Below are 55,477 nucleotides of genomic sequence, written 5' to 3'. Positions count from 1 at the left end.
CGGCCGGCGCGCCCTTCTTGCCGGCGGGCGATTTGGTACCCTGCTGCTGACCGCGCTGCTGCATCTTCTTGGCGCTCTCCTCGGTGACGATAATGTCGCCCTGCTGCTCGACAGAGGCTTTGTCGTCGACGGTTTTCAGCGCGTCGGCCCAGCTCTGGCCGGCCGGCTTGCAGGAGCAGGACGGATTGAACTCGGTGCGGTATTTGAACGCGTTCGGCAGCGAGGAGTAGGATTGTCCGTTGATCGACACCGCCTGGTTGATGTCTTCGCCGGGATTGCGATAGGCGAACAGGGATGCCTCGGCCGCGGGGCACTGCGCCTTGCAGACCTGCTCGTCGGCGGCAAAGCGCGCCTGTACGGTTGCGAACGAGACCGGGAAATAGGCGCCGTCGCAGGTGCGGACGCAGACGGTGCGGAAGGTGCCGGACGGACCGCTATAATCGGCGCCGGGCGGCGGCAGCGGATTGGTGTTGCCACCACCGAACAGATTGTCGATGAAATTGCCCGGGCCGCGCGCCGCCGCAGCGGCATATTGCGGCCCGCAATTGTTCTGCGCGAGCGCGGTCAAGACCGAGCGGCGCTGGTTCTCGCGGTCGGCGCCGCCGAGGCCACCGGAGCGCAGACGCTCGAGGTTCGCGGTGATCTGGTCGAGGTTGGCGCGCATCTGCTGGATCTGGTTGTTGACCGGTCCGCACTGCGCCGAATTGTTGTTGAACAGCGAGAAGAAGCCGGAACTGTCGCAGCCCATGCGCCGGGCCTGCGACGTCACGCGGTCGAGCTCGGACTGCTGCTTGGCGGCCGCATCCTGGTAGCGGCGGATCTGGTCGTCCTTGGCCGGGTCGCCGCTGCCGCCACCGCGGTCAATCGTCGCCAATTGTCCTTCGAGCCTGACGCAGATCGGGTTGGCTTGCGCGCCCTGTTGCGGCGGCGGGCCGGGCGGGCCCGGATTCACCTGCGCGAATGCGCGAGAGGCTGGCAGGGCAAGGCCGGCCAACACGGCGCAGGTCAAAAGCCATCGGGACAAACGACGAGTGGGAGTATGGGGCATATCCAGCCATTACAACGATGCCGCGCGGGCGATGAACGCCAAAGCGCGCGGCCAAGGCGGCCTGCAATAGCCTGTTCTCGGGGCAGCGTCACGTCGTTTCCGGGGCGCCGATGTGGCAAAAAGCCGGGCCCGACCAGCCGCTTGGGAGCAGTTCAGCGCTGGCAGGTGATCGCGACGTATTCGCCGCAGCCGTTTGCGTTGCATTTCTCGTTCGCCGCGTGCGGAACCGCGCCGGTGATCTCGTCGGGATCGACGCGGCGGAAATTGGTGGCCTGTGCAAAATCGTGTGACTGGCAATAGGCGCGGGCGGCGGACACGCCGCATTTGTCGCCGCGTGCCAGGCACTGGTCGATGCCGTAGCCGTCGGCCTGGTTGGCGATGATGAAGACGCGGCTGTCGGCCAACGCCGCTGTGGCCATGAGGAGGGACGTGCAGGCAATCAATGCTGAAATGGGCCGCATGGTGCACCGATGAAATTGCGGGGAATCCGCTGGTCCATCCGATACGCCCAAATCCTTAATAATGATTAACCATGAGGAACTTGATGCTGATTTCGCCGCCGTGGGGGTGCAAAAGGCTCGAAAGCAGCCCCTTGACGCATTGGAGGGGCCGTGAGAGAGGTGGAACCATGAACGGCCACCTCGCCATCTGCAGCACTTGCCGCGAGATTATGAGCTAGCGATTCGCTGGCTGAGGCCGTCTTTTCTCAATCATCCTGAGATCATTGGACGCCCGGCCGCAAGGGACGGGAATCCATGCAATTAAAGCTCTACGATACGTTGACCCGGGAGAAGCGGCCGTTCGAGCCGATCGATGCCGATAACGTCGGCATGTATGCCTGCGGACCGACGGTCTACGACTTCGCCCATATCGGCAACGGCCGCGCCGCCATCGTGTTCGACGTGCTGTTTCGCGTGCTGCGCCATCGCTATGGCGCAGATCACGTGACCTATGTCCGCAACATCACCGACGTCGACGACAAGATCAACGTCCGCGCCGCGCGGGATTATCCCGGCGTGCCCTTGAACGAGGCGATCCGCAAGGTCACCGAGCTGACCTACCAACAATATCAGGACGACGTCACCGCGCTGGGTTGCTTAGCCCCGACCGTGCAGCCGCGCGCGACCGAGCACATCCCGGAGATGCGCGCGATCATCGAGAAGCTGGTCTCGGGCGGCTTCGCCTATGTCGCCGAGGATCACGTGCTGTTCTCGCCGCAGGCGATGAATTCAGCCAATTCGGTGCTGCCGCGCTACGGCGCGCTGTCGAACCGCTCGCTCGACGAGATGATCGCCGGCGCCCGCGTCGATGTTGCGCCCTACAAGCGCGACAACACCGATTTCGTGCTGTGGAAACCCGCGAAGCCGGGCGAGCCGTCGTGGCCGTCGCCGGCCGGCATCGCGGTCGAGGGACGTCCCGGCTGGCACATCGAGTGCTCGGCGATGGCGTGGAAGCATCTCGGCGAGAAATTCGACATCCATGGTGGCGGCATCGATCTGGTGTTCCCGCACCATGAGAACGAGCTCGCGCAGACCTGCTGCGCGTTTCATTCCGACCGCATGGCCAATGTCTGGATGCACAACGGCTTCCTGCAGATCGAAAGCGAGAAGATGTCGAAGTCGCTCGGCAACTTCTTTACGATCCGTGATCTCCTGGCCGATTGGCCGGGCGAGGTGCTGCGGCTCAGCATGCTCAAGACGCACTACCGTTCGCCGCTCGACTGGACGCTGAAGAGCGCGGAAGAGGCCGCGAAGACGCTCGACGACTGGTACGACGTCGCGGCGGACGCAGAACCCGGTCCGCCGTCGCTGGCGATGATCGAGGCGCTCTCCGACGACCTCAATACGGCGCAGGCGATGGCGGTGCTGCACAGTCTGCGCAATGCGGCGTCGAACGACGAGCAGAGTTGCAGGGAGTTCGCCGGTTCGCTCCGGCTGCTCGGTTTCCTCTCCGAGAGCGCAGCCGCGTGGAAGGGCCGCAAGCAAGCGGCGAGCGGCGTCGATGCCGGCGCGGTCGATGCACTGATCGCCGAACGCACCGCGGCCCGCGCCCGCAAGGATTTCAAGGAGTCCGATCGCATCCGCGACCAGCTCGCCGTGATGGGCGTGGTGATCAAGGACTCCAAGGACGGCACCACCTGGGAGATCGCGCGATGAGCGGTTCCGCACCAGCGCTACGTCCTTTCCTCGCAGAAGATGCGCCGGTGTTGGCTGCGATCTTCGCCGCGTCGATCATGGATCTGACGGGCGAGGATTACAGCCCGGCGCAACAAGAGGCCTGGGCGGCGGCGGCCGACGACGAGGAGACCTTCGGCAAGAAGCTCGCCGGGCAGCTCACGCTGATCGCCACCCTGGAGGGCGCGCCCGTAGGTTTCGCCTCGCTCAGGGGGACCGATCACATTGACATGCTCTATGTGCATCCGAGCGCGGCCGGGCAGGGCGCAGGTCGCGCGCTGTGCGACGCGCTGGAGAGGATCGCCAGCGCCCGCGGCGCCAAGGCGCTGACGGTCGATGCCAGCGACACCGCGATCGAGTTCTTCCGCAAGCGCGGCTACGTCGCGACACAGCGCAACACTGTCACCGTCGGCGATGAATGGCTCGCCAACACCACGATGCAGAAGACGCTTAACGGCGTCGCGACCCCAGGGGGCCACGCATGAGCCGCGAACGCCTCTATCTGTTCGACACCACGCTGCGCGACGGCGCACAGACCAACGGCGTCGACTTCACGTTGCAGGATAAGCAGGTGATCGCGAAGATGCTGGACGAACTCGGCATCGACTATGTCGAGGGCGGCTATCCCGGCGCCAACCCGACCGACAGCGAGTTCTTCAGCAAGAAGCCGGACTTCGGTCATGCGCGCTTCACCGCGTTCGGCATGACGCGGCGGCCGGGCCGCTCGGCATCGAACGATCCGGGGCTGGCCGGCATCCTCGAGGCCAAGGCGGACGCGATCTGCTTCGTCGCAAAAGCCTCGGCCTACCAGGTTCGCGTCGCGCTCGAGACCACGAACGAGGAGAACCTGGCTTCGATCCGCGACAGCGTCGGCGCGGCGAAAGCACTCGGCCGCGAAGTACTGGTCGACTGCGAACACTTCTTCGACGGCTACAAGGAGAATCGCGACTTCGCGCTGGCCTGTGCCAAGGCGGCCTATGAGTCGGGCGCGCGTTGGGTGGTGCTGTGCGACACCAATGGCGGCACCATGCCGCACGAGGTCGAGACCATCGTCGGCGATGTCGTCAAACACGTGCCGGGCGCCAATCTCGGCATTCATGCCCATAACGACACCGAGCAGGCGGTGGCCAATTCGCTGGCTGCGGTGCGCGCCGGGGCGCGGCAGATCCAGGGTACGCTGAATGGGCTCGGCGAGCGCTGCGGTAACGCCAATCTGTGCTCGCTGATCCCGACCTTGCGGCTGAAGAGCGAATTTTCCGACACCTTCGAGATCGGCGTCACCGCGGAGAAGATGGCGACCCTGATGAAGGTGTCGCGCACGCTCGACGATATGCTCAACCGCGCGCCCAATCGCCATGCGGCTTACGTCGGCGAGAGCGCCTTTGTCACGAAAACGGGTATCCATGCCTCTGCCGTGATGAAGGATCCGCAGACCTACGAGCACGTCTCGCCTGACGCCGTCGGCAATCACCGCAAGGTGCTGGTCTCAGACCAGGCCGGCCGCTCCAATGTCATCGCCGAGCTCGATCGCGCCGGCATCGCCTATGACAAGAGCGATCCGCGGCTGACGCGCCTGGTGGAGGAATTGAAGGAGCGCGAGGCGGCGGGCTTTGCCTATGAATCCGCCAACGCCTCGTTCGATCTGCTGGCGCGGCGCACGCTCGGCAAGGTGCCGGAATATTTCAAGGTCGAGCAGTTCGACGTCAATGTCGAGCAGCGCTACAACGCCAACGGTCAGCGCGTCACCGTGGCGCTCGCGGTGGTGAAGGTCGACGTCGACGGCGAGCGGCTGATCTCGGCCGCCGAAGGTAACGGCCCGGTCAATGCGCTCGACGTCGCACTGCGCAAGGACCTCGGCAAGTACCAGAAATACATCGATGGTCTGAGGCTGATCGATTACCGCGTCCGCATCCTCAATGGCGGCACCGGCGCGGTCACGCGCGTGCTGATCGAGAGCGAGGATGAGACCGGCGAGAAGTGGATCACGGTCGGGGTGTCGCCGAACATCATCGACGCCTCGTTCCAGGCGCTGATGGATTCGGTGATCTACAAATTGGTGAAGTCGGGTGCGCCGACTTAGGCTGGCGGTGAATAACGCCGTCATTGCGAGCGTAGCGAAGCAATCCATCTCTCCGCGCATGCGGCTGCATGGATTGCTTCGTCGCTGACGCTCCTCGCAATGACGAGAGGAGAGGCCACATGATCGACCACGTCTCCGTCGGTGTCAGCGACCTCGAACGTGCCGCGCGGTTCTATGAGGCGACGCTGGCTGCGCTTGGCCTGGCCCGCGTCGTGACGCGGCCGGCGACGATCGGATTCGGCAAGGCCTATCCCGAATTCTGGATCAACCTGCGCGGATCAATGCCGCCGGTGCCGCACGAAAGCGGCGCGCACATCTGCCTGCGCGCGAAAACCACCGCCGAGGTTGATGCCTTTCACGCCGCCGCACTCGCCGCAGGCGGCCGCTCCGACGGCGCGCCGGGCCTGCGCCCGCATGACCGCGTGCGCTATTACGCAGCTTTTGTCCTCGACCCCGATGGCAATCGTATCGAGGTCGTGACGTTTCCAAGCGAGTGAGTTTGTATGTCGCGAAGCCGTTAGCCCGTCATCCTGAGGAGCGCATAGCGCGTCTCGAAGGATGCACGGCCACCAGCCGGGCCGTCGTGCTTCGAGACGCGCTATGCGCTCCTCAGCATGACGGTGATGGAGTGTGATCGCGCTTGATCAGTCAGAGCCGCCGCGCCACTTCCGGTGCGAGCTCCTTCGCGCTGTCCGGTGTTCGCGCCGCGGCCGAGCGCAACCGCGGCAGGATCTCGTCGACGCGGTCGGCCATCAGGATGTCGACGGCCATCGTCGGGCGAATGAATTCGGTCGCGCGCATGTGGCTCAGCAGCGAGAGCAGGGGCTCCCAGAAATTGTCGATGTTGGCGAGCAGCACCGGCTTGGAATGGCGGCCGAGCTGCTGCCAGGTTACCTGCTCGACCAGCTCCTCCAGCGTGCCGATGCCGCCGGGCAGGGCGACGAACGCGTCCGAGCGTTCGAACATCAGCCGCTTGCGCTCATGCATGTCGGGCGTGACGATCATTTCCTGAACGGATGTCAGCGCGTTCTCGCGCGCCCGCAAAAATTCCGGAATGATGCCGGTGACGGAGCCGCCGTGATCGAGCGTGGATTTGGCAACGGCGCCCATCAGGCCGACCGATCCACCGCCATAGACCAGGCGGACATTGTTTTCGGCAAAGATCTTGCCGAGCGCAATGGCGGCTTCAGTAAAGCGGGGATTGTTGCCGGGGCCGGAGCCGCAATAGACACAGACGGTTTTGATTTGGTTCATGCGATCTATGTGGCACTGCAACGTAAATAGCGTCAAGAGTCCGATATGGGGATTGAGAGCCAAAAAATCCCGTAAATCCCCTCGAATCGCGAAAGAATTTCGCCACAAGCCTGTACGACGCATTCAAACGATCTATATGACGGGCAGAATGTCAAACCATGGAAAAGATGTGACGGCGAGCCCGCACGCCATCCCGGCAGCGGCGGGCGCCTGATGACGCCTCCGCACCCGCATGTGCCCGCGGTCGAGCCGCCCGCTGCCGCCGCGTCGGCCGCAGAGAAGGCCACGCTGATCGGGACGCTGGTCCATCTCTGGCCCTATATCTGGCCCGGCGATCGCGCCGATTTGAAGATGCGGGTCGTCTGGTCGATGGTGCTGCTGCTGTTCGCGAAGCTCGCGACGCTGTCGGTGCCGTTCACCTTCAAATGGGCGATCGATGCGCTGAACGGCACCGGCTCGGCGCCGGTCGCACCGTCGAATTGGATGATCTGGCTGATCGCCTCTCCGCTGCTGATGACGATCAGCTACGGCGCGGTGCGCATCATCATGGCGGTGCTGACGCAATGGCGCGACGGCATCTTCGCCAGTGTCGCCATGCATGCGGTGCGGCGGCTCGCCTACATCACCTTCGTGCACATGCACGAGCTGTCGTTGCGCTTCCATCTCGAGCGCAAGACCGGCGGCCTGACCCGCGTGCTGGAGCGCGGCCGCACCGGTATCGAGACCATCGTGCGAATGGTGATCCTGCAGCTGATCCCGACCATCGTGGAGGTCGGGCTGCTCTCGGCGGTGCTGCTGTGGCAGTTCGACTGGCGCTACGTGCTGGCGGTGCTGATCACAGTCGTCGTGTTCATGTACTTCACCTATATCGCGACCCAATGGCGGATCGAGATCCGCCGCAAAATGAACGATTCCGACACCGAGGCGAACACCAAAGCGATCGACTCGCTGCTCAACTACGAGACCGTGAAGTATTTCGGCGCCGAGGAGCGCGAGGCCAACCGTTACGACCGCTCGATGGAGCGCTACGAGCAGGCCAGTGTGAAGACCTATACGTCGCTGGCACTGCTTAACACCGGGCAGGCGATCATCTTCACCGCGGGTCTCACCGCGACCATGCTGATGTGCGCGTTCGGCATCCGCAACGGCACCCACACGGTCGGCGATTTCGTGCTGATCAACTCGATGATGATCCAGCTCTACCAGCCGCTGAATTTCATGGGCATGGTCTATCGCGAGATCAAGCAGGCGATCATCGACATCGAGAAGATGTTCGAGGTGCTGGCGCGCGATGCGGAGGTGAAGGATGCGCCTGATGCCAAGGCGCTCTCTGTCTCCGCAGGCAGCGTCCGCTTCGAGGACGTGCGCTTTGCCTATGATCCTGAGAGGCCGATCCTGAAGGGCCTCAGCTTCGAGGTGCCCGCCGGCAAGACGGTCGCGATCGTCGGCCCGTCCGGCGCCGGCAAGTCGACGATCTCGCGACTGTTGTTCCGGCTCTATGACGTCTCCGGAGGCCGCATCCTGATCGATGGCCAGGACATCAAATCGGTCACGCAGGCCTCGCTGCGATCGGCGATCGGCATGGTGCCGCAGGACACCGTGCTGTTCAACGACACTATCCGCTACAATATCCGCTATGGCCGCTGGGGCGCCAGCGATGCGGAGGTGGAGGAAGCGGCCGGGCTTGCACAGATCGACAATTTCATCCGGATGTCGCCGAAGGGGTATGAAACCCAGGTCGGCGAGCGCGGGCTGAAACTGTCCGGCGGCGAGAAGCAGCGTGTCGCGATCGCGCGCACCGTGCTGAAGGCGCCGCCGATCCTGGTGCTCGACGAGGCGACGTCGGCGCTCGACAGCCATACCGAGCACGAGATCCAGGGGGCGCTCGAGCGCGTCTCGCGCAACCGCACCTCGCTGGTGATCGCGCACCGTTTGTCGACCATCGTCGGCGCTGACGAGATCATCGTGCTGGATCAGGGCCAGATCGCCGAGCGCGGCACCCATGCGCGGCTTTTGGCCTCGGGCGGACTGTATGCCAGCATGTGGAACCGGCAGCGCGAGGCCGAGGAAGCTCGCGAAAAGCTGGCGCAGATCGACGATGACGGTGAGGCGCCGAACCGCCAGCCGCCGCCGGTCGTCCAGCCGGGTCCGGATTCCACGTCCGATACGGTCGAGAAACCCTTGCCGACCGCCGCGGAATAGTCGAAGTAGGGCCCCTCCGGCCAGAGGGGCGGGAAACCCTGAAGCGAGCTTTGATGTCGATCGCCAACTCCATCCGCGCGCAGATTCCCCCTGTTCACCCCGAGGGCTATCCTTTCATCGGCGGCTTCGCGCTGGCGAGCCTGGTCCTGTTCTGGATCTGGACCCCGCTGGGCTGGATCGGCACGCTGCTCACTGTCTGGTGCGCGCTGTTCTTCCGCGACCCCATCAGAGTGACGCCGGTGCGCGACGGCATCGTGGTGTCGCCGGCCGACGGCCGCGTCTCAATGGTGGTGCAGGCGCTGCCGCCGGCCGAGCTTGGCCTCGGCGACAAGCCGCTGCCGCGGGTGTCGATCTTCATGAGCGTGTTCAACTGCCATGTGAACCGCAGCCCGGTGGCTGGCCGCATCGACCGCATCGCCTATCGGCCCGGCGCCTTCATCAACGCCGAACTCGACAAGGCGAGCGAGGACAATGAGCGCAATTCGCTGGTGATCTCGATGCCGAACGGCCGGATCGGCGTGGTCCAGATCGCCGGGCTCGTGGCGCGGCGGATCGTCTGCTTCGTCAAGGAAGGGCAGTCGATCGGCGGCGGTGAACGCTTCGGCCTGATCCGCTTCGGCTCGCGGCTCGACGTCTATCTCCCTGAGGGCACCAAGGCGCTGGTGTCCGAGGGACAGACCGCGATCGCCGGCGAGACGATCCTGGCGGATTTCAATGGCGCCGACCCCGGGCGGACGTTCCGCGCCGATTAACTGTGTTTTTTGCGGCTAATCAGCGATTCCCGCCGCAATGGCGGAGCAGGGCGATGCTTGCTATATTGAGCGGGCCATGATGCCGACAGATCCCAGCTCTCCCGAATATCGCCGCCGCCGGTTCCGCCCGATTCCGGTGCGCATGCTGGTGCCGAACATGATCACGCTGCTGGCGATCTGCGCCGGCCTGACCGCGATCCGGCTGTCGACCGAAGGGCGGATGGAGCTTGCGGTCGCCGCGATCGTGTTCGCCGCCGTGCTTGACGGCATTGACGGCCGTGTCGCGCGGATGATCAAGGGCCAGTCGAAATTCGGCGCCGAACTCGATAGTCTCGCCGACTTCGTCAATTTCGGCGTCGCGCCGGGTTTGATTCTGTATTTCTGGCAGCTGCACGAGCTGAACAATGGCGGCTGGATCGCCGCGATGGTGTTCGCGATCTCAGGCGGCCTGCGACTGGCGCGCTTCAATGCCTCGATCGACGACCCGAACAAGCCGGCCTTCGCCGCCAATTATTTCACCGGTGTGCCGGCGCCGGCCGGCGCGATCACCGTGCTGCTGCCGATCTATCTCGCCTTCCTCGGCGTGCCGATGCCGCCAGCGACGCTGACCGCGTTCTACACGCTGCTGATCGCGTTCCTGATGGTGTCGCGGCTGCCGGTGTTCTCCGGCAAGACCGTGAAGATGCGCGTGCCGCCGGAGATGGTGCTGCCGGTGTTCGTCTCGGTGGTGTTCTTTGTCGCGCTGCTGATCGGCTATCCCTGGCACATCCTGTCGGCGGGCACGGCGGCCTATCTGATCAGCCTGCCCTGGGGCTGGAAGTCCTATCGCGACCAGGAGCGCAGCCTTGCTGCACAGGAGCTGGCCGCGCGTGCGCCGCCGCCCGCCGCAGCGCCGACCTACACGGCTCCGGTCACGAAGACTGAAGAGGACGACCGTCCCGCGCATCTCCACTGAGCGCGCTCAGTCAGATATCAGCCATGAGCGTTCCCTCGGTTGGGTTCGTGCCCGATCTCGGCTATAGGCGGAGACCGGCCTGCGAACGCCAAAAATCAGGAGAGAAACGCCGTGACGACATCTGCTTCAGCCCCGCTTCCCGCGTCCGTTCTCGAAGCGCTGGCGCGCTATGACACGCCGACGATCTGCAACGCGATGGAGATCGTGGCGCCGGAGCGCCGCCTGATCGGCTACACGGTGAAGCCGCTGGTCTGCCCGTTTCCGACCCTGCCGCCGATCGTCGGCTATGCCCGCACGGTGGCGATCCGCTCGGTGCTGAAATCCGGGCTGTCGGCCGAAGAGCAGTCGAAGCGCCGCATCGACTATTACGACTATGTCGGCACCGGCTTCGGTCCGCGCATCTCCGTGATCCAGGACATCGACGGCCCCGACGTCGGCTACGGCGCGTTCTGGGGCGAAGTGCAGAGCAGCGTCCACAAGGCGTTGGGCTGCCTCGGCGTCATCACCGACGGTTCGATCCGTGACATCCCGCAATGGGCCCCTGGATTCCAGGCGCTGGCCGGCTCGATCGGCCCGTCGCATGCATGGGTGCATGCGGAGAGCTTCGGCGGTGAAGTCCGTGTCGCCGGCATGACGGTGCGTTCCGACGATTTGATCCACGCCGACAGCCACGGCGCGATCGTGATCCCCTACGAGATCGCGGCGAAGTTGCCCGAAGCGGCAGAGCTGTGCGGCCGCCGCGAGACGCCGATCCTGGAGATCGCGCGCTCGAAGGATTTCTCGCTCGAAAAGCTGAAGGACGCGCTGAAGCGTTCGGCGGAAATCCACTAGAGCACTTTCGGTTCTGATTGCATCAGAACCGAAGCTCTAGATTCTTGTTTTGACGCGTTTTCTTCACGCGAACCGGTATCCACTTCGCTCGAAAACGCTCTATCGGAGATCATCGGTCGCTTCGGGCGGTCTGCGCTGCGTGGCATCGTCGCGCAGCCGGTCGATCCGCTGCATGATCTCGATCGCAAGATATCCGCCATCGCGGTAGCGATCGCCGATCTGCCGCGCGTCGCTGCCGCAATGCGGACAAATGATGGTACGGTCGAATACGTAGCGGAGGCACTGGCGGCATAACACCAGCACTGGCGCAGCCTTGCCTTGTATGGTCATGCGCGCGGCGCTCCGGCCGGGATTGGCTCTTCGATCAGCGCAAAGCGCCCGGTGGCGAAGGGCAGCGCGGGCGCGTCCTCGATTTTGACGATCCGCTCGCGGATGCCGCGTTCGGCCAGCGTCAGGACGCGGTGATGGCAATAGGGATTGTTGCCGCGGCGCCCGAGCAGCGAGTCGGCTGTCCAGGTGCAGCCGCCACGGCAGGCCTCGGCGTAGTAGCAATCGTGGCAGAAGCCCCAGAGATCGTCGGTGCCGCGATTGCGGTTGAACTGCAGCGCAGGATGGGTCGCCCACAGTTCCGCGATCGAGGCGCTGCGCACGTCACCGGCGCCGTAGCGATCGGTCGCCAGCGACGGGCATCCCTTCACGGTGCCGTCGGCCTCGAGCCCGATCACATTCTGCCCGGCCGGGCAGCCGCTGTAATAGCCGCGGTCCGGGCCACGCCATAGCACGTCGTAGGGACCGAAATAGCCGACATTGTTGCCGGGCAGCAGCACCAGATTGCGCTCGCGCCCCTTCAGATGCAGCTCAGCCAGCAGCGGCATCAGCGTCGTGAGGTCGTAGGGCTGCAGCAATATATCGTCGTGATCGACCGCGTTGCCCATCGCGACCGTGAGCTGCACCTGCCAGTATTTTGCGCCGGCATCGATGATGATCTCCATCACTTGCGGAAGCTCGCTCATCACGGCTGAGGTGATCTGGGTGTTGACGCTCGCGGTCAACCCGAGGCGCCTGCAATCATCGAGCACGCGCAGGGCCTCGCGATAGGAGCCCTTCACGCCGCGCAGCCGGTCATGCAGCGGCTCTAACCCATCGACGGAGACGCCGAGACCGAGCAGGCCGGCGCCGGCCGCGGACCGGATCATGTCTCCCGAGAGCTTGTAGCCGCCGGTCTGCATCGTGCAGTCGATGCCGTGGTCGCGGATCGCGCGGATGATCGTCAGCCAGTCCCTGCGGATGAAGGCTTCGCCGCCGATCACGGAGATCTCGCGGGTGCCGAGCTCGGCGAGCTGGCGGATGACGTCGACGCACTCGTCCGTGGTCAGCTCCTTCGCCCGCTTGTGCCCGGCACGCGAGCCGCAATGGATGCATTTCAGGTTGCAGGCCAGCGTGAGCTCCCAGACCACGTAAACCGGCACGCAATCGAGCTGGTCGCTCAGTGACACTCGCCGTCGCGGCGTGTCGTCGGGAGCCTGGTCCATGATGTGCCGCCTGTGCTTGATCGCCGTTCCGGCCGCGTGCGCGGCAAGGCACCGAGGCGCGGCGCAAGACGCGCCTCGGTGACATGCTGTCTCAGGTCGCCTTGTGTTGCAGCGGCGCTAGCCGCCCTTCGCCGAGATTGCGGTGTCGAGTTCCTTCAGCGACGCCTTGAGGTCGTCGGCGTCCGAGCCGTGGTAGTCCTTGAGCAGGTCGTGGCCGACCGTCTTGTAGGCCTTCAATGTGTTGAGGTCGGCATATTTGCACTTGTCGCGAATGATGACGCCGTAGAGCGGGCGGATCGGGCCAGAAGATGCTGCCATTGCATGTCTCCAAAATGGGTTGGTTCTTCCAATTGGCAGAGGTGACGGATCACCTCCGTCGGCTTGAGTTCGGCCCCCGGCCGCGATACTGCGACCCGATATTCCGGAATGCAACCTAAAAGTTAGTGATGGAGCATTGCAGTCTTGGCGATTGTTGGGCGATCGAACCGCCGTGGTAATCCCCGTATGGCGTATTATCTTCGCAATGGCGCAGGGGAAACGACCGAAGGACGATGGCAATGAAGATGAACGGCAAGACCGTGCTGATCACCGGTTCGACCGATGGGGTCGGCCGCTATGTCGCGATGAAACTCGCGGCGGCTGGCGCCAGGGTCCTGATCCACGGCCGCGATACGACGCGCGCACAGACCCTGGCCGACGAGATCAAGCGGGCCGGCGGCGCCGAGCCGATGTTCTATCAGGCCGATCTTTCCTCGCTCTCCGAGGTCGGCGAATTCGCCGAGGCCGTGCTCGCCGATCAGGAGCGCATCGACGTCTTCATCAGCAACGCCGGCATCGGCTCGCAGAACGAAGGCCCGGCGCGGCAGACCAGCAAGGACGGCCACGAGTTGCGTTTTGCGGTGAACTATCTCGCAGGCTTCCTGCTCGCGCACCTGCTGCTGCCGCGGCTGAAAGCGAGCGCGCCGGCGCGCATCGTCAATGTCGCCTCGCTCGGCCAGCACCCGATCGATTTCGACGACGTGATGATCACGCGGAACTATAGCGGCGGCCGTGCCTACTCGCAGAGCAAGCTGTCGCAGATCATGTTCACGATCGATCTTGCCGAACAGCTGCGGGGCACCGGCGTGACGGTGAACTCGCTGCACCCGGCGACTTACATGAACACCACCATGGTGCGCGCCGGCGGCATCACCCCGATCTCGACCGTGGAGCAGGGCGGCGACGCCATCCTGCGTCTGGTGCGCGGCGAGGATGTCGCTGACAGGAGCGGACTGTTCTTCAACGGCATGAACGAGGCGCGCGCCAATCCGCAGGCCTATGATGCCGATGCACGGAAGCGGCTGCGGGCCTTGAGCCTGAAGCTGACGGGAATATCGGGTTGATTGCGCAGGGTGGGCAAAGGCGCTCCTTTGCCGTGCCCACCATCACGCGCGTGCTCGCGAGGGTGGGCACGCTAGCGCTTTGCCCTCCCTACGATTCCTGCTTCACCTCGGCAGGCTTGGTCGCGAACTGCGGAAACATCTCGGCCACGACAGGCCCATCCAGCCGCCATGAATAGCAGCCGCCGACGAAGAACGGTGGCTCCTTGGCCTCCTTCTGGTGGTCGAGCGCGCCGCGGCCTTGCGGGTCCTTGCCTGCGGTCGCCGTCTGGAACAGGGTCGTCACCGCCGGACCCAACAGCTCGGCGAGATGCGTGCAGGTCTCGAGCTTGCCGATCTTGCGCCGGAGCACGTCGCGCCAGCCCTTGCCGATGCGCTCGCCGACCAGGCGCTGCAAGATGCCTTCGACGTCGAGGCAGGACGGGTAGGGCGTCGCGGCCATCGTGGTGCCGGTCTCGCGGATCGTAAAGCTGTCGTCGACCGCGAGCCGCAGCCGGATGTCGTGCACGGGATCCTCGGGCTGCTGCAGCCCGCGGTGACGGTCCTGACGCGGATAGGGCTTGGTGTCGACCAACCGCGCCTCGACCTCCCAGAGACCATCGTCTCTGAGATAGCCCAGGCATTCGACGGAGCGGCGGTGCATCAGGCGGCGGCCCTTGCCGTCGGAATTGGTGTCAGGTGTCGACATCGGAACTCGCAGGATTGAATTTGAATCAATCCAATCGGTCGCATGCTCCGATGTCAATGTCCGCTGCTGGCACTGCACCATGCGAACTGCAACGGGACATCGTCATTCCGGGGCGATGCGAAGCATCGAACCCGGAATCTCGAGGTTCCGGGTTCAGCCCTGCGGGCTGCCCCGGAACGACGGAGTCGCGCGCAGCGCGCATCAGCTGACGCGCCGCTCGCGGTTCTCCCAATACGGCTTGCGCAGTTCGCGCTTCAATATCTTGCCGGCGCCCGAAAGCGGCAGCGGTGTCGAGGTAATGTCGACGCTGCGCGGGCATTTGTAGCCGGCGATCAGCGTCTTGCAGTGCTCCATGAGCTCCTCCGGCGTGGCGCCGGCGCCGCCCTTCATCACCACGACGGCGTGGACCTGCTCGCCCCAGCGCTCGCTCGGGATGCCGATCACGGCGCATTGCGCCACCGCCGGATGCTGGGCCAGCGCGTTCTCGACCTCGGCTGAATAGACATTCTCGCCGCCGGAGATGATCATGTCCTTGACGCGGTCCACGACGTAGACAAAGCCGTCCGCGTCCATGTAGCCGCCGTCACCGGTGTGCATCCAGCCGTCGATCACGGCACGCGCGGTCTCCTCCGGCCGCTCCCAGTAGCCCATCATCACCATATCGCCGCGCACCGCGATCTCGCCGACGGTGCCCAACGGCACGACCTTGTCCTCCGCATCGACGATCTTCACTTCGGCGCCAAGGGTGGCGCGTCCGGCGCCGCGATGCCGGCCCTTGGCGCGGCCGTCGCCGATATGTTCTCTCCAGTGCAGGATGGTCGCGATCGGTGACAGCTCGGTCATGCCATAGGCCTGCGTGAACTCGATGTGCGGTAGCGCCTTCATGCCGCGCATCAGAACGGCGTCGCTGATCACGGAGGCCCCGTAGGAGATCCGCTTCAGCGACGACAGGTCGTAATTGCCAAGCGTCGGGTGATCGACGAACATCTGGATCATCGTCGGCACCAGCAGCACGTCGGTGACGCGTTCCTTCTGCACCGCGGTTGCGACGCCGTCGGGCGTAAAGCCCTGGATTACGACGTTGGAGCCGCCGGATAGCAGCACCGAATACATCGCCGCACCATTGGCGAGGTGGAACATCGGCGCCGCATGCAGATAGACCGACGTGCCCGGCCACAGCCCTTCGCCGAGCGCGTTCAGCGCGTTGGCCATCAGATTGCCGTGGCTCAGCATCACGCCCTTGGAGCGGCCGGTGGTGCCGCCGGTGTAGAAGATGCCGGCGAGATCGTCGCGCTTGCGCATCGCATCCGGAATGGGCTGGCTGCGCGCGATCAGCGTCTCGTAATTTTCCATACCGGCGGGCGTCTCGCCCTCATCGGCATAGATCAGTTTCAAGTCCGGGAGCGCTTTCGCCAGCGCCACACCAACCGGTGCAAACGCCTTGTCGACGAATAGGATTGTTGCGCGGCAATCGCGCATGGCGTCTTCGTTTTCGAGCTGAGACCAGCGGATGTTGAGCGGCACGATCACCGCGCCGGCCCAGCCGACGGCGAGATAGAGTTCGAGATAGCGGTCGGAGTTCAGCGACAGGATCGCGACGCGGTCGCCATCCTTGGCGCCAAGTCCGCGGATCGCTGCGGCGAGGCGGGCGACGCGTGCGCCGACCTCACCCCAGTTGCGGCGCCGCTCACCGCAGACGACTGCGAGCCCGTTTGGATTGACCTGCAGCGCGCGCCGCAGTCCGTGCGTGATGTTCACTCCCGTCCTCCCTTGGTGCGTTTCCCTTGCGAGGCGGTTTGTCCGCCTTCTTTCGCATTGATGGCGTGGCGATGCCTTCGGTGAGGCGGATCGCGAATTGTTCGGCCACGGCGTCTCCGGTCATCGGACCGCCCGGCTGGAACCAGTGGCCGATCCAGTTCAGCGAGCCCGCGATCGCAAAGGCCGAGAGTTTCGGGTCACAGGGCTTGATCGTGCCGTCCGATATCCCGTCGCTGATGTAGTCGCGGAAGGCACGGTCGATCTTCTTCTTGGCGGTGTTGACGACCTTGCGATTATGCTCGGTGAGGTCGCGGACGTCGAAGCGGACCAGGCTCTTGCCGTAGTCCGTCGTCATCACTTCGGCATAGCGGACGATCAGCTTGCGCAGCTTGTCGAGCCCCTTGCCGCCGCCGGCCGCGATCTCGGTGATGCAGTCGTCGACCCGCTCGTTGCCGATCGCCCAGCATTCGAACAGGATCTCGTCCTTGCCGCCGAAATAATTGTAGAGCGCGGGCTTGGTGATGTTCAGCCGCTCGGCGACGTCGTTGAGCGTGGTGCGGTGGTAGCCCTGCTCGAGGAACAGTGCGACGGCCGTGCGCAGCACCGCCTCACGCTTCTCGTCGCGCGCGCGCCGGCGGGTCTCAAAAGGCAGCCAGGGCGACTGGTGATTGGCGGGGGAGCGGGCGTCCATGTCGTCGGATTGGTCTCGCATTGACTCGGGGTGCTTGTCCCATATATTACCCATGGGTAAGAAAAGGTCCAGCGGGTAATCTTCGGGAGGACAACAATGACGTCACGCACCTATGTGGCCGGGGTCGGCATGATTCCGTTCGTCAAGCCGGGCGCCAATGCGCCGTATCACGTGATGGGGGCGGAAGCGGCGAAGCTCGCGCTATCAGATGCGGGGCTCGATTACGGCCGTGTGCAGCAGGCTTATGTCGGCTATGTCTATGGCGACTCCACCTGCGGACAGCGTGCGCTCTATCCGGTCGGCATGACCGGCATCCCGATCGTCAACGTCAACAACAACTGCTCGACCGGGTCGACGGCACTGTTCCTGGCGCGGCAGGCGATTGAATCAGGTGCGGCCGATTGCGTGATGGCGCTCGGCTTCGAGCAGATGAAGCCGGGCGCATTAGGGGCCGTCTTCACCGATCGTCCCAGCGCCTTTGACGATTTCGACGCGGCGGCGGACAAGCTGGTCGATGCGCCCGGCGTGCCGCTGGCGCTGCGCTATTTCGGCGGCGCGGGCCTCAGCCATATGACAAAATACGGCACGCCGCTGACCGCGTTTGCCAAGGTACGGGCGAAAGCCAGCCGGCATGCCAAGAACAATCCGCTGGCGCTGTTCCGGAAAGAAGTCACCGCCGACGACGTCATGAACGATCAGGTGATCTGGCCGGGCGTCATGACGCGGCTGATGGCATGCCCGCCGACCTGCGGCGGCGCCGCGGCGATCCTGGTGTCGGAGAAATTCGCCGACCAGCACGGCCTCAACAAGCAGGTCAGAATCGCCGCGCAGGCGATGACGACGGACACGCCGTCGACCTTCGGTGCCCGCGACATGATGCAGGTGGTCGGCTACGACATGACGCATGAGGCCGCCAGGAAGGTCTATGAGACCGCCGGCATCGGCCCTGACGACCTCGACGTCGTCGAGCTGCACGATTGTTTCGCGCACAATGAGCTCATCACCTATGAGGGGCTTGGCCTGTGCGGCGAGGGCGAGGCGGCGCGCTTCATCGACGATGGCGACAACACCTATGGCGGCAGGATCGTGACCAATCCGTCCGGCGGCTTGCTGTCGAAGGGCCATCCGCTCGGCGCCACTGGTCTCGCGCAGTGCTACGAACTGACGCGGCAGCTGCGCGGCACCGCTGCGACCACCCAGGTCGAGGGCGCGCGGCTCGGCCTGCAGCACAATCTCGGCCTCGGCGGCGCTTGCGTCGTGACGCTGTACGAACGTGTCTGAGGGCAGACCATGGCCGATCAATCCGCCGTCGGGCGCATGTTTACGCCCGTCACCGCGCGCGTCGAGCCGGGGCGTCTGCGCTTCTTCCTCGATACGCTCGGCGAGCGCAATCCGGTCTATCGCAATGAGGCGGCGCCGGTGCCGCCGACCTATCTGTTCTGCCTGGAGATGATGGACGCACCTGATGCGTTCGAATTCCTCAACGCGCTCGACATCGATCTCGCCCGGGTGCTGCATGGCGAGCAGCGGTTCGACTATCACGCGCCCGTTGTCGTCGGCGACACGCTGACCTTCAGGTCCCGCGTCGAAAGTGTTACCGACAAGAAGGGCGGGGCGATGACGCTGATCGTGGTCGAGACCGCGGTCACCAACCAGAACGGCGCTCACGTCGCCGACACCTCACGCACCATCGTGGTGCGCAATGCGAGGCCGTCATGAGCGCCAACTCTCCATCAATCGACGAACGCCTCGTCCACAAGAAGTTTCCCGCGATCACCCGGCATCGCCTCGCACTGTATTGCGGCGCTTCCGGCGACCACAATCCGATCCATGTCGATCTCGACTTCGCGAAGGCCGCCGGATTCCCCGACGTGTTCTCGCACGGCATGCTTGTGATGGGCTATCTCGGCCAGGCGCTGACGGATGCCGTCGCGCCATCGCGCATCCGCTCGTTCTCGACGCGGTTTGCTGCGATCACGCAGCTCGGGGCCAAGCTGACCTGCGAAGGCGTTGTGACTGAGCTGATGGAGCAGGGCGGTGAGAAACGCGTGAAGCTTGCGCTCACGACAAAAGACCAGAACGGCGAGGTCAAGCTCGCCGGCGAAGCTGTTATCGCGGTGTAGCGCGGCGAGCCGTGCTGCGACCGCAACGGGACTGCGCTCCCTCGCCCCGCTCTTGCGGGGAGAGGGTTGGGGTGAGGGGCTGCTTCCGCGAGCTCTGCAAGCGGTGAGACCTGTACCCCCTCACCCGGAACGCATCTGGCGATGCGTTCCGACCTCTCCCCGCAGGCGGGGCGAGGTGAAGCAGAGCCAACCGAGATTGTTTTGAGGGAGAAACCATGTCGAAACTAAAAGGCAAAGTCGCGCTCGTCTCCGGTTCGGGCCGCGGCATCGGGCGGGCGATTGCGCTGAAGCTTGCGAGTGAGGGTGCGCGTGTCGTGGTCAACGATCTCGATGCCGAGCCGGGCGACGCCGTCGTGGCCGAGATCAAGGCCACGGGCGGCGAGGCTGTCGCGGTCAATGGCAGCGTCACTGAGGCGGGCTTCGCCGATCGTTTCGTGGGCACGGCGATCGATCGCTTCGGCGGTCTCGACATCATCGTCAACAATGCCGGCTACACCTGGGACTCGACGATCCAGAAGATGAGCGACGAGCAGTTCCAGGCGATGCTCGACGTCCATCTCGTCGCACCCTTCCGTCTGCTACGCGCGGCGTCGGAGCCGATCCGGGTGATGGCGAAGAAGGAAGCCGAGGCCGGCCGCGAGGTATTTCGAAAAGTCGTCAACATCTCCTCGATCGCGGGCCTTTACGGCAATGCCGGGCAGGCGAGCTATTCCTCGGCGAAGGCGTCGCTGATCGGGCTGACGCGCACCATGTGCAAGGAGTGGGGCCGCTACAAGGTCAACGTCAATTGCGTCGCCTTCGGGCTGATCAACACCCGCCTGACCCAGCCGATCGAGGCGCAGCAGACAACCATCGACGTCGCCGGCCGCGACATCAAGGTCGGCGTGCAGCCGCAGATGCTGGAAGCGATGGGCCGGATGATCCCGCTCGGCCGCGGCGGCACGCCGGAGGAGGCGGCGGACGCGGTCTATCTGTTTTGTTCGCCGGAATCGAACTACATCAGCGGTCAGGTGATCGTCGCCGGCGGCGGTCTTTTGATCTGATAGCGGGGCAATGATGCACTACCGATCGTCCTGGATGACCGAGGAGCTGGATACGTTCCGCGACCAGTTTCGCAAATTCCTCGCCAAGGATCTGGCACCGCACGCCGAGAAATGGCGCGCGCAGAAGCTGGTCGACCGCTCGGCGTGGCGGGCGCTCGGAGAGATGGGCGCGCTGCTGACGAGCGTTCCCGAGGCCTATGGCGGCCTCGGCGCCACCTTCGCCTATGACGCGGCGGTGCTCGAGGACCTCGAGAGCACGGTGCCGGAGTTGACCACCGGCGTCTCCGTGCACAGTGCGATCGTTGCGCATTACATCGTCAATTACGGCTCGGAGGAGCAGAAGACACGCTGGCTGCCGAAGATGGCGTCCGGCGAGATGGTCGGCGCCATCGCGATGACCGAGCCCGGCACCGGCTCCGATTTGCAGGCGGTCAGGACCACGGCCAAAAAACAAGGCAATTCCTACGTCATCAATGGCCAGAAGACCTTCATCACCAACGGCCAGGCCGCCGACCTCGTCATCGTGGTTGCGCGGACCGGCGGCGTAGGGTCGAAGGGTATTTCGCTGATCGTGGTCGAGACCGATGGCGCCGAGGGCTACCGGCGCGGGCGCAACCTCGACAAGATCGGGCTGCATGCATCGGACACGTCGGAGCTGTTCTTCGACAATGTCACGGTGCCGCCGGAAAACCTGCTCGGCAACGAGGAGGGCAACGGCTTCGTGCAGTTGATGCAGCAATTGCCGCAGGAGCGGCTGTCGCTCGCGGTCGGCGCGGTGGCCTCGATGGAGCGCGCGGTGCGGATCACCACCGACTACACCAAGGAACGCACCGCGTTCGGCAAGCCGCTGATCGAATTCCAGAACACCGCGTTCAAGCTTGCCGAGCGCAAGACCGAGGCGATGATCGCGCGCGTGTTTATCGACTGGTGCGTCGAACGCCTGGTCGCCGGCGACCTCGACACCGTCACGGCCTCGATGGCGAAATGGTGGTGCTCGCAGAAGCAGGTCGAGACCGCGGACGAATGCCTGCAACTGTTCGGCGGCTACGGCTACATGCAGGAATATCCGATCTCGCGGATGTTCATCGATTCCCGGATCCAGAAGATCTACGGCGGCACCAACGAGATCATGAAGCTGCTGATCGCGCGCTCGTTGTAGGCCAGCGCCTCCGCCGTCGTTCCGGGGCGTTGCGTTAGCATCGAACCCGGAACCTCGAGATTCCGGGTTCACGCTTCGCGTGCCCCGGAATGACGGAAACTACCCCGCCCCATGAAACCGGCTGAGAAACGCCTTCAGCCGCTCGCTCTTCGGCTGGCGGATGATCTCGTCCGCGGTGCCGACCTCGGCCATGACGCCGTCGTTCATGAAGCCGACCCGGCTCGACACGTCGGCGGCAAAGGCCATTTCGTGTGTCACCAGCACCATGGTCATGCCCTCGGCGGCGAGGTTGCGGATCACGGCGAGCACTTCGCCGACGAGCTCGGGATCGAGCGCGGAGGTCGGCTCGTCGAACAGCATCACGTCGGGCTTCATGGCGAGCGCGCGGGCGATCGCGACGCGCTGCTTCTGGCCGCCGGACAGCCGGCTCGGATAAGCGTCGGCCTTGTCGGCGAGGCCGACCTTGGCCAGTAAGTCGCGGCCGAGCGCATCGGCCTCGACCTGCGACAGGCCTTTCACCTGGACCGGACCCTCGGTGAGATTGCGCAGCACCGACATGTGTGGGAACAGGTTGAAGTGCTGGAACACCATGCCGACGTTCTGGCGCAGTTGCGCCAGTTGTGCGTCCGCTGGCGCGCGCAGGCCGGTGCCGAAGGTGAAGCGATGCGTGCCGATCGCAAGCTCGCCCTGTTGCGGCATCTCGAGCAGATTGAGGCAGCGCAGGAAGGTCGACTTGCCGCTTCCGCTGGCGCCGATCAGGGTCACGACTTCGCCACGCGCCACCGACAGCGAGGCGCCCTTCAGCACCTGGTTGTCGCCGAACGCCTTGTGGATGTTGCTGGCTGCCAGCGTCGCGCCGTTTGCGGTCATCGGTGCGCTCCCAGCTTGAGCTCGATCTGGTCGGCGACCAGGGTGAGCGGAAACAGCACCACGAAATACAGCACCGCGATCGTTGAGTAGACCTCGAGCGGCCGGTAGCTCGTCGCCGTGATCACCGAGCCCTGGTAGAGCAGGTCGCCGACCGCGACCACCGAGACCAGCGAGGTGTTCTTCAGTTGCATGATGGTCTGGTTGATGAAGGAGGGGATCATCACCTGGATCGCCTGTGGCAGCACGATGCGCCGAAAAATCTTGCCACGGCGCATGCCGATGGCGCGCCCGGCCTCCCACTGGCCTTTATCGACGGCCTCGATGCCGCCGCGGAAGATCTCCGCGTAGAACGAGCCGGCGTAGAGCGAGAGCGTCACGAAGCAGGCCATCGCCGGCGACATGTCGACGCCGATCAGCACGGGCAGGGCGTAGTAGACCCAGACCAGCTGCACCAGCAACGGGGTGCAGCGGAACACTTCGATGTAGAAGCGTAGCGGCATCGTGATCCAGCGCGGCGAATTGGTGCGCAGGATGCCGACGACGAGCCCGATCACGAGCCCCGCGGCCACGGTTGTCACCGTATAGAAGATGGTGACCAGCAGGCCCTGCCAGATCAGGGGCCAGTAGGGCTTGAGCGCCGCGAAATCCCAGACGTACATCGGCGCGGCGTCAGAACTGCACTTCGGGCGGGATGTCGTCCGGGGCGAGGCCAACCGCCTCAAAGCCCTTCAGCATCCATTCGCGGGTCTGGCCGAGGGTGCGGTTGTAGTCGGCCCAGGCGCTGAGGAAATCCTTGTAGCGGCGATCGGACTCGGCGCGGATGCCCATGTTGGTCGGCAGCGTCAGCAGCGGGCGCGGGATCGCGAGTTCGCCGAGATTGGGGTTCTTCTTCAGCGTCGACACCGCGAGCACCGCCAGCGACACGTTGCAGTCGGCACGGCCGGTGGCGACCGCCAGGATCGCCTCGTCGCGGTTCTTGAAGCCGAGGATGGTCGCCTTCGGGCAGTAGCGGCGCGCGATCAGCTCATGCGTCGAGCCGATGTCGACCGCGATCTTCACCTCGGGCTTGTTGATTTCGGCCCAGGTCTGCGGCTTGGCAAAGCCCTTCTTGGTGATGACGGTGAAGGCATGCACCAGGATCGGGGTGGAGAAGTCGATCACCAGCGAACGCTCCGGCGTCGGGTTCACGGCGAAGGCGAGGTCGACCTTGCCGCCCTGCAGATCGAGGATCTGGTTGCCCCAGGTGGATTCCAGCGTCTCGACCTTGGCGCCGAGCTTGGAGGCGATGTCGTTGGCCATGTCGATGCAGGCGCCCGACCACTGGCCGCTGGCGAGGTCCTTATGGAAGTAAGGCTCCTGGCCGACGATCACGGCGACCCGCAGCGCGCCGCTCTTCTTGATGCGCTCGAGCGTCGATTCCGGCGCCGTATCGGCCTTGACTGATGCGGTCGTGGCAATCGCGGCGGCGCCCGCCAGTGCCACGGTGGTGAGTGCGTCCCTGCGATTCATGTCAGTCCTCTCTTGCGGATGCGTTCAGCGTTCTGGGCCGGACTATTTCTGTATTCAGACTAAAATGCAATCCAGTATTTTGATTTGCTGACCATTTAAGCGGCAAAGGCATGAAATGCCCAATCGGTCGGCAGGTCTTCGGTAAGTCTTCAGGCGGGCAGCTAAAATCCTTCACCGAAGGGGGTTGCCAATAGCATTCAATCCTGAATACAAGATTGAACGCAGTCAAGTGCGGCTTTCGGATCGTCGCCCGGCCCGCTTAGGCGAAGACCCGCCGCTGCCCTGTTCATGATTTGGAAGGAGAGGCCTGTGCGCGCTCTATTCGTCGATGCCAACGACACGCTGGCGGCAGTCACTGAAAAGCTGCTGGGCTCGCAAGGCCTGCCCGTCGCCATCAACCGCAATGCCGGCATCAAGCCCGACGATCTGCCCGGCCTGCTCGACGGCGCCGAGATCATGATCGTCGATCACACCGCGGTGCCGACTGCGATCGCCGCCAAATGCAGCGGTCTCAAGCACGTCGTGTTCCTCGGCACCGGCGCGCGCAGCTACATGAATCCGGACGAGCTTGGCGAGCACGGCATCGCGGTCCACACCATCAAGGGCTATGGCGACACGGCCGTGGCCGAATGCGCGATCGCGCTGATGTGGGCGTCGTCGAAGAGCTTTGGCGAGATGGATCGCGGCATGCGTGCCGGCAACTGGCTGCGCCGCGACGCCCTTCAACTCACCGGCAAGACGCTGGGGCTGATCGGCTTCGGAGGCATCGCCGCGGAAGCCGCGCGCATGGCGATCGGCTGTGGCATGAAGGTGCTGGCCTGGAACCGGACCGCGAAGGCGCATCCGGGTGTCGAGTTCGTGCCGCTGGAGCGGCTGTTGACCGAGAGTCACGTGATCTCGCTGCATCTCCTGCTCAGCGACGACACCAAGAATTTCCTGTCCCGCGAGCGCGTCGCCGCAATGCGTCCCGGCGCCATCCTGATCAATACCGCGCGTGGTGCGCTGGTCGATGAGGACGCCATGATCGACGCATTGCGTTCGGGCCACATCGCCCATGCCGGCCTCGACGTCTTCACCGTCGAGCCGCTGCCGGCCGGCCATGTGCTGACCACGCTGCCGAACGTGACGCTGTCGGCGCATTCGGCGTTCCGCACGCCCGAGGCGAGCGACAATCTGATCGGCGCCGCGCTCGAGCATTGCCGCCGCATCATCGCGACCGGCCGCTGACTTCATCCGAACCAACAGGAATCTCGCATGTCCGACATCACCCGCATCGACCAGAACGCGCGCCGTAGCCGCGCCAGCGTGTTCGGCGATCTCGTCTTCCTCGCCGGCCAGGTCGCGGACACCAAGACCGCCGACATCGCCCAGCAGACGCGCGAGGCGCTCGCGAAGGTCGACGACATGCTGGCGCAGGCCGGCACCGACAAGTCGCGCCTGCTCAGCGTGCAGGTCTGGCTCAAGAGCATGGACGATTTCGCCGCGATGAACGCGGTCTATGACGCCTGGGTGGTGCCGGGCAACGCGCCGACCCGCGCCTGCGGCAAGGTCGAACTCGCCGATCCCGCTTTTCGCATCGAGGTCATCGCAATCGCCGCGCGCAAGTAGCAATGCATCGGAGCGCGCCGTGACCGTCCAGGAAACGCCATCGAGCTTTCGCCCCGCCCAGCGCATCGGCGCGATCGGCGTGTCGGAGATCCTCAAGATCGGCGCGGTCGCGCAGCGGTTGAAGCGGGAAGGGCGCCCCGTCATCATTCTCGGCGCCGGCGAGCCCGATTTCGACACACCCGACCACGTCAAGGCCGCCGCCGAACAGGCGATCCGCGCCGGCCAGACCAAATACACGATCCTCGACGGCACCCCCGAGCTGAAGGCGGCGATCGCTGTGAAATTCCGCCGCGAGAACGGCGTCGATTACGGCAGCGACGAGATTACGGCCGGCGCCGGCGCCAAGCAGGTGATCCACAACGCCTTCATGGCGACGCTCAGCCCGGGTGACGAGGTGATTCTTGCCGCGCCCTATTGGACCAGCTACGCCGACATGGTGAAGATCGCGGACGGCACGCCGGTCGACGTCGCCTGCCGCGAGGACAACGGCTTTCGTCTCGATGCTGATGATCTCGAACGCGCGATCACGCCGCGGACGCGCTGGCTGCTGCTGAACTCGCCGTCCAATCCGACCGGCGCGGCGTATTCCGCAGCGCAGCTGCGCCCGATCCTCGACGTGCTGATGCGCCATCCGCAGGTCTGGCTGATGTCAGACGATATCTACGAGCACCTGACCTATGACGGGATGCCCTTCGTCACCGCGGCGGCGCTCGAACCCGGCCTGAAGTCGCGCACGCTGACCGTCAACGGGGTTTCAAAAGCCTATGCGATGACCGGTTGGCGGGTCGGTTATGGCGGCGGGCCGCGCGAGCTGATCGCGGCGATGGCCGTGGTGCAGAGCCAGAGCACGACCAATCCGTCCTCGGTGAGCCAGGCGGCGGCGATTGCGGCGCTGACCGGGCCGCAGGGTATCCTGGTCGAACGCCGCGAGGCCTTCCAGCGCCGCCGCGACCTGGTGGTCGATGGACTCAACACGATCGAAGGCGTGAGCTGCCGCCGTCCCGAGGGCGCGTTTTATACCTTTGCGAGCTGCGCCGGCCTGATCGGGCGGCGGACGCCCGGTGGCGTGCACATCGACAGCGACAGCAGCTTTTGCCGCTATCTTTTGGAACAGCATGACGTCGCGGTGGTCCCCGGCAGCTGCTTCGGCCTTGCGCCGTATTTCCGTCTATCCTACGCAACCTCGGACCAAAATCTGCGCGAAGCGCTCAGCCGTATCGCCAAAGCCTGCAGGGAGCTGTCATGACTAAAACCAACGCCCGCACCGGGGGCCAGATCCTCATCGACCAGCTCGTCGCCCATGGCGTCGAGCGCGTCACCTGCGTGCCCGGCGAAAGCTACCTCGCAGCGCTCGATGCGCTGCATGACAGCCAGATCGACGTCGTGATCTGCCGCGCCGAAGGCGGGGCGGCGATGATGGCGGAAGCCTATGGCAAGCTCACGGGACGTCCGGGCATCTGCTTTGTGACCCGCGGTCCCGGCGCGACCAATGCCGCCCATGGCGTGCACATCGCGATGCAGGACTCGACCCCGATGATCCTGTTCGTCGGCCAGGTCGACACCGGCATGCGCGAGCGCGAGGCGTTCCAGGAGCTCGACTACAAGGCGGTGTTCGGATCGATGGCGAAATGGGCGGTCGAGATCGACTCGCCCGATCGCATTCCGGAACTGGTCGCGCGCGCCTTCCGCGTCGCGCTGCAGGGCCGCCCAGGTCCGGTCGTGATCGCGTTGCCGGAGAACATGTTGACCGAGACCGCGGCGGTCGCCGATGCGCCGCGCGTCGAGCCGGCGGTGAGCTGGCCGGCGCCGTCAGACCTCGAACGTGTCGGCGCGATGCTCGCGGGCGCCAAGGCGCCGATCGTGATCCTCGGCGGCTCCGGCTGGACCGCTGATGCCGCCAAGGGCATCGCGCGCTTTGCCGAAGCCTTCGATCTGCCTGTGACGACTTCGTTCCGCCGCGCCTCGCTGTTCGACGCCGATCATTCGCATTATGCCGGCGATCTCGGCATCGGTCCGAGCCCCAAGCTGAAGGATCGCATCACCGGCGCCGATGTGATCCTTTTGATCGGCGGCCGCATGTCGGAAATGCCGTCATCGTCCTACACGCTGTTCGATATCCCCGTGCCGAGCCAGAAGCTGATTCACGTCCATCCCGGCTCGGAGGAGCTCGGCCGCATCTATCAGCCGGCGCTGGCGATCCAGGCGACGCCGGCCGCGTTCGCGGCTGCCGTCGAGACGCTGAAGCCATCAGCCGCTCCGGCGTGGAAGGGCGAAGCCGCGAAAGCGCATGCGGATTATCTGGCCTGGACCGACAAACCGCGCGAGCTGCCCGGCAGCTTCCAGTACGGTCAGGTCATGACCTGGCTGCGCGACCGGCTGCCGAAGGACGCGATCGTCTGCAACGGCGCCGGCAATTACGCCGGCTGGATTCATCGCCACCACCGTTTCCATACGTTTGCCACGCAGCTCGCGCCGACCTCGGGCTCGATGGGTTATGGCGTACCGGCGGCGGTGCTGGCAAAACGGCAATTTCCCGACCGCGTCGTCGTCGCGTTTGCCGGTGACGGCTGCTTCCTGATGAACGGGCAGGAGTTCGCCACCGCCGTTCAATACGATGCGGCGCTGATCGTCGTCGTGATCGACAACGGGCAATACGGCACCATCCGCATGCACCAGGAGCGCGACTATCCCGGCCGCGTCGTCGGCACCCAGCTCAAGAACCCGGACTTCGCGCTTTACGCCAAGGCGTTCGGCGGCCATGGCGAGCGGGTCGAACGCACCGAGGAGTTCGCGCCGGCCTTCGAGCGCGCGCTCGCGTCCGGCAAGCCGGCGATCCTGCATTGCCTGGTCGATCCGCGCGCGATGTCGGTCGGCAAGGATTTCGTGCCTGAGGAGGCGAAGCGCTGATGACTGCTGCGGGCCGCCACGTTGCGATCATCGGCGCCGGCGCGATCGGCGTCATCAGCGCCATCGAGGCGCTGCGCGAGGGCCATCGCGTCACGCTGATCGATCCCGGCGAGCCCGGTGGTGAGCAGGCCGCGAGCTACGGCAATGCGGGCTGGCTGTCGTCGCATTCGGTGATCCCGCCGGCCGAGCCCGGCACCTGGAAGAAGGTCCCGGGCTATCTCATGGACCCGATGGGGCCGCTCGCGATCCGCTGGTCCTATCTGCCGAAGGCGTTGCCGTGGCTGATCAAGTACCTGCTGTCGAGTTGGACCGAGGCGCAGGTCGAGGCCACGGCGCGGGCGCTGCGCGATCTCCTCAAGGACGCGCCGCTGCTGCACAAGCAGCTCGCGGACGAGGCGGGGGTGCCCGAACTGATCGAGCGTCGCGGGGTGATGCATGTGTATCCCTCGCGCGCGCCGTTTGATGGGGATCTCGGTTGGCGCATCCGCAAGCGCGTCGGCATCGAATGGCTCGAGCTCGACGAAGACGAAATGCGACAGCGCGAGCCTGATCTGGATCCGCGCTACAAATTCGGCGTCGTGGTCGAGGAGGCCGGCCGTTGCCGCGATCCCGGCAGCTATGTTGCCGCGCTTGCCGCACACGCGATCGCCAACGGTGCCGTGCGTGTTGCCGCCAAGGCGACCGGCCTCCGGCTTGACGGCAACAAGCTCGTGGCCGTAGTCACCGACAGCGGCGAGATCGCCTGCGATGCGGCCGTCGTGGCCGCCGGCGCGCGCTCAAAACAGCTCTCCGCCTCGATCGGCGATCCGCTGCCGCTGGAGACCGAACGCGGCTATCACGTCATGATCGAGAATCCGGAATCCGGTCCGCGCAATTCGATGATGGCCTCGGATGCAAAAATGGTCGTCAACTGGACCGACAAGGGCCTGCGCGCCGCCGGCACCGTTGAGATCGCCGGCCTCGACGCCGCGCCGAACTGGAAGCGCGCCGAGATCCTGCGCGACAACCTCTTCAGCATGTTCCCGAAGCTGCCGAAGAACATTCCGGCCTCGCGCATCAAAACCTGGTTCGGCCATCGCCCGAGCATGCCGGACGGCCGTCCCTGTATCGGCTATGCGCGCGCCACGCGCGACGTGGTCTACGCGTTCGGCCATGGCCATGTCGGCCTGGTCGGCTCGGCCCGCACCGGCCGGCTGGTCGCGCAGTTGCTCAGCGGCAAACCGCCGGAAATTCCGCTTCAACCTTTCGCTCCCTCCCGCTTCCTCTGAGGCATCGACGCCATGACGTACCCTGCGAACTCTTCTTCCCGTATCGCCCGCGGCGGCAAGGCGCTCTACGGCGCGCCGCTCGGCATCCTGATGCTGGAGGCGCGCTTTCCCCGGATTCCCGGCGACATGGGCAACGGCACCACCTGGCCGTTTCCGGTGCTGTATCGCGTGGTGAGCGGGGCGTCGCCGGAGAAGGTCGTGCTGAAGGGCGCGGCCGGCCTGTTGCCTGACTTCATCGATGCCGCCAAGGATCTGGTGCGGCTCGGCGCCGAGGCCATCACCACCAATTGCGGCTTCCTGGCGCTGTTCCAGAAGGAACTCGCGGCCGCCGTCGGCGTGCCGGTTGCCACCTCGTCCTTGATGCAGGTGCCGTGGGTGCAGGCGACGCTACCGCCGGGCAAGCGCGTCGGTCTCGTCACAGTCTCGGGCTCGACGCTGTCGCCGGCGCATCTCGCAGGCGCCGGCGTGCCGCTCGATACGCCCTTGGTTGGCACCGAGAACGGCAAGGAATTCTTCCGCGTCCTGATCAAGGCCGAGAAGGACGACATGGATATCGCCCAGGCCGAACGCGACGTCGTCGAGGCCGGCAAGGAACTGGTCGCCCGTCATCCCGAGGTCGGCGCCATCGTGCTCGAATGCACCAACATGCCGCCCTATGCCGCCGCGTTGCAGGCCGAGATCGGGCTGCCCGTCTACGACATCTATTCCATGATCACCTGGTTTCACGCCGGCCTGCGCCCGCGCGCCTTTGGGTGATAGTATCGTGGTGTAATCTCGATTCCCTTCAACCATGAAGACATCCGTGGACATCAGCTCCGACAGCATCGTTGATCGCGTCTACGAGCAGCTCAAGGCGATGGCGATCAGCTATGAGTTCAAGCCCGGCGAGCGGCTGAACGAGGGCGAGCTGGCGAAGCGCCTCGGCGTCAGCCGCACGCCGCTGCGCGAGGCGCTGAACCGGCTCAACACCGAGGGCTTCCTGCGCTTCATGCCCGGTAAAGGCTTCTTCTGCCGCGAGCTCGACGCCCACGAGATCTTCGATCTCTATGAGCTGCGCAAGTCGCTGGAGATCGCCTCGGTCCGCCTCGCGATCAAGCGGGCGAGGGATGAGGATATCGACGCGTTGCTGGCGTTCCTGCAGGCCACCGGTCCTGATCCCGGCGAGCGCTCGTCGGTCGAGTTGGTCGAGCTCGACGAGACGTTCCATGAGCGGCTGATGGCGATGTCTGGTAATGCCGAGATGCTGCGCGTGCTGCGCAACGTCAATGCGCGCATTCGTTTCGTGCGCTGGATCGATATGGACCGCATCAACCGCTCCAACACCCAGGCCGAACATCGCGCCGTCATCGAGGGCCTCAAGGCGCGCGACGAGGAGACCTGCGTCTCCGTGCTCGAGAAGCACATCGACCGCCGCCTCGACCGCATCACCTCGGCGATCAAGGAAGGCTACGCCCAGATCTACATGCCGGCGGCAAGGTCCGGGGCGAACTGACCGCTGGGCACAGCCCGATGTCCGCTCGTCCGCCCATGGCGGCGGAATAATGGGCGTCGCCCGGAGGCGCTGAAGGGCCACTTCCCGACATTCGGTTCCTATTCCTTGGTGGACCTCAATTTTGCGCCGTGGCATCTAATGAGTGTCGCCCGCTTCGATTGAAGGGAGTTCAGATGAACAAGCTTCTTAGAATTTGCGTCGCAAGCTTATTTTTAGCCGCAAGCGTATTCCTAGTCGTCGGGCAATTGCACTCCGCCAAGGCACAAGGCGACAATCCTTCAATCGCATCACCCGTGTCGGCCGCCGACGAAGCCGCGATCCGTGCAATTCTGGACCGACAAACGGATGCTTGGAATAGGCACGATATGGACGCCTTCGTCGCCGACGCCATGCCTGACGTGGATTGGATAAATGTCGTCGGCATGCACTGGAAGGGTCGCGAGACGGTGATGAAGGCACATGCTCTTCTCCATAAAGGTATGTTTGCCAATAGTCGCATGCGGACGCCTGAAATCACCATGATGCGCGAGATTGCGCCCAACGTCATTGTTGAGACCCACATCAACCGAATAGAGGGGGTTGGAGCACTTCCGTCTGGCGCGGCGTATCCCGACAGCGGAAACCTCATCACGATGGTGTTTGTGAAAACTCAAGCCGGGTGGCGCATTGCGCACGCGCACAACACGACGATTGCTTACGATCAGGCGAAGAAGCGCTAGTTTGGTCCGCATACTGGCTCCATTCGCGCTCCGCCTCTATGTTTGGCCTACTAACAAAATGGAGTAAGCAATTGAAGGCCGATAAAATCCAGGGTGACCCGTTCAGGGCTTGCGTGGAGGCCATCGTCGCCGGAGACGACGTGACCGCCATTGGATTGCTTGATGCTTTGCCGCTTTTGGCACAAGCGCGCGCGGGTCATGGCGCAACTCGGCAATCTCCCAAACATAACTTTTTCGAACAGATTCTGCACTACATGTACGAGGGCGATACCGCCCTGCATATGGCGGCGGCAGCACATCAAACTCGCATCGTAGACGAGTTGATCGCCAGGGGCGCCGACATTCGAGCGAGGAATAGACGCGGCGCGGAGCCCCTTCACTATGCCGTTGACGGCGGGCCTGGCTTGTCGGCATGGGATCAAAGCGCCCAGGTGAAGATCATAGGCAGGCTCATTCGAGCCGGAGCGGATCCAAATGCGGTCGACAAGAGCGGGGTCGCGCCACTGCACCGCGCAGTGCGCAATCGCTTCGCGGCTGCAGTGAAGGCGCTCATCGATGGCGGTGCCGACCCGCGTGCTCCAAATAGGAACGGCTCGACGCCGATGCTTCTCGCAAATCAGAACACTGGCAAGAGCGGTTCAGGATCAACTGAGGCGAAGGCGCAGCAAAAAAAGATACTGCGTCTTCTTGAGGAGCACGGAGCCACGTGAACCGATGGCCGTTGTAGGTCAAACTCGGAAGTTGGCGGGCCTTCCGCCGAAGTTCGCTAAACCCCAGTGAGCAGACACCGCAGACCGCGCAATCGGGTCCGAGAGGGAGCCACAAGCGGGCATTCGTGCTCCCAAGTGATCATTTCATCGGTGAGCAATCCAAAGGCGGTCATTCGGGCACGCCAGCTATTCGCCAGGCTTGGCCCAACTTCTCGACATCTTCGAGCCGGCGAAATGGCGTGCTTTTGATCCCGGAAATGCGCAAAGCGGCGTCGGTTTGCAGGATCGCGTCGCAAACGCGACGGGCTTCGGCGATACGTCCGGTCATCGCCAGGCTCGCCATTAATATTCGCCGTGCGCTCGGATAATTCGGCTGGCGCTGGATGGCGATCGTGGCCCAGGACAGACCTTCTTCATACCGCCCGGCCAAGAAATGAGCGAAGGCCATCCCGGTTTGCATCAGGAACAAGTGGGGATCGATCGGACTCAAGCGAATGGCTGCCGAGAATTGCTCGATCGCTGCGTCGTGATTGCCGAGATAATTCTGTGCCTGGCCTGCCCAAAGGCGCGCCATTGCCAGATTGGGATCGAGTGCGACGGCCCTTGCGGCAAAAGCTGACCCGGTCTCCGGCTCTTCGAGCAGGTAGGAATACACTTGTGCTGCGTGCGCGAGCACCAGAGGATCGTCCTGGTCGAGCTGCATCGCTCGTTCGGCCAACTGTCGGCTTTCAGCCCGTTCCTTTGCCGCGTCCTCGATCCATCCGAACCCTTTCTTCTGACCGAAAATGTTGGCTGCAGAAGCGTGGACGATGGCAAATGCGGGGTCGAGCGAGATGGCGAGTTTTGCCAGCCTGAGAGCTTCATCGCTACCCTCCCGCGTCCACAGGTAGACGTTGAAACTAGAGCGCAGATAATAGTCATAGGCTTGCAGGCTTTCGGTCGGTTTGCGCCGTGCGCGCGCTATCTCGGCCCCGCTCAAGCTGTGGAGAAATCGCGCCGATCACGCTGCTCGTCAGGCGATCCTGTAAATCGAAGATGTCTTCGAGATCGCTATCGAACTTGTCCGCCCAGATGTGCACGTCGGTAGACGCATCGATCAGCTGTCCGGCCACACGAATCCGTTTTCCGGCCTTGCGGACGCTGCCTTCCAGCACATAGCGAACGCCAAGCTCACGGCTGACCTGCTTGATGTCGACGGCTTTCCCTTTGTAGGTGAAACTCGAATTTCGCGAGATCACGAACAGCAATTTCGATCGCGACAATCCCGTGATGATATCCTCGACCATGCCGTCGGCGAAATATTCCTGTTCCGGATCGTCGCTCAAGTTCTGAAACGGCAGCACGGCGATGGACGGTTGGTCGGGAAGCGCCAGGGCGGGCTTCTGGTGTTCCACGGGCTTCTGGTGTTCTATCTGGTCGTCGGCGTCTGGCGCATCAGCGGGCCTCTGCGCTTCCCGTACGGATCCGACGAAACGGAAGCCCTTTCGCGGCAGGGTTTTGACGAGACGCTGTTCCTGGCCGGAATCGCCGATCGCGCTCCGGGCGGCATTCAGCCGGGTCGCCAACGCCGCATCGGACACGCTGCGCCCGTTCCAGATGGCGTTGATCAGGTCGTCCTTGCTGACGACGCGCCCCCGGTTGCGGATCAAATAGTCGAGCAGGTCGAATACCTGTGGCGCGATCGAGACGACGGCGGCCCCGCGCTGCAGTTCGCGTAAGTCCGTGTCGAGTACGTAGTCCTCGAAAAGAAAGCGCAATCTGTCAATCCCTCAGGTGGCCTCCGAACGTCTGGGCACCAGCACTGGTTGCAACACAAAGAATAATCCGTCGGTAAGGAAAATGTAAGCCGAATATCAAGCGCGCCCCCCGGCGGGAGCGCACTCTCTGCTTGGATGCGGCATGTCTCCGGCTTCCTCATGAGTTGCTGCTTTACCCAATTTTTGAAAATGCTGATCGCACTTTAATCCACTCAGTGTTCATATTTGGAGCCAGTTATGGCTGAATCGGTTCAATCAGGTCCTCCGTCCCTTCCAGCGCATGTTGAACTGATACAGAATCGCCGCTTCTACATGGCAATGGCAATTTGCGCGATCGTCATCGCTGTTCTGGGGTTTGCGCCGTCAGGCCTCGATCCGACTGCGCGGAGAGGCCCGCTCACGCCGCTTGTCGCCACGCACGCCGCAACGTCCATCGCTTGGCTCGCGCTGTTCTTCGTGCAGACGGCACTGGCGGCGAGGCGGCAAATTGACCTGCATCGCCGGCTCGGAGCCGTGACAATGCTTCTCGCGCCGGTCATGATCATCTCGGGATACATGGTTGCGATCGCAATGGCGCGACGCGGCTTCGACTTGAGCGGCGATCTCGGCATCGACGCCGATCCTCTCCTCGGACTGGTCAATCCGCTCGGCGACCTGGCCACATTCGGAATCCTGGTGGCCGGCGGCTACTGGTATCGGCAACGACGCGATGTGCACAAGCGGCTGATGCTGCTTGCCATTGTCGGCGGCTTGATGCTGGCGCCGCTGGCCCACCTGATTGGTCATTCGCCGCTGCCTCGCGAGACGGCGCCAATCATCCTTATTCCGATCGCGCTTTTTCTATTTGCGAGCGCCGCATACGATCGGGTCTCGCTCGGACGAATACATCCCGTCTCCCTGTGGGGAGCGACGGTGATCTTGATCTGGGACCTGTTGCGCAACGTTGCGATTGGCCCGAGTGCAGCGTGGCATCAGTTTGCACAATGGCTCATCAGCTGAGGACGCTGGGATCCTGGAAATTTGGCGGGAGATTCACATGGAAAGCGGCGCTCCTCAATCCCTTCCACCGCATGTTCAGCTGATACAGATGGGAGCAGCGAATGTGGTGGCCAACGTCGTCTATGTGGCGGCCAAGCTGGGGTTGGCGGATCAACTTGCTGATGGCCCGAGGAGCGCCGCTGAGTTGGCAGGACCATCGGGTCTGCACGCCGCCTCTTTGCATCGCTTGCTGAGAACAATGGCTAGCCTTGGGCTTCTCACCGAAGGCGAGGCGCAGCGTTTCTCGTTGACGAAGCTCGGGGAGGCCTTGAAGACGGGCGCGCCCGGCTCAGCCCGGGCCACCCTGATTATGCAAGGCAGCAGTTGGGTTCGGAGCAGCTTCGCCAACTTCATTCACTCCGTGCAATCGGGGCGCACAGGTTTTCAAGAAGCACAAGGAATGCCATTCTTTGAATATCTTGCTCACCATCCTGAGGATGCTTCGGTATTCAGTGAAGCAATGGTCGGGCTTCATGGTGCCGAGCCCCCAGCGGTCGCGGCAGCGTATGATTTTTCGCCGTTCAGAACTATCGTCGATGTCGGAGGGGCGACCGGAAATATGCTCGCCGCTATCCTTGCGCGACACCCGGAACCTCGTGGCCTGCTGTTCGACAGGTCGCATGTTTTAGTCGACGCGACCAAGTTGCTCAAAGCCAATGGTGTTGTGGACCGTGTGACCATCGAGGCTGGAGATTTCTTTCAAACAGTGCCCACCGGCGGCGACGCCTACATCTTGTCGCATATCATGCACGATTGGAACGATGAGCTGTGCCTGACGATTCTCGGTCATTGTCGCAAAGCCATGAAGCCCAATGGTCGACTGCTGATCGTGGAGATGGTCCTGCCTCCCGGTGACGCTCCACACCCAGGCAAAATATTGGACATGGTGATGCTGGTTCTGACAGGCGGTCAGGAGCGAACGGAAGCCGAGTATGCACATCTACTCAATAAGGCTGGCTTTCGCCTCAACCGCGTCGTGGCAACGCAATCGCCGGTGAGTGTGGTGGAGGCCGTCCTAGCGTAGAGGAAGTGCGGCGGGTGCGACAAGACAGCCCGGCGGGCAACTCAGCAAAAACCCGTCAAGCCCTCATGTGAAAAATATTTCGCTTTATCAGAAGGGCAACTCAGGTGTATGAATCCTCCCGTCCCACCCGATTGAGGGGCGAGCGCACGTCACGAACGCGCGGTGGGATGCGGTGGACGCCGAGCGTGCGACTGACGAGCGCGCGCAAGGCGGACGATGAAATCGTGTGGTCCTTACGCTGCAATGCAGGCGGAAAGTTCCTGTAGAGGCTAACGTTTCGCGGGGACGACGGTGGCAAACAAGCGCTCACCGGGGAGAGCACGTATAAGCCGTAGCCCATCGCGCAGGGAAAGCCGGAGTGCCTCCGCTGAACCTGTATGCTCGTGTGCGTCTTTCTTTCTACCCTTGCACATGAGACCGCGGGTGCAGCGTGTACCCGGCTTTCCCTGCGCCCTCTGTTCGATAAGAGGGCAAACGAAATGCAAAACTCGGGCAAATCATGTCGCGAGAATGCGGATGTATGATCCACTGGCCGTACAACAAACTCGGTGTCGTCCCGGCGAAGGCCGGGATCCATAACCACAGGGTTGCGTTGTTGAAGCAGGCTGTGGCCCCAGCATCGTGCAGCTATTCCCATTCGTGGTTATGGGTCCCGGCCTTCGCCGGGACGACAGTGGGGATGACGCGACAGCGTCGCCATCCTCGCTACCCAATCCGCACCACCATTTTCCCGAGCGCGGCACGCGTCTGCATCGTCCTGAACGCCGCGCGAAAATCCGCGAATGCGAACACCTGGCCGACGACAGGCACGAGCTTGCCGTCATTCAGCCATGCCGACAATTGCGTCATCACGCGGGTTTGCGCTTCCGGTTCGCGGCGCGCGATCTGGGCGACATCGACACCGATCAGGAGGCCGCCCTTCAGCAGCGGCAGATTGAACGGCAGCGCGGGGATGGCGCCTGCGGCAAAGCCGACCACAAGATGCCGCCCGTTCCAGGCGATCGAGCGGAACGCCTGCAGCGAGACCTCGCCGCCGACCGGATCGAAGATCACGTCGGCGCCATGACCGCCGGTCTCCACCTTCAGCGCGTCGCGCCAGTCAGTCCTGGTGTAGTCGACGACGGCGTCAGCACCAAAGCGCGCGGCGAAGTTGCGCTTCTCCTCGGTCGAGGCGGCGGCAATGACGCGCGCACCAAGCAGCTTGCCGATCTGGATCGCGGCGACGCCGGTGCCACCGGCGGCGCCGAGCACGAGCAATTGCTCGCCGGCGCTGAGCGTACCGCGTTCGCCGAGCCCATAGAGCGCGGTGAGATAGTTGGTGCGGAAGGCAGCAGCGGCCTCCATCGACAGGCCATCGGGCATGATCTCGACGGCGGTGGCCGGCACCGCGATATATTCCGCCAATGCGCCCGAGCGCGCCGCGCCCATCACGCGCATGCCCGGCGCAAAGCCTGTGACGTCACTGGCCACCGCGTCGACCACGCCGGCGAACTCCGCGCCGGGCGTGAAGGGCAGGGGATCCTTGGTCTGGTAGCGGCCCTCGACCTTCAATCCATCGACAAAGCCGATGCTTGCGGCCTCGACACGAACGCGGACCTGGCCCGGTCCGGCCACCGGCATGCCGGTCTCCTGCAGCCCGATCTGATCGATCGGCGCATATTGCTCGACGACAACCGCCTTCATCCGCTGCTTCCCGCTGGTTCGTTCCCTCTAGAGCTATTTCCGTTCCGATGGAATCGGAACGGAGCTCTAGATTCTTGTTTTGACGCGTTTTCCCGGCGCGAACCGGTACCCACTTCGCTCGAAAACGCTCCTGAGCAGACAGCTATCCCATGTCCGATGTTCTACGGGGAGGGTTTTTGCGCATGCCGCGGCGGTGGCCGTTGCGGAAAGCCAGCATCTTCAACGACATCGCGAAAAGGGACGTGTTTACCCGTTGTTATCCCTACCAAATTCGGTAACGCGTCCTTAATGGCATTAACGTTAGGGTTTTTCCGCGTGATCCGCCTTGGAGCGCGCGCCGTCCAGGACAGGCGGATGTTGCGTACGCGTTGGAGTTTTCCATGGATATCATGACCGGCGCCGGGCTGTTGGCTGGCGTCATCGTCATCGCGGTGATGATGCTGTTGGGCGGCGACGTCCACATGTTCATTTCCGAACATGCCATGATCATCATCTTCGGTGGTTCGGTCGCAGCCACCATGATCCGCTTTCCGCTCGGCGTGATGCTGCACGGCCTGCCGCTCGGCGCCAAATACGCCTTCACCATGAGCCGGCTGTCGGCCCGTGACCTCGTCGACGAGCTCGCCCGCATCGCCGAGATCGCCCGCAAGCAGGGCCCGGTCGGTCTCGAAAAGGTCGAGACCAACGAGGCGTTCCTCGCCAAGGGCATCCGCTACGTCGCCGACGGTTACGACCTCGAATTCATCCGCGACAATCTGGAACGCGACCGCGACAATTTCCTGATGCACCTCGACGAGGGCAGCAAGATCTATCGCGCGATCGGCGACTGCGCGCCGGCGTTCGGCATGATCGGCACGCTGATCGGCATGGTGCAGATGTTCGCCAACATGACCGACCCCTCCAAGCTCGGCCCGTTCATGGCGACCGCGCTGCTCGCGACCCTGTACGGCGCTCTGGTCGCCAACCTGTTCTGTCTGCCGATCGCCGACAAGCTGCACGGCAAGCTGCTCGACGAGGAGACCAACCGCACGCTGATCATCGACGGCATCCTGATGATCCGCGATTCCAAGAGCCCGGCGCTGGTCCGCGAAATGCTGCTGGCCTATCTGCCGGAAAAACATCGCCACGAGGAGGGCGAGCCGGTCCCGGCCTAAGGGGTGGGGCGGCGCGTCCGGGAATCTTGATCGATGGCGAAGAAAAAGCGCGGCGATGCACATGGCGGAGGTCACGGCTGGTTCGTGACGTTCGCGGACCTGATGGGTCTGATGATGAGCTTCTTCGTGATGCTCGTCGCCTTCTCCACCATGGACAACAACAAGCTGAAGATCGTCGCCGGCTCGATGCGCGACGCCTTCGGCGTGCAGACCAACGTCCGCTATTCCGGCATCATCGAGTCGGACGGCCTGCCGACGCGGCCGAAGCTGAAGAATGTCGATCACATCTCGCCGGAGGAATCCTCCGCCAATCCGACGCCGGACCAGCAGGAGCGCAGCCAGCTCAACGGCGCGCGGCTGCAGATCGACCGCGAATTCGCGCTCGCCTCCGCTTCGCTGCGGCAGGCGCTGCAGGACATGCCGGAGCTGACCGAGATCTCCAAGAACATCATGTTCGAGGAGACCAATGAGGGGCTCAACCTCGAGATCGTCGACCAGGACGGCCGTTCGATGTTCGCCGACGGCTCCAAGGTGCCGTATGACCGCACGCGCCGGCTGATCCAGAAGCTCGCCGCGCCGCTGAAGGCAACGCCGCTGCGGGTTTCGATCGTCGGGCATACTGCCGCAGGCTTCGTGCCGGCGCGCAGCGATTACGACGCCTTCGACCTGTCCGCGGATCGCGCCAATGTCGTGCGGCAGATCCTTGAGCGCGAAGGATTGCCGTCGGCCCATATCTTCGCGGTATCGGGCAAAGCTGATGGCCAGCCGCTGTTTCCCGACGATCCGACGCTGCCGGCGAACCGCCGCGTCACCATCACGTTGATGAAGGAAAATCCGCCGTTGCCGCCGGATCTGAAGCCGTAAGCCGGGCGATCGGCGAGGTCGCGGAGACGGATATTCAGGTAACCGGTTGATTTGGTTTCGGAATCGCAACTGGAGGTATCCCGATCCATGCGTAAACCGCATGCCGGAGGCCTGAATCCGTGCTAACCTATGCATTCACGCCGGGAGTATAGCCCTGCGACGCCGCGTTGTGCAGTGCGGCAGAGGATAGAGGCGCGCCTTCCCATGTCATCCGAGAGTGCGATCACCGCGGCGGAAACGCCCGCGGCCAATGGTCATGGCGAAGCGCATTCTACCGCAGGCTTCAAGGCTCTGATGATCGGCAGCATCGGTGTCGTCTATGGCGACATCGGCACCAGCCCGCTTTACGCGCTGCGCGAAGCCGTAGTCGCGGCCAGCGGCTCCGAAGCAGAGCCGATGGCGCATGCGGTGCTCGGCGTGCTCTCGCTGATCCTGTGGGCGCTGATCATCGTCGTCACGCTGAAATATGTCGTGGTCCTGCTTCGTGCCGACAATCACGGCGAGGGCGGGACGCTGGCGCTGATGGCGCTGGCGCAGCGCGCGGTCACCAAGGGCGCCGGCGCGATCGTGCTGCTCGGCATCATCAGCGGCGCGTTGTTCTATGGCGATGCCGTCATCACACCGGCGCTGTCGGTGCTGTCGGCGGTCGAAGGCATCAAGCTCGTGACCTCGACCTTCGATCCCTACGTCGTCCCGCTCACGGTGATCATCCTGGTCATCCTGTTCTCGGTGCAGTCGCGCGGCACCGCGCGCGTCGCGGCCTTCTTCGGACCCGTGATGTGCGTGTGGTTCGCGATCATCGCAATTGCGGCGCTGCCGCAGATCGCGCGGCATCCCGAGGTGCTTTACGCGCTCAACCCGATCCACGCAGTATCGTTCATGCTGCATCACGGCGTGATCGGCTTCGTCACCCTCGGTGCGGTCTTCCTTGCCGTGACCGGCGCGGAAGCGCTCTATGCCGACCTCGGCCATTTCGGCAAGCGTCCGATCCAGACCGCGTGGCTGTTCATCGTGCTGCCGTCGCTGACGCTCAATTACATGGGGCAGGCGGCGCTCTTGCTTGCCGATCCCAAGGCGATCGAGAATCCGTTCTTCCTGATGTTCCCGGACTGGGCGCTGATCCCGATGGTCGCGCTTGCGACGCTCGCGACCGTGATCGCGAGCCAGGCCGTCATCACCGGGGCCTATTCGCTGACGCGACAGGCGATCCAGCTCGGGCTGTTGCCGCGCTTTGAAATCCGCCACACCTCGGAAGCGCATTCCGGGCAGATCTACATGCCCCGCATCAACCGGCTGCTGCTCATCGCGGTGATCCTGTTGGTGCTGATGTTCCGCTCCTCCAGCGCGCTCGCATCGGCCTACGGCATCTCGGTGACCGGCACCATGGTGGTGACGGCGATGATGGGGTTTGTCGTGATCTGGCGGGTCTGGAAATGGTCGCCGTTCGCAGCCGCGGCCCTGATCGCCCCGTTCCTGTTCCTCGATCTGACTTTCCTTGCCGCGAACCTGCTCAAGGTCTGGGAGGGGGGCTGGGTGCCGCTTGCGCTCGGCGCTGCCATGATCGTCGTGATGTACACCTGGCGCCATGGCAGCCGGCTGTTGTTCGAGAAGTCGCGCAAGCTGGAATTCCCGCTCGCGGATCTCGTCGCGATGCTCGAGAAGCGGCCGCCGCAGCGGGTCTCCGGCACCGCGGTGTTCCTGACCAGCGATCCCGTCAGCGCGCCGACCGCGCTGATGCACAGCCTGAAGCACTACAAGGTGCTGCATCAGAAGAACATCATCCTCACCATCGAGACCGCGCCAACGCCGCGCATCGACCCGTCCGAGCGCGTGCGAATGGAGCAGCTGAGCGAGACGTTCTCCAAGGTGACCCTGAAATTCGGCTTCATGGAATCGCCGAACGTGCCGAAGACGCTGGCGATCGCCCGCAAGCTCGGCTGGCAGTTCGACATCATGTCGACCTCGTTCTTCCTGTCGCGTCGCGCGCTGAAGCCGGCGGCGCATTCCGGCATGCCGAGCTGGCAGGACCACCTGTTCATTGCACTCAGCCGCGCGTCGAACGACGCCACCGACTATTTCCAGATTCCGACCGGCCGGGTCGTCGAGGTCGGCACGCAGGTCACGATCTAGTTTGAACTCCTCGGGGGACCGTACGCCGAGATGAATCCTGTCTACCGTCGAGCCGCGCCCGGTGATGCAATTCGCCTCTTCGAGATTCGGCGGACATCGATCCTCGAACTCGCCTCGAAGGGAATTCCCGCCGACGAAGCCGCGGCGTGGGCGATGAAGCTCACGCCCGCAGGCATGGAGCAAAAGCTTCGCGAGCTGGAGATTTGGGTCGCCGAGCTCGATGGCGTCACAGCCGGCTGGGGCGCCATTCGCGGCAGCTATCTGGAAGGGCTGTATATGGCCCCCGAATTTGCCGGCCGAGGCATCGGCGGCAGCTTGCTTGCCACGCTCGAAAGCCTGATGCGGTCGCGTGGTGTCCGCGAGATCCGCGCCGAAGCCAGTTCGAATGCGCTGGATTTCTACCTTCAACGGGGTTACCGGGCCACAGCGCCTCAAACGCCTGATGGCGCCTGGCCGATTGCAAAGCAGCTTCAATAGCCACGCCGGGGAGGCTCGAGCTAAGGCTCTCGTGGAAGCTTCGGACGGTGCTTTAAGTCGCTTGTGGCGCTTGATTTTCTCGGCGCGAGAGGCGACTTTGCGGCCCGGGCCGGCGGGGCGTGAAGCCGGCCAATCTGATATGTCGGGAGGATTTTTCCGTGGCGGACCACAACGTGGAAGATTTGTTTCCGGACGAGGTGTCGAAGGGAATAGCTGATGGACGCTATCTCCTGGTCGACGTCCGCGAGCCGAATGAGGTTGCCGTCGAGGCCTATCCCGATGGCGTCGTGGTGCCGCTGTCGACCTTCGATCCGTCGGCGATTCCCGACCCAAAGGGCAAGCAGGTGGTGTTCGCCTGCCGCTCCGGCAAGCGCTCAGTAACGGCCTCGCTGGCGGCGCAGGCCGCGGGCCTGCCGTATGACAAGCATCTGGCCGGCGGCATCATCGGCTGGAAGGCAGCGGGATTGCCGACCAAGACGGGCGGCTGATCTCCGACATGACCTCCATGAACAAGGTCTTCGCGGACCTTCCCGTCACGATCTTCGAGGCGATGTCGCAGGCCGCGCGCGACAACAACGCCATCAATCTTGGCCAGGGCTTTCCCGACGATCCCGGACCGGAGGATATCCGCCGCGCCGCCGCTGACGCCTCGCTGAACGGCTACAACCAGTACCCGTCGATGATGGGCATTCCGGAGCTCAGGCAGGCGATCGCGTCGCACTATGGCCGTTGGCACGGGCTCAGCCTCGACCCGATGACCGAGGTGATGGTGACGTCGGGCGGCACCGAGGCGTTGACCTCGGCGATCCTCGCCGTCGTCGAGCCCGGCGATGAAGTGATCGTGTTCCAGCCGGTCTATGATTCCTATCTGCCGATCATCCGGCAGGCGGGCGGCATTCCGCGGCTGCTGCGTCTTGAGCCGCCGCACTGGCGGCTTAACGAGGAGATGCTGCGGAGCGCCTTCAATCACAAGACCAAGGCGGTGCTGTTCAACAATCCGCTCAACCCGGCGGCGGTGGTCTATCCGCGCGAGGACCTCGAATTGCTGGCGCGGTTCTGCCAGGAGTTCGACAGCGTCGCGATCTGCGACGAGGTCTGGGAGCACGTGGTGTTCGACGGCCGCGAACACATTCCGCTGATCACGATCCCGGGCATGCGCGATCGCACTATCAAGATCGGCAGCGCCGGCAAGATCTTCTCGCTGACCGGATGGAAGGTCGGCTTCGTCTGTGCCGCGCCGCCGCTGTTGCGCGTGGCCGCCAAGGTGCACCAGTTTCTCACCTTCACGACGGCGCCCAATCTGCAGGCCGCCGTCGCTTATGGCCTCAACAAGCCGGACGACTATTTCCTAGAGATGCGCAAGGATATGGCGCGGAGCCGCGACCGTCTTACCAAGGGGCTGGAAAGCATCGGCTTCCCGGTCCTGAAGTCGCAGGGGACCTACTTCCTCACCGTGGACCTGTCGCCGCTCGGGCTCAACGAAACCGATGCGGAGTTCTGCTGGCGTATCGTCCAGGACTACAAGGTCGCGGCGATTCCGGTGTCCGCGTTCTACGAGCAGGACGCGGTAACGTCGGTTGTGCGGTTTTGTTTTTCCAAGAAGGACGCAACGCTCGACACTGCGCTGGAGCGTCTGTCGGACGCGGTCCACCGCCGGAAGAGGTAAGCCGGGATGAGAGAGCAGAGCCGGTACGTCAGCCTGATCGGCGTCGTCGCCGCGGCTCTGCTGTTCTCTGTCTCCGCCGGTGCGGAGCAGCGCACGGTCAATTTCTACAATTGGTCGAACTATATGGCGCCGGGCGTGCTGGAGGACTTCACCAAGGAGACCGGCATCAAGGTCGTCTACGACACTTTCGACGCCAACGAGACGCTGGAGACGCGGCTGCTTGCCGGCAAGTCGGGCTACGACGTCGTGGTGCCGACCGGCTATTTCCTGCAGCGCCAGATCACCGCCAAGGTGTTTTTGAGCTTCGACAAGTCGAAGCTGCCGAACCTCGCCAATGCCTGGCCGGTGGTGACGAAGCAGCTCGCGACCTACGATCCCGGCAACAATTACGGCGCCAACTACATGTGGGGCACCACCGGCATCGGCTACAACGTCAAGATGATCAAGCAGATCCTCGGCCCCGATGCGAAGATCGACAGCTGGGACATGGTGTTCAAGCCGGAGAACCTCGCCAAGTTCAAGGATTGCGGCATCCATATGCTGGACTCCGCCGACGATATCCTGCCGGCAGCGCTGAGCTATCTCGGTCTCGATCCGAATTCGACCAAGCAGGCCGACCTGGAGAAGGCCGCCGATCTCGTCATCAAGATCCGGCCCTATGTCCGCAAATTCCATTCGTCCGAATATCTCAGCGCGCTGGCTTCGGGCGAAATCTGCTTCGTGGTCGGTTGGTCGGGCGACATCATGCAGGCGCGCAGCCGCGCGGCGGAGGCCAAGACCGGGGTCGAGATCGGCTACACGATCCCGAAGGAGGGCGCGCAGATGTTCTTCGACAATCTCGCGATCCCTGCCGATGCGAAGAACGTCACTGAAGCCTATGAGCTGATCAACTACCTCTATCGTCCCGACATCGCCGCCAAGAACTCGAACTTCCTGTCCTACGCCAACGGCAATCTGGCGAGCCAGAAGCTGATCGACCCTGTTATCATCAACGACAAGAACATCTATCCGGACGAGGCGATGCAGCAGAAGCTGTTCGTGATCATGGCGCGCGATCCCGCTACGCAGCGGATCATCAATCGCCTGTGGACCCGGGTGAAGACGGGGAAGTGACGCGAAGCGCTAACGCCACCTTCGGTGCAGCCAGAGCCACTGATCCGGATATTCGCGGACCCAGCTCTCGACGACATCGGTGACCGCCTGCATCGTGCCCTGGACGTCGATCTGGCCGGATGCATCGAACACCGGCTTCACTTCCTCCGACACTTCACCGCGGAAGCGGCCGTCGGGCAGGCGGATGATCCGCGTGCCGTGGATCGGGCAGTCGACCTGCCGGCGCAGTCGCGCCAGCAGCGGGTTGGCGGTGGTCTTGCGGCCAAAGAAGGTGACCGGAACGCCGTTGGTCAGGTACTGGTCGACCAGCATCGCGACGTGTTGGCCGTTCTGCAGGGCCTGCCCCAGCTTGAACGGCGCGTCGCGGCCGGCCGGCACCAGCGTGCCCATCTTGACCTGCCGGATACGCTCGATGGCGCGGTCGGCGGATTCGATGTTCGGTCGCCGGAACAGGATCGCGGCATCGAGCCCGTGGGCGACCGCGGCAAGTGCGGGAAGCTCCCAGTTACCGAGATGCGCCGCAAAGAACAGCGCCGGCTTGCCGTCGTCACGGAGCCGGTCGAACAGCTCCTTGCTCCGCGGCGAGAATTCGACGCGGCTGGGCTTCTCGGGATGAGCGACGTCATAGTCCCAGATGTGATCGAGATGCGCGAACTCGGCACCGAGGCGCCCGAGATTGTGCCAGACCCCCGTGAGGATTTGCTCAATCTCCTCCGGCGACTTTTCCGGGAAGGCAGCCTTGAGGTTCTCGCGGCCGATGCGATCCTCGCGCAGCCGGCGGCCGATGAAATGCGTAGCGCGGCCGAAGAACCTCGCCGTCTTGTCCGGATCGAAATAGCGCGCGGTCCGCAACAGGCCGACCGTCAAGGCGCCGACCGCGGCCTCGGTTGCGGGCTTGGTGGCGTCGCGCAGGCGCGCTTTGGTGCGAAGGAGCAGACGTTTCATTGTGCGAAGCGAGAGCCGGCCTAGGCCGGCTCTCGCGTCAGGATCAGCGAGGCATTTTGCCCGCCGAAGCCGAACGAGTTCGACATCACGGCGGTGACGCGCGCGTCGCGCGCCTTGTTGCCGACCACATCGAACGGAATTGCGGGATCCGGCACCTCGTAATTGATGGTCGGCGGAATCCGCTGATGCTCGAGCGTGAGCAGCGAGTAGATCGCTTCGACGGCGCCGGCGGCCGAGATGGTGTGGCCGACCGCCGACTTGTTCGACGACACCGGGATATTCGGCGTATGGTCGCCGAACACGGCCGAGGTCGCAAGATATTCCATCTTGTCGTTTTCCGGGGTCGAGGTGCCGTGCGCGTTGATGTGGTCGATCTGGCCCGGCTCCATGCCCGCGTCGGCAAGCGTCTTGCGCACGCAGCCGATCGCTGGCTTGCCGTCGGGGCTCGAACGAGTGCGGTGGAAGGAGTCGGTGAGCTCGCCGCAGCCGGCGACGACGCCGAGGATGCGCGCGCCGCGGGCCATCGCCGCGTCGTAGCTCTCCAGCACCAGCGCGCCGGCGCCTTCGGCCATCACGAAACCATCGCGGTTCTTCGAGAACGGCTTCGAGGCGCCCTGCGGCGGATCGTTCTGGGTGGAGAGGGCCGACAGCAGCGAGAAGCGCACCATGGCTTCGGGATTGACCGAGCCATCGGTCGCGATGCACAGCGCCGCATCGGCTTCGCCGCGGCGGATCGCCTCGACGCCGAGCTGGATGGCGGTGGCGCCTGACGCGCAGGCCGTCGACAGCGAAATCGGCGATCCCTTGGTGCCGAAGGTATCGGCGAGGTGGAGTGCGACCGACCCGAACGTGAAGCGGCGGTGATAATGGGTGAACTGGCCATTACCACAGGCCGCCAGATAGTCGATGATTCCGAAGTCTCGCTTCTCGACGGAGCGCGCGACCTCCAGCCGTTGCGGCCATTCGGTCTCGACCGGAGCGACCGCAAGAAACATCGGCCCCGGAAAGTCGCCCCTTGTGCCGACGCCGGATTGCTCGAGCGCTTCCTCGGTGGCGATCACCGCGAGGCGCTCGGACAGGCTGGTCGAAGAGAAGGGCTCGACGGTGACGAAGTCGACCGCACCGGCCATCGTCGTCTTCATGCCGTCGATCGGGAAACGCGTCACCGTCTTGATACCGGATTCGCCCGCGGTCAGCCGGTTCCAGTTATCGGTCTTGCCGGCGCCGAGCGAGGTCACGATTCCCATGCCGGTCACGACAACGATCGGCCGGCCGAATTTATCGCGTGGTGCTGTCATGGTTCCCCCGTCGATGCTGCGCCGGACTTACTTTACGGCCTCGACCAGGGCCATGCCTTCGCCCTGCCAGTGACCGACCCCCGTCACTACAATCTGGGTTGGCGCCCCGGTCTTTTCAACCTCGAACCCGGTCGGGTCGTTGGCCGGATAAAGTGCCCCGCGCGAGATCGATAGCGCCGCCAGCGCAAGCCCGAGTGGAAACTGCGCCTCGACCGTGTGGCCGAAGGTCGTGCCGTTGGCGCGCACAGCAAGTCCGGGATGCTCGCCCAGGAAGGCGCGCTCTTCGGAGGTAGCCGGTTCGGCGCCGGTCGCGCCCGTGATCAAGACGCCATCGTCGTCGCTGACACCGAGCTGCGGCCACATCGCCTCCAGCGACTTCGTCACCGCTCCGGGCTGCTTGCGCTTGGCGAGATCGGCGACCACCTTGGTCAGCTTGGCATAAGGCTTCGCGCCGCGGGCCTCGGCATGCTCGCGCGACTCCATCACCAGGAACGCACCGACGGAGCCGAGCGCGAAGCCCGGACTGTCCTTGCGGGCCCAGACCGGCGCATACTGGCCCTTCAGACTGAAGTTGCCGAATTGATAGAGCATCAGGAGGTCGCCGCGATCGCCATTGTGGGCGGCGCCAACCAGCGCGATATCGCTCTGGCCGGCCCCGATGCGGGCGACCGCGATGCGCGCCGCGTCGATGCTCGAGGCTTCCTCGCCCATGAAGGTCCGCGACGTTCCGCAGACGCCGTGAACGATCGCGATATTGCCGGCGAGCAAGTTGGAGAGTTGCGCCAGGAACAGCGTCGGGCGCAGCTCGTTCATCAGCTTCTCGTTGAGGAACCCGGGCTGTGAGTTGCCCTGCGCGTCGGCGTTCATGATCGCCAGGTCGACCTTGAGATCACGCTCGCCGCCGCCGGCCGCGATGATCATGTCCATCCGCGACAGCACGTCCTGATTGCCTTTGACGCCGGCGGAATCGAGCGCAAGGCCGGCAGCATAGGTGCCGATGCGCTGCCATGTCTCCATTTGGCGCTGGTCGCCCTTTTTCGGAATCTGCGCGTCGAAGCTGATCGGGGCGATCGGATGGATGACGTAGGGCGCAAGCTTGGTCTCGTCGACATTGACGCGCTTGGCGCCGAGCGCCTCCCAATGCGCGTCCAGCCCCTCGCCAAGCGAGGAGAGCAGGCCGATTCCGGTGATCCAGACTTCTTTTGGTTCAGCCATTTTCAGTTTCAGCCATGAGGCATTGCGTGCAGCGGGAAGCCAATTTTCTCGGCCATCGCATCCATGTGGACGCGGAAGGCGGGATCGGGGAACGGAGAAAGCCCGAAGGTGAGTTCAGCGCTGCACTTCAACTCCTTGCCGACGCGGCCCTTGACCTTCGTGACGGCAAAGCCAGAACCTTCGTGCTCGAGCTTCGCGTCGATCGTCAGCAACTGGCCGGGACTGACGAAGCCGCGCATCTTGGCTTCCTTCACGATCGCCAGGAACGGCATGCGCTCGAACTTCAACAGCCCGAGCAGGAGCCACCCCGAACTCTGTGCCATCGATTCGGTCAACAATACTCCGGGCATGATCGGAAAGCCCGGAAAATGCCCCTCGAAGATGGTGTGCGCCGTGGGGACCTGTGCTTCGACCGTGATCGTCTTGGCGTCGAGATTGAGGTCGACGATGCGATCGATCAGCTTGAAATAGTCGAGGTCCATGGCAGGCGATTACGAACCCGTGCTCGTGCCGGCGCTTGCGTTCTTGGCCGCGACCAGCTCGTCGATCCGGTCGGCAAGGTTCTTCAGCACGAAGTACTGCTCCGTCGTCGCCTTGCCGTCGTTGACCTCCTGGGTCCACTTTTCGAGCGGCATCTTGATTCCAAAGGCCTTGTCGATGGCAAAGGCGATGTCGAGGAAGTCGAGGCTGTCGATTCCCAGATCGTCGATGGCGTGGCTCTCCGGCTTGATCGTGTCGCGCGGAATGTCGCAGGTCTCCGCGATGATATTGGCGATCTGATCGTAGGTGGAAGACATCATTAAGCCTTTGATATAATGGAGATAAATCCGGGACGGCTTGGAGGAGGCGGGCGCGTTGCCCCGGAATGCCCAATTCCCCCTGCCGGAGTCGAGTGCCCGTATATCGGAGCAGGGCCGTTAGTTCAATGGAGCTTGGCCGGGCGGGCGAGGGCGGTTTTTGAGCAGGGTTCCGACCGGCCTAGCTTCGCGGCGCCACCGAAATCTTTGCGCAATCGCGGCGCCCCATCTGCAAGCAGTCCTGGGTCTTGCGCAGGTCGGCGATGCTCATGGCGAGCCAGATACCGATCGCGGTCAGTGCCACGGTAAAGGCGAAGGCGGCGATGTTGGCGAGCATGCGCTGGCGGAAATCGTCTGGCTCGTCGCGCGGCTTGTCGTAACGGGAAAGGTCATTGGCGACCGGCGCGGGACGGGCCGAACGGATCGGCTCCTCGCGCTTGCCGGGTGGCTGTGCCGAGGTACGCGGCCGGAATTTGAGCACCACGTGCTCACTATCCGAGGTGATTGGCCGCTGCGTTTTCACTGCTGTCAGTCCGGTCGCGTCGCCACACTTGTCTAGCATGTTCGCTGCGCGTCACACCTAAAATATTGGTGCGCGCAGAGGTGGTATTCATCCCTCGAACGTCTCGTGGAACCGGCTGTAGTCGATCCTGAGGCGACCGTCGTCGGTTGGCTGGAGGATCTCGGCGTAGCGATGCCCGATGCGGATATCGGAATATTCATACGATTTTCGTGCATGTACATTTTGCGCTGCAACGTCGTCATAGCCTGAAACGATGAGGCCGAGCCCGGCATTGATGGCCTCCAGGCCCGCTGCGTCGAGGCCATGGAGCGGGCTGTCCTGGTCGATGACATGAAACAGCGTCCAGCTCAGCGCCAGCGCCGGGCTTTCGCTGCGGATAAGCGGCAGTTCGTAGAACCTGCGATACGCCATGCCTTCCTTGCTGACACCGTTCTTGAACAGCCATAGCCGCGCGGTGGCATTGGCGATGACGTTGTGCCGCTCATTAGCGAGACGGATCATCAGCGTCAGCTGGCCTTCATGATTCGAGATCACGGGATTGTCGGCAAACAGCAGGCGAGCGCTCGGTCGCGAGAAGCGCGCGAAGACCAGCCCGGTCATCAACGACATCGAGAAGATGCCGGTGAACAGTTCGACGGCCGCAACGAAGTGTCCGTAATGCGTTTGCGGATGCATGTCGCCGTAGCCGGCGGTCGAGAGTGTTTCAATGCTGAAATAGAGGTAGTCGATGTACTGGCCGTCGGGCACGTTGGCGATCGGCTGATTGCCGACCCAATAGAGCAGCGCGAAGAAGGCATTGAAGATGATGAACACCAATGCTGCACCGCCAATAAAGGCGGGCCACGACGCTGTCATGCAGCGATGGCTGATATCGGCCCAAAAACTGAGCTCCAGTCCCTCGGTCACAACCTCGCGGTTGCCGAGGCGGACCAGGCGGCCTTTCTTTCGATCGCTTGCTTTTCCAGCCATTCCGTTCTTCAACCGGGCACTTTCGCCGGCTTGCGACATCATGTCATAATGGAACTTATTGCAGAGCGGCAGTCAAACGGGAGCTCAGATCATGGCCCACACGCGCGAACCCTATGTCAAGCCGATCCCCATCCTGTCGCTGCGGCCGACCCAGATGACGGTCGGCATGCACGAGGTGAAGGAGAAGCGGAAGCGCTGGCGCGAGCATTCTTCGAGCAAGAAGCGCGCCGAACTCCTGGGCAAGCACATGATCCCGGTGGTCCATGGCCCCGACGATCGCTACTACGTGGTCGATCACCATCACATGGCGCGAGCGCTGCACGAGGAGGGCGTCAAGGACATCCTGGTCACTGTGATCGGCGACCTCACGATGGTCGAGCGTGACGTGTTCTGGGGCGTGATGGACAACAAGCGCTGGGTCTATCCCTACAACTCCAAGGGCGACCGTTGCCATTTCAAGGACATTCCGAGATCGATCAAGGACCTCAAGGACGATCCGTACCGCAGCCTCGCCGGCGAGATGCGCCGGGCCGGCGGCTTCGCCAAGGACACGACGCCGTTCAGCGAATTCCTGTGGGCCGACTTCCTGCGCCGACACATCCCGCGCAAGATGGTGGAGAACACTTTCGCCAAGGCGCTGGAGAAGGGGCTCGCGCTGGGACGCGGCCCGAACGCGACCTATCTGCCCGGTTGGTGCGGGCCGGCTTCGGACGACTGATCAGGCTCGGTTCGCGGCTCTTGATTGACCTTGCCCGGGTCATGCGTGCCGCCCAGCGTGCGATGTAGCCATCGCTCGATTGGGTTGCCGAAGGCCAGGAGCAGGAACGCCAGCACCAGCGCGGTCGCGACGATAGGCCAATGTCCCGCGCCGCAGACGATCCCGACGCAGGCCGCGAAGAAGGCGCAGGCGGCGCTGGTCAGGCCGCGGACCTGCATTCGGTCGCCATGCCGGACGATCACGCCGGCACCTAGAAATCCAATGCCGGTCAGCACGCCCTGGATCACGCGGCTCGCCGCATCCGTGAATTTGCCGGGGTCGGCGGCCTGCAAGGCAAGGAGGACGACCGTTGCGGTCGACAGGCTGACAAGGCCGAGCGTCTTCAGGCCGATCGGCTTGCCGCGCAAGTCGCGATCGAGCCCGATCGCGCCTCCGGCCAGTGTGGCTGCGCCGAGGCGCAGGGTGATCTCGCTCCAGTCCACCGGTCCGGCCTCTATTTCGGTTGCCGTCCGAGCATGTAGAACTCGTCGTTCGGGCGCATTGCGGTGACATTGGCCATCCGGTTCGACAGCGCGAAGAACGCTGCCACCGCTGCAATGTCCCAGATGTCGTCGTCGCTGAAGCCGTGGGCGGCAAGGGCCGCGAAATCGGCCTCGGAGACCTCCTCCGCCGCGCGGCTTACCTTCATCGCGAAATCGAGCATCGCGCGCTGCCGCGGCGTGATGTCGGCCTTGCGGTAGTTGACCGCGATTTGGTCGGCGATCTGCGGGTTCTTGGCGCGGATGCGCAGGATCGCGCCGTGGGCGATCACGCAATACTGGCATTGATTGGCGGCGCTGGTCGCCACCACGATCATCTCGCGCTCGGCTTTGGACAGGCCAGAGTCCTTCTCCATCAACGCGTCATGATAGGCGAAGAACGCACGAAACTCATCGGGACGGTAGGCCAGCGACAGGAAGACGTTCGGCACGAAGCCGGATTTTTCCTGCACCGCAAGGATGCGGGTGCGGATGTCCTCGGGGAGTTGGTCGAGGGCGGGCGTCTGAAAGCGTTTTGCGGTCGGCTGCGTCATGAGATGGTTCCGGCATGCCGCGAGGGACGCGGCGTCAGGCGAAACCATAATGGATGACGGATTCGGCGCAAGGCACGTCGCGTGCTGCCTACCGAAATGCTCTAGCGCAGCGGCTTCTTCAGCAGCGAGAAGCGATCCGGATCGAGCCCCAGTGAGGGCTGCAGCATCGGCGCTTCCGCGGGAGCCATCGGGCGCGGCGGCGGGCGGTCGTTGATGCCGGGGTCGTTGGCTGTGCTGTCGCGATGCGAGGTCGCACCCCGCCAGCGTTCCAGCACGGCGCTGACGAAGTGCATGTCATGGCCGGCGGTGACCGACGGCACCGTGGCAATGGTAGCTTCGCCGCGCGGCAGTTGGTGCGGCGGCACCTCCTTGAAGCGCAGCCGCGTCGGCAGCGCTACGCCTTCGCCGAAGGCCAGCACCTCGCGGGTGCCGAGCGAGGGGACGAAGGACAGCAGATTGGCGGCGGCGTCCGAGACCGCGGAGCGCAGCAGCGCCTGGTCGCGGTCGTTGGCAAGGCGCATCGTGAACAGCGTGTTGCACTGGGAAATGATCGTCGCGTCGAGCTCGGCCGGACGCTGGGTGATGAGGCCGAGATAGACGCCGTATTTGCGGCCTTCCTTGGCGATCCGCGACACCGCCTTGCGGGTCGGCCCGAATCCGATGTTGCGGTCCGCGGAGGCGTAGCGGTGCGCCTCCTCGCAGACGAACAGCATCGGCGAGACGCCGTCGCTCCACAGGCCGAAATCGAATGCCATGCGGCACAGCACCGACACCACGGAGTCGACCACTTCGGCGGGGAAGCCGGCGAGCTGCATGATGGTCATCGGCTTGCCGTTGGCGGGCAGGCGGAACAGGTAGCTGATCACTTCCGCCATGGTGTCGCCGCCGACATTGGCGTTGTCGAACATGAAGGCGTAGCGCGGATCGTTGCGGACCGCATCGATGCGCGAGATCAGCTTGTGATAGATGATGCGCGAGGAGCGGTTCTCCAGCTTGCCCATGCGCTCGTCGATCAGCGAGATCAGGTCGACGAGGCGATAGGGCACCGGCGTGTCGACGGTGTAGCCGACCTGCCTGGGATCGACGCGCTTCAGCCCGAGGCCGACGCGGTCGGAGTTCTGGTACTGGGTGTAGAGGCCCTTCGCCATCGGAATCACTTCGGCGAGGATATCGAGTTCTTCGGGGACGCCGGGGCGGCCGCCGAACAGCACGTCGACGATCTCTTCGAAGTTGAACAGCCAGAACGGCAGCTTCAGGTTCCGCGGGTTGAGCACCTGGGCGCGTTCGCCGAAGCAGCGCCCGTATTCGTTATGCACGTCGAGCAGGAAGATGCGCAGGCTCGGTCGCGACTTCAGGATCTCGTTGAGCAGCAGCGATACGCCGGTCGATTTGCCGACGCCGGTCGAGCCGAGCACCGCGAAATGCTTGGAGAGCATTTCCTCGACGTCGACATAGGCGATGATCGAGGGGTCCTGCTGCAGCGTGCCGACATTGATCTGGTCCGAGCCGCTCGGTGCGTACACCGTGCGCAGCTCCTCACTGGTGATCAGCTCGACGCCGTCGCCGATGGTCGGATAATTGGTGACGCCGCGCTGAAACTTGGGCCGCGCGCCGCCGAGGATTTCGCCGAGCAGATCGACCGAGGCGGTTGCGACATAGGTGTCTGACGCGTGCAGGTCCTCGCACGACACTTCGGTGATCATGGCGACGATCACCGAGGTTGTGCAGCGGATGCTGACGAACCGGCCGACGGTCGCACGCACTTCCGGGAGCGGCATCTGGCCGGCGGCCATCAGCCCGACCCGGGCCTGCGAGCCGCGCACAGAGATCACACGTCCGAAGGATGTCACGTTTCCAGCCTGGCTGTTCTGAGAAATGTCCGGACTAATATGACGCGGCGGGGCTGCAAAAACCGTTAAATCGCTGCGGTTCCGGATCGGCTAAATCTGTACCTTCCGGGTCAGGATTTGTTCTTCAAGCACGGCAAGGTGCCGGGCTGCCACGCTTCGGCGCTGAAATCGTCGCTTTCCGGCACGGACCACGATGGTTTCGCCGTTCTCCTGTTAACGCGGAATTTACCATGTCGAAGGAGAGCACCTGCCTGATCGTTAATCACCGGATGCCGGGCGGGATTTTCCACGCTCTGTCTCGTGGTATCGTGTAACCGATTGCTAACTGCGTGTTGTAACGCCCTTTCCATTTGTGCCGCGTAACGATGCCGCGCTCGAGGAGAGATCAGCGTGAGCATCGAAGACCGCAATCCATCGTCTGGGAATGCCGAC

At 63.9% G+C, this 55,477-nt stretch carries 59 protein-coding genes (2 of these 59 cut by a window edge); 34 read left to right on the top strand and 25 right to left on the bottom strand.

The window, feature by feature from the left end; translation table 11 throughout:
• Together UP09_RS04205 and UP09_RS04200 are read right to left on the bottom strand one after the other, a co-directional pair.
• A protein-coding gene (locus UP09_RS04205; protein WP_044536727.1) for a DUF2865 domain-containing protein crosses the window boundary here: on the bottom strand, positions 1 to 1,048 show its 5' portion. 107 nt of this gene lie to the left of the window's left edge; the window shows 1,048 of its 1,155 coding nt (coding positions 1–1,048); its start codon is at positions 1,046 to 1,048; its stop codon lies off the left edge, out of view.
• Between the two features lie 152 nt (positions 1,049 to 1,200).
• Positions 1,201 to 1,509, bottom strand: coding sequence for a hypothetical protein (locus tag UP09_RS04200; RefSeq protein WP_044536726.1), 309 nt, complete (start codon positions 1,507 to 1,509; stop codon positions 1,201 to 1,203).
• Between the two features lie 294 nt (positions 1,510 to 1,803).
• Between UP09_RS04200 and cysS the strand changes: the two genes are divergently transcribed.
• The 4 genes from cysS to UP09_RS04180 all read left to right on the top strand — a co-directional run bounded on the left by cysS (position 1,804) and on the right by UP09_RS04180 (position 5,799).
• Positions 1,804 to 3,204, top strand: a complete 1,401-nt coding sequence (gene cysS / locus UP09_RS04195) for a cysteine--tRNA ligase (protein ID WP_044536725.1) — start codon at positions 1,804 to 1,806, stop codon at positions 3,202 to 3,204.
• Positions 3,201 to 3,707, top strand: coding sequence for a GNAT family N-acetyltransferase (locus tag UP09_RS04190; protein WP_044536724.1), 507 nt, complete (start codon positions 3,201 to 3,203; stop codon positions 3,705 to 3,707). Before cysS ends, UP09_RS04190 begins: the two co-directional genes overlap by 4 nt.
• Entirely contained in the window at positions 3,704 to 5,302 is a 1,599-nt protein-coding gene (gene cimA, locus UP09_RS04185) for a citramalate synthase (protein ID WP_044536723.1), read from the top strand. The genes UP09_RS04190 and cimA overlap by 4 nt, the downstream gene beginning before the upstream one ends.
• A gap of 119 nt (positions 5,303 to 5,421) precedes the next feature.
• Positions 5,422 to 5,799: a VOC family protein gene (locus UP09_RS04180; RefSeq protein WP_044536722.1), complete on the top strand. Its 378-nt coding sequence runs from the start codon at positions 5,422 to 5,424 to the stop codon at positions 5,797 to 5,799.
• A 151-nt stretch (positions 5,800 to 5,950) separates the two neighbouring features.
• Here UP09_RS04180 and UP09_RS04175 read toward each other — a convergent pair whose 3' ends face one another.
• Entirely contained in the window at positions 5,951 to 6,556 is a 606-nt protein-coding gene (locus tag UP09_RS04175; protein ID WP_044536721.1) for an LOG family protein, read from the bottom strand.
• 213 nt (positions 6,557 to 6,769) lie between these two features.
• Between UP09_RS04175 and UP09_RS04170 the strand changes: the two genes are divergently transcribed.
• The 4 genes from UP09_RS04170 (at position 6,770) to UP09_RS04155 (ending at position 11,296) form a co-directional block, all read left to right on the top strand.
• A complete protein-coding gene (locus tag UP09_RS04170; protein ID WP_044536720.1) occupies positions 6,770 to 8,758 on the top strand; it encodes an ABCB family ABC transporter ATP-binding protein/permease in 1,989 nt (662 codons plus the stop codon).
• Positions 8,759 to 8,808: 50 nt separating this feature from the next.
• On the top strand, positions 8,809 to 9,510 hold the full coding sequence (locus UP09_RS04165) for a phosphatidylserine decarboxylase (RefSeq protein ID WP_283805949.1): 702 nt from the start codon (positions 8,809 to 8,811) through the stop codon (positions 9,508 to 9,510).
• A gap of 79 nt (positions 9,511 to 9,589) precedes the next feature.
• Entirely contained in the window at positions 9,590 to 10,465 is an 876-nt protein-coding gene (pssA, locus tag UP09_RS04160; RefSeq protein ID WP_044536881.1) for a CDP-diacylglycerol--serine O-phosphatidyltransferase, read from the top strand.
• 111 nt (positions 10,466 to 10,576) lie between these two features.
• Positions 10,577 to 11,296, top strand: a complete 720-nt coding sequence (locus UP09_RS04155; protein WP_044536718.1) for an RraA family protein — start codon at positions 10,577 to 10,579, stop codon at positions 11,294 to 11,296.
• Between the two features lie 99 nt (positions 11,297 to 11,395).
• On the opposite strand, the gene UP09_RS36225 is transcribed toward UP09_RS04155, so the two are convergent.
• The 3 genes from UP09_RS36225 to UP09_RS04145 form a co-directional block, all read right to left on the bottom strand.
• Positions 11,396 to 11,626, bottom strand: a complete 231-nt coding sequence (locus tag UP09_RS36225) for a hypothetical protein (protein ID WP_052832951.1) — start codon at positions 11,624 to 11,626, stop codon at positions 11,396 to 11,398.
• On the bottom strand, positions 11,623 to 12,828 hold the full coding sequence (locus UP09_RS04150; protein ID WP_052832950.1) for a radical SAM/SPASM domain-containing protein: 1,206 nt from the start codon (positions 12,826 to 12,828) through the stop codon (positions 11,623 to 11,625). Before UP09_RS04150 ends, UP09_RS36225 begins: the two co-directional genes overlap by 4 nt.
• Before the next feature lie 117 nt (positions 12,829 to 12,945).
• Positions 12,946 to 13,146 carry a hypothetical protein gene (locus UP09_RS04145; protein WP_044536717.1) on the bottom strand — a complete coding sequence of 67 codons (201 nt, stop codon included), beginning with the start codon at positions 13,144 to 13,146 and terminating at the stop codon, positions 12,946 to 12,948.
• A gap of 239 nt (positions 13,147 to 13,385) precedes the next feature.
• Here UP09_RS04145 and UP09_RS04140 point away from each other — a divergent pair, with 239 nt between their 5' ends.
• Positions 13,386 to 14,210, top strand: a complete 825-nt coding sequence (locus UP09_RS04140) for an SDR family NAD(P)-dependent oxidoreductase (RefSeq protein WP_044536716.1) — start codon at positions 13,386 to 13,388, stop codon at positions 14,208 to 14,210.
• Positions 14,211 to 14,298: 88 nt separating this feature from the next.
• Here UP09_RS04140 and UP09_RS04135 read toward each other — a convergent pair whose 3' ends face one another.
• The 3 genes from UP09_RS04135 to UP09_RS04125 form a co-directional block, all read right to left on the bottom strand.
• Positions 14,299 to 14,895, bottom strand: a complete 597-nt coding sequence (locus UP09_RS04135) for a DUF2889 domain-containing protein (RefSeq protein ID WP_044536879.1) — start codon at positions 14,893 to 14,895, stop codon at positions 14,299 to 14,301.
• Between the two features lie 201 nt (positions 14,896 to 15,096).
• On the bottom strand, positions 15,097 to 16,653 hold the full coding sequence (locus UP09_RS04130) for a long-chain-fatty-acid--CoA ligase (protein ID WP_044536715.1): 1,557 nt from the start codon (positions 16,651 to 16,653) through the stop codon (positions 15,097 to 15,099).
• Entirely contained in the window at positions 16,583 to 17,344 is a 762-nt protein-coding gene (locus UP09_RS04125) for a TetR/AcrR family transcriptional regulator (RefSeq protein ID WP_044536714.1), read from the bottom strand. The genes UP09_RS04130 and UP09_RS04125 overlap by 71 nt, the downstream gene beginning before the upstream one ends.
• Before the next feature lie 96 nt (positions 17,345 to 17,440).
• Between UP09_RS04125 and UP09_RS04120 the strand changes: the two genes are divergently transcribed.
• The 5 genes from UP09_RS04120 (at position 17,441) to UP09_RS04100 (ending at position 21,669) form a co-directional block, all read left to right on the top strand.
• Positions 17,441 to 18,625, top strand: coding sequence for a lipid-transfer protein (locus UP09_RS04120; protein ID WP_044536713.1), 1,185 nt, complete (start codon positions 17,441 to 17,443; stop codon positions 18,623 to 18,625).
• 9 nt (positions 18,626 to 18,634) lie between these two features.
• Positions 18,635 to 19,063, top strand: a complete 429-nt coding sequence (locus UP09_RS04115) for a MaoC family dehydratase N-terminal domain-containing protein (RefSeq protein WP_044536712.1) — start codon at positions 18,635 to 18,637, stop codon at positions 19,061 to 19,063.
• Complete coding sequence (locus UP09_RS04110) at positions 19,060 to 19,467, top strand: MaoC family dehydratase (protein WP_044536711.1); 408 nt, start codon at positions 19,060 to 19,062, stop codon at positions 19,465 to 19,467. Before UP09_RS04115 ends, UP09_RS04110 begins: the two co-directional genes overlap by 4 nt.
• A gap of 215 nt (positions 19,468 to 19,682) precedes the next feature.
• Complete coding sequence (locus tag UP09_RS04105) at positions 19,683 to 20,510, top strand: SDR family NAD(P)-dependent oxidoreductase (RefSeq protein WP_044536710.1); 828 nt, start codon at positions 19,683 to 19,685, stop codon at positions 20,508 to 20,510.
• Between the two features lie 13 nt (positions 20,511 to 20,523).
• Positions 20,524 to 21,669, top strand: a complete 1,146-nt coding sequence (locus tag UP09_RS04100; RefSeq protein ID WP_044536709.1) for an acyl-CoA dehydrogenase family protein — start codon at positions 20,524 to 20,526, stop codon at positions 21,667 to 21,669.
• A 99-nt stretch (positions 21,670 to 21,768) separates the two neighbouring features.
• Here UP09_RS04100 and UP09_RS04095 read toward each other — a convergent pair whose 3' ends face one another.
• The 3 genes from UP09_RS04095 to UP09_RS04085 are packed head-to-tail and all read right to left on the bottom strand — an operon-like array spanning position 21,769 to position 24,048.
• Positions 21,769 to 22,539 carry an amino acid ABC transporter ATP-binding protein gene (locus UP09_RS04095; protein WP_044536708.1) on the bottom strand — a complete coding sequence of 257 codons (771 nt, stop codon included), beginning with the start codon at positions 22,537 to 22,539 and terminating at the stop codon, positions 21,769 to 21,771.
• Positions 22,536 to 23,198, bottom strand: a complete 663-nt coding sequence (locus tag UP09_RS04090; RefSeq protein ID WP_044536707.1) for an amino acid ABC transporter permease — start codon at positions 23,196 to 23,198, stop codon at positions 22,536 to 22,538. Before UP09_RS04090 ends, UP09_RS04095 begins: the two co-directional genes overlap by 4 nt.
• Positions 23,199 to 23,208: 10 nt before the next feature.
• Entirely contained in the window at positions 23,209 to 24,048 is an 840-nt protein-coding gene (locus UP09_RS04085; RefSeq protein ID WP_044536706.1) for a transporter substrate-binding domain-containing protein, read from the bottom strand.
• Between the two features lie 309 nt (positions 24,049 to 24,357).
• Between UP09_RS04085 and UP09_RS04080 the strand changes: the two genes are divergently transcribed.
• The 9 genes from UP09_RS04080 (at position 24,358) to UP09_RS04040 (ending at position 32,752) form a co-directional block, all read left to right on the top strand.
• Positions 24,358 to 25,275 carry an NAD(P)-dependent oxidoreductase gene (locus tag UP09_RS04080; RefSeq protein ID WP_044536878.1) on the top strand — a complete coding sequence of 306 codons (918 nt, stop codon included), beginning with the start codon at positions 24,358 to 24,360 and terminating at the stop codon, positions 25,273 to 25,275.
• A 27-nt stretch (positions 25,276 to 25,302) separates the two neighbouring features.
• Positions 25,303 to 25,656: a RidA family protein gene (locus tag UP09_RS04075; protein WP_044536705.1), complete on the top strand. Its 354-nt coding sequence runs from the start codon at positions 25,303 to 25,305 to the stop codon at positions 25,654 to 25,656.
• A 19-nt stretch (positions 25,657 to 25,675) separates the two neighbouring features.
• Positions 25,676 to 26,902, top strand: coding sequence for a pyridoxal phosphate-dependent aminotransferase (locus tag UP09_RS04070; protein ID WP_044536704.1), 1,227 nt, complete (start codon positions 25,676 to 25,678; stop codon positions 26,900 to 26,902).
• The gene (locus UP09_RS04065) at positions 26,899 to 28,563 is read left to right on the top strand and encodes a thiamine pyrophosphate-binding protein (protein ID WP_044536703.1); all 1,665 of its coding nucleotides are present in this window, start codon (positions 26,899 to 26,901) and stop codon (positions 28,561 to 28,563) included. Before UP09_RS04070 ends, UP09_RS04065 begins: the two co-directional genes overlap by 4 nt.
• Positions 28,563 to 29,831 carry an NAD(P)/FAD-dependent oxidoreductase gene (locus UP09_RS04060; RefSeq protein ID WP_044536702.1) on the top strand — a complete coding sequence of 423 codons (1,269 nt, stop codon included), beginning with the start codon at positions 28,563 to 28,565 and terminating at the stop codon, positions 29,829 to 29,831. The genes UP09_RS04065 and UP09_RS04060 overlap by 1 nt, the downstream gene beginning before the upstream one ends.
• Positions 29,832 to 29,843: 12 nt before the next feature.
• Positions 29,844 to 30,587: an aspartate/glutamate racemase family protein gene (locus tag UP09_RS04055; RefSeq protein ID WP_044536701.1), complete on the top strand. Its 744-nt coding sequence runs from the start codon at positions 29,844 to 29,846 to the stop codon at positions 30,585 to 30,587.
• A 34-nt stretch (positions 30,588 to 30,621) separates the two neighbouring features.
• The gene (locus tag UP09_RS04050) at positions 30,622 to 31,323 is read left to right on the top strand and encodes a GntR family transcriptional regulator (protein ID WP_044536700.1); all 702 of its coding nucleotides are present in this window, start codon (positions 30,622 to 30,624) and stop codon (positions 31,321 to 31,323) included.
• Between the two features lie 173 nt (positions 31,324 to 31,496).
• Positions 31,497 to 32,042, top strand: coding sequence for an SgcJ/EcaC family oxidoreductase (locus UP09_RS36220; protein ID WP_156164436.1), 546 nt, complete (start codon positions 31,497 to 31,499; stop codon positions 32,040 to 32,042).
• Positions 32,043 to 32,113: 71 nt separating this feature from the next.
• Positions 32,114 to 32,752: an ankyrin repeat domain-containing protein gene (locus UP09_RS04040; protein WP_197082595.1), complete on the top strand. Its 639-nt coding sequence runs from the start codon at positions 32,114 to 32,116 to the stop codon at positions 32,750 to 32,752.
• Between the two features lie 169 nt (positions 32,753 to 32,921).
• On the opposite strand, the gene UP09_RS38805 is transcribed toward UP09_RS04040, so the two are convergent.
• Together UP09_RS38805 and UP09_RS38800 are read right to left on the bottom strand one after the other, a co-directional pair.
• The gene (locus UP09_RS38805; protein WP_349643901.1) at positions 32,922 to 33,731 is read right to left on the bottom strand and encodes a tetratricopeptide repeat protein; all 810 of its coding nucleotides are present in this window, start codon (positions 33,729 to 33,731) and stop codon (positions 32,922 to 32,924) included.
• The gene (locus tag UP09_RS38800) at positions 33,670 to 34,509 is read right to left on the bottom strand and encodes a winged helix-turn-helix domain-containing protein (RefSeq protein ID WP_349643900.1); all 840 of its coding nucleotides are present in this window, start codon (positions 34,507 to 34,509) and stop codon (positions 33,670 to 33,672) included. The genes UP09_RS38805 and UP09_RS38800 overlap by 62 nt, the downstream gene beginning before the upstream one ends.
• 237 nt (positions 34,510 to 34,746) lie before the next feature.
• Between UP09_RS38800 and UP09_RS04030 the strand changes: the two genes are divergently transcribed.
• Both UP09_RS04030 and UP09_RS04025 read left to right on the top strand, forming a co-directional pair.
• Positions 34,747 to 35,508, top strand: a complete 762-nt coding sequence (locus UP09_RS04030) for a DUF2306 domain-containing protein (protein ID WP_156164435.1) — start codon at positions 34,747 to 34,749, stop codon at positions 35,506 to 35,508.
• Positions 35,509 to 35,545: 37 nt separating this feature from the next.
• On the top strand, positions 35,546 to 36,571 hold the full coding sequence (locus UP09_RS04025; RefSeq protein WP_044536697.1) for a methyltransferase: 1,026 nt from the start codon (positions 35,546 to 35,548) through the stop codon (positions 36,569 to 36,571).
• A gap of 705 nt (positions 36,572 to 37,276) precedes the next feature.
• Here the strand turns inward: UP09_RS04025 and UP09_RS04020 are convergent.
• Positions 37,277 to 38,254, bottom strand: coding sequence for an NADPH:quinone oxidoreductase family protein (locus UP09_RS04020; RefSeq protein ID WP_044536696.1), 978 nt, complete (start codon positions 38,252 to 38,254; stop codon positions 37,277 to 37,279).
• A 380-nt stretch (positions 38,255 to 38,634) separates the two neighbouring features.
• Between UP09_RS04020 and UP09_RS04015 the strand changes: the two genes are divergently transcribed.
• The 7 genes from UP09_RS04015 (at position 38,635) to UP09_RS03985 (ending at position 45,658) form a co-directional block, all read left to right on the top strand.
• Positions 38,635 to 39,408 carry a motility protein A gene (locus UP09_RS04015; RefSeq protein ID WP_044536695.1) on the top strand — a complete coding sequence of 258 codons (774 nt, stop codon included), beginning with the start codon at positions 38,635 to 38,637 and terminating at the stop codon, positions 39,406 to 39,408.
• 33 nt (positions 39,409 to 39,441) lie between these two features.
• Positions 39,442 to 40,272, top strand: a complete 831-nt coding sequence (locus UP09_RS04010; RefSeq protein ID WP_044536694.1) for an OmpA/MotB family protein — start codon at positions 39,442 to 39,444, stop codon at positions 40,270 to 40,272.
• Positions 40,273 to 40,476: 204 nt separating this feature from the next.
• Complete coding sequence (locus tag UP09_RS04005; RefSeq protein ID WP_044536693.1) at positions 40,477 to 42,402, top strand: potassium transporter Kup; 1,926 nt, start codon at positions 40,477 to 40,479, stop codon at positions 42,400 to 42,402.
• 30 nt (positions 42,403 to 42,432) lie between these two features.
• Positions 42,433 to 42,879 (top strand): GNAT family N-acetyltransferase, encoded by a 447-nt coding sequence (locus UP09_RS04000; RefSeq protein ID WP_044536692.1) that lies wholly within the window; start codon positions 42,433 to 42,435, stop codon positions 42,877 to 42,879.
• A gap of 158 nt (positions 42,880 to 43,037) precedes the next feature.
• The gene (locus UP09_RS03995) at positions 43,038 to 43,367 is read left to right on the top strand and encodes a rhodanese-like domain-containing protein (protein WP_044536691.1); all 330 of its coding nucleotides are present in this window, start codon (positions 43,038 to 43,040) and stop codon (positions 43,365 to 43,367) included.
• An 8-nt stretch (positions 43,368 to 43,375) separates the two neighbouring features.
• Positions 43,376 to 44,545 (top strand): aminotransferase, encoded by a 1,170-nt coding sequence (locus tag UP09_RS03990; RefSeq protein ID WP_044536690.1) that lies wholly within the window; start codon positions 43,376 to 43,378, stop codon positions 44,543 to 44,545.
• A 6-nt stretch (positions 44,546 to 44,551) separates the two neighbouring features.
• Positions 44,552 to 45,658 carry a polyamine ABC transporter substrate-binding protein gene (locus UP09_RS03985; RefSeq protein ID WP_044536689.1) on the top strand — a complete coding sequence of 369 codons (1,107 nt, stop codon included), beginning with the start codon at positions 44,552 to 44,554 and terminating at the stop codon, positions 45,656 to 45,658.
• Positions 45,659 to 45,667: 9 nt separating this feature from the next.
• On the opposite strand, the gene UP09_RS03980 is transcribed toward UP09_RS03985, so the two are convergent.
• The 7 genes from UP09_RS03980 to UP09_RS03950 form a co-directional block, all read right to left on the bottom strand.
• The gene (locus tag UP09_RS03980) at positions 45,668 to 46,603 is read right to left on the bottom strand and encodes a lipid A biosynthesis lauroyl acyltransferase (RefSeq protein WP_044536688.1); all 936 of its coding nucleotides are present in this window, start codon (positions 46,601 to 46,603) and stop codon (positions 45,668 to 45,670) included.
• A gap of 20 nt (positions 46,604 to 46,623) precedes the next feature.
• Entirely contained in the window at positions 46,624 to 47,901 is a 1,278-nt protein-coding gene (locus UP09_RS03975; RefSeq protein WP_044536687.1) for a beta-ketoacyl-ACP synthase, read from the bottom strand.
• 27 nt (positions 47,902 to 47,928) lie between these two features.
• On the bottom strand, positions 47,929 to 49,116 hold the full coding sequence (locus UP09_RS03970) for a beta-ketoacyl-ACP synthase (RefSeq protein WP_044536686.1): 1,188 nt from the start codon (positions 49,114 to 49,116) through the stop codon (positions 47,929 to 47,931).
• Between the two features lie 8 nt (positions 49,117 to 49,124).
• Entirely contained in the window at positions 49,125 to 49,598 is a 474-nt protein-coding gene (locus UP09_RS03965) for a 3-hydroxyacyl-ACP dehydratase FabZ family protein (RefSeq protein WP_044536685.1), read from the bottom strand.
• A gap of 9 nt (positions 49,599 to 49,607) precedes the next feature.
• Positions 49,608 to 49,913, bottom strand: coding sequence for an acyl carrier protein (locus tag UP09_RS03960; RefSeq protein WP_044536876.1), 306 nt, complete (start codon positions 49,911 to 49,913; stop codon positions 49,608 to 49,610).
• Positions 49,914 to 50,094: 181 nt separating this feature from the next.
• A complete protein-coding gene (locus tag UP09_RS03955) occupies positions 50,095 to 50,436 on the bottom strand; it encodes a hypothetical protein (protein ID WP_044536684.1) in 342 nt (113 codons plus the stop codon).
• Positions 50,437 to 50,523: 87 nt separating this feature from the next.
• Complete coding sequence (locus UP09_RS03950; protein WP_044536875.1) at positions 50,524 to 51,405, bottom strand: ion channel; 882 nt, start codon at positions 51,403 to 51,405, stop codon at positions 50,524 to 50,526.
• A gap of 91 nt (positions 51,406 to 51,496) precedes the next feature.
• On the opposite strand from UP09_RS03950, the gene UP09_RS03945 reads away from it, so the two are divergent.
• Complete coding sequence (locus UP09_RS03945; RefSeq protein ID WP_044536683.1) at positions 51,497 to 52,123, top strand: ParB-like protein; 627 nt, start codon at positions 51,497 to 51,499, stop codon at positions 52,121 to 52,123.
• Here UP09_RS03945 and UP09_RS03940 read toward each other — a convergent pair.
• From UP09_RS03940 to UP09_RS03930, 3 genes are all read right to left on the bottom strand, one after another.
• The gene (locus UP09_RS03940) at positions 52,084 to 52,605 is read right to left on the bottom strand and encodes an MgtC/SapB family protein (RefSeq protein ID WP_044536682.1); all 522 of its coding nucleotides are present in this window, start codon (positions 52,603 to 52,605) and stop codon (positions 52,084 to 52,086) included. The genes UP09_RS03945 and UP09_RS03940 overlap by 40 nt on opposite strands.
• An 11-nt stretch (positions 52,606 to 52,616) precedes the next feature.
• Positions 52,617 to 53,195 (bottom strand): peroxidase-related enzyme, encoded by a 579-nt coding sequence (locus UP09_RS03935; protein WP_044536681.1) that lies wholly within the window; start codon positions 53,193 to 53,195, stop codon positions 52,617 to 52,619.
• Positions 53,196 to 53,296: 101 nt separating this feature from the next.
• Positions 53,297 to 54,988, bottom strand: coding sequence for an ATP-binding protein (locus UP09_RS03930; RefSeq protein ID WP_197082600.1), 1,692 nt, complete (start codon positions 54,986 to 54,988; stop codon positions 53,297 to 53,299).
• A 447-nt stretch (positions 54,989 to 55,435) separates the two neighbouring features.
• On the opposite strand from UP09_RS03930, the gene UP09_RS03925 reads away from it, so the two are divergent.
• On the top strand, positions 55,436 to 55,477 hold the 5' end (the start) of the coding sequence (locus tag UP09_RS03925; protein WP_052832947.1) for an EAL domain-containing protein. The gene runs 1,851 nt beyond the window's last position; only the first 42 of its 1,893 coding nucleotides appear in the window; the start codon lies at positions 55,436 to 55,438; its stop codon lies off the right edge, out of view.

The sequence above is a fragment of the Bradyrhizobium sp. LTSP885 genome, from assembly GCF_000938305.1.
Taxonomy (GTDB): domain Bacteria; phylum Pseudomonadota; class Alphaproteobacteria; order Rhizobiales; family Xanthobacteraceae; genus Bradyrhizobium.
The sequence above is the reverse complement of the archived record's forward strand: the minus strand, read 5'-3'. Positions and strand labels throughout refer to the sequence as shown.

Bases quoted from the DNA above. Each gene is read 5' to 3' on its own strand.
- UP09_RS04200 (WP_044536726.1), bottom strand. From the start codon at position 1,509: ATGCGGCCCATTTCAGCATTGATTGCCTGCACGTCCCTCCTCATGGCC.
- cysS (WP_044536725.1), top strand. From the start codon at position 1,804: ATGCAATTAAAGCTCTACGATACGTTGACCCGGGAGAAGCGGCCGTTC.
- UP09_RS04190 (WP_044536724.1), top strand. From the start codon at position 3,201: ATGAGCGGTTCCGCACCAGCGCTACGTCCTTTCCTCGCAGAAGATGCG.
- cimA (WP_044536723.1), top strand. From the start codon at position 3,704: ATGAGCCGCGAACGCCTCTATCTGTTCGACACCACGCTGCGCGACGGC.
- UP09_RS04180 (WP_044536722.1), top strand. From the start codon at position 5,422: ATGATCGACCACGTCTCCGTCGGTGTCAGCGACCTCGAACGTGCCGCG.
- UP09_RS04175 (WP_044536721.1), bottom strand. From the start codon at position 6,556: ATGAACCAAATCAAAACCGTCTGTGTCTATTGCGGCTCCGGCCCCGGC.
- UP09_RS04170 (WP_044536720.1), top strand. From the start codon at position 6,770: ATGACGCCTCCGCACCCGCATGTGCCCGCGGTCGAGCCGCCCGCTGCC.
- pssA (WP_044536881.1), top strand. From the start codon at position 9,590: ATGCCGACAGATCCCAGCTCTCCCGAATATCGCCGCCGCCGGTTCCGC.
- UP09_RS36225 (WP_052832951.1), bottom strand. From the start codon at position 11,626: ATGACCATACAAGGCAAGGCTGCGCCAGTGCTGGTGTTATGCCGCCAG.
- UP09_RS04150 (WP_052832950.1), bottom strand. From the start codon at position 12,828: ATGGACCAGGCTCCCGACGACACGCCGCGACGGCGAGTGTCACTGAGC.
- UP09_RS04145 (WP_044536717.1), bottom strand. From the start codon at position 13,146: ATGGCAGCATCTTCTGGCCCGATCCGCCCGCTCTACGGCGTCATCATT.
- UP09_RS04140 (WP_044536716.1), top strand. From the start codon at position 13,386: ATGAAGATGAACGGCAAGACCGTGCTGATCACCGGTTCGACCGATGGG.
- UP09_RS04135 (WP_044536879.1), bottom strand. From the start codon at position 14,895: ATGTCGACACCTGACACCAATTCCGACGGCAAGGGCCGCCGCCTGATG.
- UP09_RS04125 (WP_044536714.1), bottom strand. From the start codon at position 17,344: ATGGACGCCCGCTCCCCCGCCAATCACCAGTCGCCCTGGCTGCCTTTT.
- UP09_RS04120 (WP_044536713.1), top strand. From the start codon at position 17,441: ATGACGTCACGCACCTATGTGGCCGGGGTCGGCATGATTCCGTTCGTC.
- UP09_RS04115 (WP_044536712.1), top strand. From the start codon at position 18,635: ATGGCCGATCAATCCGCCGTCGGGCGCATGTTTACGCCCGTCACCGCG.
- UP09_RS04110 (WP_044536711.1), top strand. From the start codon at position 19,060: ATGAGCGCCAACTCTCCATCAATCGACGAACGCCTCGTCCACAAGAAG.
- UP09_RS04105 (WP_044536710.1), top strand. From the start codon at position 19,683: ATGTCGAAACTAAAAGGCAAAGTCGCGCTCGTCTCCGGTTCGGGCCGC.
- UP09_RS04100 (WP_044536709.1), top strand. From the start codon at position 20,524: ATGCACTACCGATCGTCCTGGATGACCGAGGAGCTGGATACGTTCCGC.
- UP09_RS04095 (WP_044536708.1), bottom strand. From the start codon at position 22,539: ATGACCGCAAACGGCGCGACGCTGGCAGCCAGCAACATCCACAAGGCG.
- UP09_RS04090 (WP_044536707.1), bottom strand. From the start codon at position 23,198: ATGTACGTCTGGGATTTCGCGGCGCTCAAGCCCTACTGGCCCCTGATC.
- UP09_RS04085 (WP_044536706.1), bottom strand. From the start codon at position 24,048: ATGAATCGCAGGGACGCACTCACCACCGTGGCACTGGCGGGCGCCGCC.
- UP09_RS04075 (WP_044536705.1), top strand. From the start codon at position 25,303: ATGTCCGACATCACCCGCATCGACCAGAACGCGCGCCGTAGCCGCGCC.
- UP09_RS04065 (WP_044536703.1), top strand. From the start codon at position 26,899: ATGACTAAAACCAACGCCCGCACCGGGGGCCAGATCCTCATCGACCAG.
- UP09_RS04060 (WP_044536702.1), top strand. From the start codon at position 28,563: ATGACTGCTGCGGGCCGCCACGTTGCGATCATCGGCGCCGGCGCGATC.
- UP09_RS04055 (WP_044536701.1), top strand. From the start codon at position 29,844: ATGACGTACCCTGCGAACTCTTCTTCCCGTATCGCCCGCGGCGGCAAG.
- UP09_RS04050 (WP_044536700.1), top strand. From the start codon at position 30,622: ATGAAGACATCCGTGGACATCAGCTCCGACAGCATCGTTGATCGCGTC.
- UP09_RS36220 (WP_156164436.1), top strand. From the start codon at position 31,497: ATGAACAAGCTTCTTAGAATTTGCGTCGCAAGCTTATTTTTAGCCGCA.
- UP09_RS04030 (WP_156164435.1), top strand. From the start codon at position 34,747: ATGGCTGAATCGGTTCAATCAGGTCCTCCGTCCCTTCCAGCGCATGTT.
- UP09_RS04025 (WP_044536697.1), top strand. From the start codon at position 35,546: ATGGAAAGCGGCGCTCCTCAATCCCTTCCACCGCATGTTCAGCTGATA.
- UP09_RS04020 (WP_044536696.1), bottom strand. From the start codon at position 38,254: ATGAAGGCGGTTGTCGTCGAGCAATATGCGCCGATCGATCAGATCGGG.
- UP09_RS04015 (WP_044536695.1), top strand. From the start codon at position 38,635: ATGGATATCATGACCGGCGCCGGGCTGTTGGCTGGCGTCATCGTCATC.
- UP09_RS04010 (WP_044536694.1), top strand. From the start codon at position 39,442: ATGGCGAAGAAAAAGCGCGGCGATGCACATGGCGGAGGTCACGGCTGG.
- UP09_RS04005 (WP_044536693.1), top strand. From the start codon at position 40,477: ATGTCATCCGAGAGTGCGATCACCGCGGCGGAAACGCCCGCGGCCAAT.
- UP09_RS04000 (WP_044536692.1), top strand. From the start codon at position 42,433: ATGAATCCTGTCTACCGTCGAGCCGCGCCCGGTGATGCAATTCGCCTC.
- UP09_RS03990 (WP_044536690.1), top strand. From the start codon at position 43,376: ATGACCTCCATGAACAAGGTCTTCGCGGACCTTCCCGTCACGATCTTC.
- UP09_RS03985 (WP_044536689.1), top strand. From the start codon at position 44,552: ATGAGAGAGCAGAGCCGGTACGTCAGCCTGATCGGCGTCGTCGCCGCG.
- UP09_RS03980 (WP_044536688.1), bottom strand. From the start codon at position 46,603: ATGAAACGTCTGCTCCTTCGCACCAAAGCGCGCCTGCGCGACGCCACC.
- UP09_RS03975 (WP_044536687.1), bottom strand. From the start codon at position 47,901: ATGACAGCACCACGCGATAAATTCGGCCGGCCGATCGTTGTCGTGACC.
- UP09_RS03970 (WP_044536686.1), bottom strand. From the start codon at position 49,116: ATGGCTGAACCAAAAGAAGTCTGGATCACCGGAATCGGCCTGCTCTCC.
- UP09_RS03965 (WP_044536685.1), bottom strand. From the start codon at position 49,598: ATGGACCTCGACTATTTCAAGCTGATCGATCGCATCGTCGACCTCAAT.
- UP09_RS03960 (WP_044536876.1), bottom strand. From the start codon at position 49,913: ATGTCTTCCACCTACGATCAGATCGCCAATATCATCGCGGAGACCTGC.
- UP09_RS03950 (WP_044536875.1), bottom strand. From the start codon at position 51,405: ATGGCTGGAAAAGCAAGCGATCGAAAGAAAGGCCGCCTGGTCCGCCTC.
- UP09_RS03945 (WP_044536683.1), top strand. From the start codon at position 51,497: ATGGCCCACACGCGCGAACCCTATGTCAAGCCGATCCCCATCCTGTCG.
- UP09_RS03935 (WP_044536681.1), bottom strand. From the start codon at position 53,195: ATGACGCAGCCGACCGCAAAACGCTTTCAGACGCCCGCCCTCGACCAA.
- UP09_RS03930 (WP_197082600.1), bottom strand. From the start codon at position 54,988: ATGGCCGCCGGCCAGATGCCGCTCCCGGAAGTGCGTGCGACCGTCGGC.